The following is a 41,189-nucleotide window of genomic DNA, read 5'->3' as shown; positions in this document are numbered from 1 at the left end:
CCATCCTCTTGTTTAAGACGCGTAAAAATTCTCGAAGATGCTGGAGTCATCCAGCAATACACAACCATTGTTGATCCTCAAAAAATCGGATTACAACTTATTCTATTTTCGCGTATTTGGTTGGTGGGACAAGACGCTGAAACCATCGATACTTTTATTGAGGCGATGAAAGAACTCCCTCAAGTCATGGAGTGCTATATTATTTTGGGCGAATGTGATGCGATGTTAAAAGTTGTCGTACCTGATTTGGAGAACTATCGTAAATTTCAGTCAGAACACTTAACCAAAAAAAATGGGATTACCAGTGTGAAAACGGATTTACCCAGTCAAATCATTAAACAAAGCTATCAACTGCCCCTGCAATCAATTTGACACCACAAAGCAATCGATCCGACTGACTTTTTAGATCGGACCGATTATCCATTTTGATCAAGTTAAAAAGTTAAATGTTCAATGCTTTAAGTTTTTTCAACCTCGATTTTTTCATTCAAAATTTTTTCTAAAAGTACATGCTGATCCACTGATTCACTCAATTTAGGATCACAAATTTTGAGTCTTCGTTTCAGCTCTTCCTGTAAATACAATTGATCCTCAAGTTCCAATTCAGTTTGACTAAGTTGCTGAGCAAAATGCCGAATCACACCTTCAAGTCGTTGATTTTCCTTCAATATAACGTATGCATAACCCAATACAAGCCCTTTGAAAATTTCCTGATAAGGCTTACCACGTTGAAAATTGTATGCCAATGAAGATAGTACCCGCTCACCAAAACCTAACTTACGATATGGGTCTCGTGCCACTCGATCACATGGGTCTTTATAAGCCGTCTCACAAGAGTCGATAAAACTCTTCGCCAACAATTCTAAATTTTCTTTTCGATGTGGTAGTAGATCCTTTAATCCAACTTTAACCTCATGGAGTACTGCCAACATAAATTTAGAAATTTGCTCATCAGACAGTGCAATCCCGATCGTTTCATATTGTCGAAAACTTGCAGCCCATGCTGTCATTGCATGCACACCATTCCACATGCGATTTTTGATTAACTGTATCTCTTCAATCTCTTCAACCAGAATCATTTGGCGCATTTTTTCCAATAAAGGACTATTATTTTCCGCATAAAGCGGCATATCTGTTTCGGCATGAAATAAGATTAATTCTAGATTCTGTAGAATATGCGCCGATTTGAATTTTTCGTATAGATCGTCAATATACTGAGTAGCCAATTGTTCTTGTTCAGCATTTAAACGCGTCCCTTCATCCACATCCGTCACGTCTAAATCATGCTCATCCTGCACATGTCTAAAAATGTTGTATTTGATTTTTAACTGTCTAAATAATTTTTGATCTGTAATTTTCGCTACCATTCGATTGACTACTGTATCGCAAAAATAGTGCTGCGACATGATGATATTGACCGTCTTCGCATCCGTAATTTCATGCAAAGCACTACAAATCTGTTGTTCAATTAACGATTTTGCACCTACTTTGTTCAAAACAATTAAAACTGTTAGAGGATTCAACTGTTCTTCAAAATGGATATAACGCGCATACAACCCTTGAGCAATGGTTTTAGCCTCTTGCTCGATTGCCTTTTCAGGTAAACACAGTGCAATTAAACTTGATTCAATATACATGTGCTGCATCATTTCAATATTTGATGCATCTATGACGGTTATATTGTCTATTCGCTCGTCATGAGAGTGTTGCCCATAACGAATACTGTAACCACCAAAAGTATTCACACTATTTCTATAGAGTGAATTCCGCGTTGAAGCATAGATTTGTTTTGGTCGAGTATATCCATCCCAATGAGACAATACTTGGGCAATATAGCCACCACCTATTGCCCCAAAACCATGTATCCCCACGACATGCTGATTTAAAGTCTGAGGAAAAGGGTCAAATAGAGCAGGCATTTTTAATTTTGGTGTAAATTGATTCAAATCTTCCAGAAAATCATGCATGCTTTCGTAAAAGAAATTCGCTTTTTCGAGCATGGTTGAATTAGGTTCTTTGATATCTTGAAGTAATACTGTTAATCCACCCGCTTCAAACGCCGACATCACTCCATTTTCTGAGTCTTCAAACATTAAACATAAAGTTGGATCAATGTTCAGTTGCTCAGCAGCTTTTAAGAAAATTTCTGGGTGTGGTTTTCCATTATCAACCTCATCGCCGCATACGATAATGTCGAAAAACTTATATACATTGGCATTGATTAAATACTCTTCAGCTATTTCACGTCGACTCGAAGTTGCTACTGCCATTTTCAGATTGGACTTTCTTAAACGTTCAAGAACTTGCATGAGTCCAAATTTAATCGGCACTCCGTATTTTCTTACATGCTCAAGTTCTAGCTGATCTGCTCGCTTTCTAATTTCCGCATACGGCACTTCTTGACCATATTGCTGATTTACTAGTTTTTCGGCACTACGAGCACTCAGACCCAAACAAGATAATAAATAAGCGTCTGTAAATTCGACTCCAATGAGCTCTAATGATGCTTGCTTCAACGTTTGAAAACGAAGTCGCTCCGTATCAAACATTGTGCCATCCATATCAAAAATGGCGGCATGGATATTATTTTCATGAAATTTAATCATTTACCCCTCTCCAAAAAAATTCAAAATTACTAGACAAGTGTAAAGAATTTGACTGAATCGAATAGGCAGAATAAATATATGAAACAAAATTGATTGTTATTTAATCAATATTTTTATCTTTATGTATTGAGTTGTTGGAAACAGGTAAATTTAATTTTCTACAAAGTAACAGAACTAAAATTATTAGCCCTGTTTTTTAAATGATTTTTTTCAAACTTGATTGAGCGCTGCCAAGTAATCACGATGGACGTGACTCAATTCAATAATAGGATATTGTTCTAGTTCAAAAATTTTCCAAACTTCAATAAAGTCTTCTTTCAAATCAACTCCTTGATCTGCAATAGGTCTTTCTTGCCATTGCTGATCAGAAATCCACAGATAAGTCTTAGATGCTACTGGATCAATCGCTTGGATTTTTCCTTCAGTATTAATACCCTGCACATAGGCATTGTTGGGTAGAGCAGCTTCTATCGTCGGGAGATTGATTTCCACAAAATGTTTCACCTGACGTAAACCATAGCCTGCAAAAATGTCTTTTTGTGCTGAAGAGAGTTGCTGATACTTTTGATCAATATTGTCAATCATGGCTTGACCTAATCATTCCTGCAAAATATTTTTTAATTTATATACAACTTAAATCCATCTATTAAAGTTATACCTTAAAAATAGTATTAAAAAAAATCAATTCTAAAAATTTAAGCTAAAGTTTAAGGGAAAATTATTTTTAAACGCGCAGCTTTCAAAAGCTCCATCCCAACAATACATTATTTTTCAAATAATTTTATTCGCATTAAATTAACGCATTTTATTTATATCAATGGTTATTAGCTATTTTCTGGAGCATAAAACTGTAAATTTCATTCATTTTTAGAGTGGCACATTCATTGCTTAACCAGTTTGAACTTAATCTGGGGAATGCACATGATCACATTTAAAAAAACTCTGCTTGTTGTGACGATAGCAACTTTCTTAACAGCCTGTGGTGACAATGAAAGTAGCACAAATAATTCTAACACGCCGCCTCCTGTCCCATTTAATCCTGTAGATGCAACCATTACTGATTTGCATAACTCGATTTTAAGCAAAGGTTCATCTTGTGTTGATGTTGTGCAAGGTTATTTAAATCGTATATCAGCTTACGATCGACAAGGTCCAGAGCTCAATAGCATTATTTCTTTAAATCCAAATGCACTTAAAGAAGCAGAAATGCTCGACCAACAATTTGCAAAGAATTCAAAACTTTCAGGACCTCTTCACTGTGTCACTGTACTCGCTAAAGACAATATTGATGCTGTAGATATGGCGAACACAGCAGGTTCTGTAGCATTAAAAGATAATTTTCCAAATGATGATGCCTATATCATAAAAAATATTAAAGAAAATGGCGGAATCATTTTAGGAAAAGCCAATCTTGATGAGTTCGCTTTCGGCTTTGGTGGAAAATCAACTCTAGGTGATCAAACTAAAAATGTGTATGACTTAAGTAAAGGCCCAGGTGGTTCATCATCAGGAACTGGCGCTGCCATATCTGCAAGTTTTGCAATGGTGGGAATAGGAACTGATACGGGAGGATCAATTCGTGTGCCTTCATCAGTACAGGGTCTTGTCGGTTTACGACCATCTTTACGTCTTTTGAGTCAAGATGGAATTATTCCACTGGCACCAACTCAAGATACTGCTGGACCAATGTGTAGACAAGCTATTGACTGTGCAAAATTAATGGATGCAATGATCGGATTCGATAGCTCATTAAGTTCAAATCAACGTAGTGAATTTTCACGTACTTCTCCTCTTCTAAAATCAGAGTCTGCTTACCGCGAATTGATTAATCAACCGAATAGCTACGTTCCTCATGACACTGTAAGTCTTGTAGGAAAGCGTATTGGTATAGTACAAGCACTTTACCCTTCCGAAGGTTCAACCACTCAACAGAAAGAAGACTACAATCTCGTTAAAGAAGCAATGGATAACGCAATTACTAAACTTGAAGAGGCAGGAGCGACTGTAGAAATAGTTACAATAAGCGATCTAAATACAATTTTGACACGTTATTCGAGTCTTTCAAGTGCTGAATTTAAAATATCACTTACAGAGTATTTAAAGACCACAAGAAGTATTTACCAATCGTATGAAGATTTACTCGCTAGTGGACTAATGATCCGTAACTTCAGCGGCTATAATTCTGATCCAACAAGTGCATCATATATTGAGAATTATGAGCGCAACACCACTGAAAGAAGTCCTTTCGTGCGCTTACGCATGAATAGCGCTTTAAATAATGTTGAACTAGATGGTACTCGTAAAGGCGTACAATACGACGCTTTAGCCTACCCTTCTATTACTGGGTTTGCTGGCAATTTAGGAAGTAGCCCGACCACAGGTACCAATAATCGCCTAAGTCCGTTTAGTGGTTTTCCTGCATTATCTATGCCTGCTAAATCAGTGAACTCAAGTCGCAGTAGTTATCCTATGAATGTTAACATCGAGTTTATTGCTCGTGAATTTGATGAGCCGACTTTATTTGAAATCGCAGTCGCATTCCAAAAAGTGAATCCCGCACGTATGATACCTATACACACACCAGCACTTTAAACAGATAACTTTATCATTCAGTACAGTATTAAGTATATTCAATATACTTAATACTGAGGATTAAGATTTTTGGGCTCTAGGGTGAGCTTTATCATAGACTTGAGCCAAACGATCAAAATCTAACTGAGTATAAATTTGTGTCGTAGATAGATTACTATGACCTAGCATTTCTTGAACTGCTCGTAAATCACCACTGTTTGAGAGCAGATGACTAGCAAAACAGTGTCGCAGTAAGTGAGGATGTAAATCCACATTAACACCCGCTCTTTGTGCTTGCAATTTGACTCGATTTTCAATCTGTCGATTCGTCAATCGACTCCCTTTTTTGGTCATAAAAACTGGGGAATCCAATTCAATGTCTCCACACCAGATACGATGGACTTTGAGCCATTCAATTAAACTTGTTTTCGCTTTTAAACCAAAAGGAACAACCCGAGTTTTATTTCCCTTACCTGTAATTCGAAGTAATTGTCGTGTAAAATCGATATCTCGAATATTCAATCCTTGAACTTCAGCTAATCGTAAACCACTTGAATAAAGCAACTCTAAAATAGCTTTATCTCTTAACCACAAGAGATGATCTTGAGAGGATTCAGGTGCAGGTTGATCCAAAATTTGCTGAATCGTTTCGACATCAACCATACCCGGCAAAGGCCTTGGCTGTCTTTTTAACTTAAAATCATGAATGGGATTATTCGATAGATATTTCCCTTCCACAGCCCATTTCATGAATTGACGAATGGCTGTTAAATGACGTTGTAAGCTTGCACTATTGAGTTGATGTTGTTCAACCTTATAAGCCATATATTCTCGTAAATCAGATGCTTCAACCTGATTTAATTCAATTTTCTTTTCATAACAAAAGTCAATAAAACCAGACACATCACGGAAATACGCCTCAAGCGTATGCTCAGATTGATTTTGAATCTTTCTCTCTTTCAACCACATTGACAGCAATTGCATTGCGCCATATTGCATTTGGCTTTCTCTCTATTGAATCGATGTCTAATCATCAATACTCGTGGGCATTCCAACAAATCATAAAGTAAAAAGCCCTGAATTTCAGGGCTTTTTAGTCAGGAAATAAGTTTTATTGAAAATAACGTAGATCCAAACGACCTTCATAAACCGTTGCAGTTGGACCAGTCATCCACACCACATCTCCCTCTTTCCATTCAATCAGCAATTTACCGCCGGCAAGTTCGATTTCCACATTGCTAGACAATAAACCACGGCGCATACCTGAGACAGCAGCAGCACATGCACCTGTACCACAAGCTAATGTTTCTCCCACACCACGTTCAAAAACTCGTAATCGAGCATGTTTTTCATCAACGATCTGCATAAATCCAGCATTTACACGCTCAGGAAAACGTTCGTGAGATTCCACTTGAGGGCCTATTTTAGCAACATCAGCAGTTAACACGTCTGGCACAATGGTCACTGCATGCGGATTTCCCATATTAACCACATCAATGCTGATCGTCTCATTGTCCGCTAAAGCTAAATCATATAAAGCAGCAGGCGCTTCTGCTAGAAATGGGATTTGGTTCGGTAAGAACTTCGGATACCCCATGTTCACACGCACCCATCCATTCGCACCCAACTCAGGCTCGACGATCCCCGCCTTTGTTTGCACTTTGAATTTAGTTTTATTGGTTAAATGACGATCATGAACAAATTTGGCAAAACAACGAACGCCATTGCCGCATTGCTCAACCTCAGAACCATCCGCATTAAAAATGCGATATTTGAAATCAACGTTCGGATGATCTGGTGTTTCAACAATTAATAACTGATCAAAACCGATGCCAAAATTACGGTCAGCCAAACGGCGAATCATGACAGGATCTAAATAAGCACGTTGACTGATTAAATCAACCACCATGAAGTCATTACCCAGACCATGCATTTTAGTAAATTCTAGCAACATCTATTGTCTCCTTAAGGCAATAAGGACTCACGTTCCCACAGAGACTCAATCGTTTCACGTTGACGAATTAAGTGTGCTTGATCACCGTCAACCATCACCTCTGCTGCACGACCTCGGCTGTTGTAATTTGAACTCATCACAAAACCATAAGCACCTGCACCTAAAACGGCCAAATGATCGTTCGCTTGAATCGCAAGTTCACGCTCTTTACCAAGGAAGTCACCTGTTTCACAGATCGCACCAACCACATCCCAAACTTTTTTCTCAGTTTTCGAATTTTGATTAACCTCTTGGATATCCATCCAAGCTTCGTACAAAGAAGGACGAATCAAGTCATTCATTGCTGCATCAACAATTGCAAAATTGCGATGATTGGTAGGTTTTAAAAGATCAACTTTCGTCAGCAATACGCCAGCATTCGCCGAAATACTACGACCTGGCTCCATATACACTTTAAGACCAAGTTTTTCTAATGCAGGACGTAAAGCATTTGCATATTCTTCAACTGTCGGTGGAACTTCATCTTTATAAGTCACACCAAGACCACCACCAATATCAATATGTTTGAGGTTGATCCCTAATTTTTTCAATGCTTCAATCATGTTCATGACACGATCAAGTGCATCAACAAAAGGTTGAGTTTCAGTCAATTGTGAACCAATGTGACAATCAATTCCTACGATATCTAAGTGACTTAAACTTGCTGCATACTGATAAGTTTCATATACCGAATCAGAAGGAATACCAAATTTATTTTCTTTAAGACCAGTCGAGATATATGGATGTGTTTTGGCATCAACATCTGGATTTACCCGAAGTGAAATTGGAGCTTTTACGTTAAGTTCTGCTGCAACTTTTTGAATACGGTCAAGCTCTGCATATGATTCCACATTAAAACAAGCAATACCCACTTCTAATGCTTGACGAATGTCAGCTTCAGACTTGCCCAAACCAGAGAAGACAATTTTAGAAGCGTCACCACCTGCGCGTAAAACACGTGCTAATTCACCACCAGTCACGATATCAAAACCGCAACCAATTTTCGCCAACACATTTAGAACAGCGATATTTGAGTTTGACTTCACTGCAAAACAAATTTGGTGATCGATAAAGTTAAAAGCACGATCCATATCCAAATAATGTTTTTCAAAAGTTGCTTTTGAATAAACATAAAGTGGTGTACCAAATTGCTGAGCAAGTTGATCCAATGAACATTGTTCTGCGTGCAAAACCCCTTGAATGCGAGGGAAACTCATGGATGTATCCTTTCTAAATTGCGCTGGAGAAAAAAATAAATGAATATTAATCTTGAGTAGGTACAGCATCTGCTTTAGGTTCAGCTTGATCCTGACTTGGGCGATCACTGTTTTTATAAATTAAATATTGTGCTCGCTTGTCATAGTTTGGATCACTGGGTAGTTGTAATGCACCAGTCTGACCACATCCAGCCAAGATTGAAACAACGGCTGCACTGATAACTCCGATCAAAATACGCATACCCACACCTATCAGTAAAATTTATAGAAGTATACCTTGATCATCTAATTCACCAAAGTATTTAACGCAACAGATTAATAACAGAAATAAAAAAACGCCAGTAATTACTGACGTTTCTTTTGACCTAAATTGCAAATCATTTATAAGTTTTTATTTTTTCTTATAAAAACCAAAATAACCAATGATCAGAATAACAAACCAAATCGGGCTCACCATCAATGCACGGCGAGTATCATCTTCTAAAGCCAATACTCCAATCATGCCAATAAAGAATATAGCAACAATCGCACATGTCACCAATCCACCTGGTAGTTTAAATGTCGATTTGGCATGAAGTTCTGGGCGTGTTTTGTAATACACCACATAACTCCAAATAATCATTAACCACACACAAATAAATAAAATGGTGGAAAGTGTTGTCGCTAAAGTAAATGCTTCCACCGTATTCGGTACGAAGTATTGCAGTGCTGCCCCTAGTAACAAACATACTGCTGAGAAATACAAGGCATTCGCTGGTACAGCTCGCTTATTTAGTGTTCCAAAAGCTTCAGGAGCTTGAGTCTCGCGCGACAAGCCAAACAGCATGCGGCTGGTTGAGAATACGCCACTGTTCATCGATGACATCACTGAAGACAATACAACCAAATTCATAATAATAGCAGCGGCTGCAATACCTGCTTGACTAAACAAGTTTACAAATGGGGAAATATTCGGATCAATCTTATTCCATGGTGTAACCGACATCACCACCAGCAACGACAAAACATAGAAAATAATGATTCGAATAGGAATCGAGTTGACAGCTTTCGGCAAGTTTGTTTCAGGATCTTTAGTTTCAGCTGCGGTTGTACCCACCAGTTCTACACCCACAAAAGCAAAAATTGCGATTTGGAAACCTGCCAAGAAACCGATTGCACCAGTTGGGAAAATCCCACCGTGTGACCAAATATTGCTGAATGCTGCGATTTCACCTGAAGTAGAAGTGAAACCTGTAAATATCATCCAAAAACCAACGCCAATTAGAACTACAATTGCGATAATCTTGATTAAAGCAAACCAGAATTCTAATTCGCCAAACAGTTTCACCGTAACAAGATTCAATCCCATGATAAATACGATTGCAGCGATGCTAATCATTACCCCTTCTTCAGGGCTAAAAGGCATCCCATTATTGAAGAACTGAAGGTAATAAATGATCGCCGATAAATCTGCAATACCGATGGTGATCCAACACAGCCAGTAGGTCCAGCCCACAAAGTAACCTGCCCATGGGCCAATTAAATCCGTGGCGAAATCAATAAACGACTTATATTGCAAATTTGAAAGCAACAATTCGCCTAGTGCTCGCATCACTAAAAAAACCATGAAACCGATGATCATGTAAATTACAAGAATTGAAGGACCAGCTAGGCTAATTGTTTTCCCAGAGCCCATGAACAAACCTGTTCCAATTGCGCCTCCAATTGCAATTAACTGCAAATGTCGATTGGATAGACTTCGTTGTAATTCACCATTTTGCTGAGGCGAATTTATATTTTGATCTGACATTTTCAAATTCACCAAATATATTAATCGGCACAACTTAACTGAAAAAAATCATATTTCAATAAGAAAATTAGCACGATCAATATTTTCTAATTAGTTTAAAGTATTAATTCATTTTTCTTATATATCACTAGAGTGATCAATTATTCATCATATTTATTTATCTTATTTTGAGTAAAATATTGAAAATCTTGTTGTTATATGTAAAAAATATAAGTGCAAAAAATAATCAAAAGGAATGATGTGTTTGATCGCGCAAAAGTATGGCATATCCCTTGCTTGATCATGCATGTAAAAAACAATCAGGAAAATAAGAAGGTAATTTATGCAAGAAATACAATCAATCATGGAAACACTCAGCGGCTTAGTCTGGGGACCTTATATGCTGGTGCTGATTGTTGGGACAGGTGTTTTCTTAACATTCCGTCTACTTTTTTGGCAATTCAGGATGCTTCCATTGGCATTTAAACAAGTGTTCGGGAAACACCCAGATAAAAAAGACTCGGGAGATATCTCACAATTTGCCTCACTCATGACTGCACTTTCAGCCACGATTGGTACAGGTAACATCGCAGGGGTAGCGACAGCTTGTGTGCTGGGTGGTCCAGGTGCTGTCTTCTGGATGTGGATGACTGCATTTTTTGGCATGGCAACCAAATATGGTGAAGGTGTTTTGGCGGTCAAATACCGTGTAAAAAATGAAAAAGGAGAAATGTCTGGTGGTCCAATGTACTACATTGAACGAGGACTTGGCGCGAAATGGAAGTGGCTCGCAGTCCTCTTCGCATTATTTGGTACATTAGCATCCTTTGGTATTGGTAGCTCAGTTCAATCAAACACAGTGGCACTAGCAGTAGAAAATAGTTTGGGTATAAGCACGCTCACCACTGCCATCATTATTACAATTTTCTCTGCATTGGTGATTTTAGGCGGCATTAAGTCTATTTCCAAAGCATCCTCAATTATTGTTCCAGTCATGGCCCTAGGCTATGTCATTGGCGGGCTAATTATTATTTTCAATAACCTTGAATTAGTTGTTCCTGCTTTAAAAATGATTTTTACCTATGCATTCACAGGTGAAGCGGCAGCAGGTGGTGCGATTGGTGCGGCGATTCGTTACGGTGTTGCCCGTGGTGTATTCTCAAACGAAGCAGGTATGGGTTCAGCGCCCATTGCAGCGGCAGCAGCAAAAACTGATCACCCTGCCCGTCAAGGCCTAGTTTCAATGACAGGTACATTCATTGATACGATTATTGTGTGCTCAATTACGGGTATTGTTCTTGTTATGGGTTTCATCATGGCAGGACAAACATTTGGTGATCAAACTGGGGCTGTTTTGACCATTAGTGTTTTTGACAAATTACTACCAGGATTTGGGGGCTGGGTTGTTACGTTCGGAATCATCTTTTTTGCTTATTCAACTATTTTAGGTTGGAGTTATTACGGTGAAAAATGTTGCACCTATTTACTGGGTGAAAAGTCAGTATTTATTTATCGTCTCATTTATATTGCTTCGGTATTTGTAGGCTGTGTCGTCACACTTGATTTAGTTTGGCTTTTCGCAGACACCTTCAATGGTTTAATGGCAGCACCAAACTTAATTGCCTTATTGTTACTTTCTGGAGTTATTGCAAAAGAATCTAAAGATTTTATTGAACGACGAAAATCTGGTGAGCTTTATTAAACAAATTAATAGAATCAAACCAATATAAAAGCCTCATTGATGAGGCTTTTTTATCTTTTCACGAAAATTTCTGATCGTTCAAATTTTGTTTTTCCTCTTGATCCTTTGCAATTTCTTCTGCTACCTCCAAGCTCAATACAAAAAATAGAACATGTTCAATTTTCATATTGCCTTGTTCATCTTCAAGATAATTTTTAACCAGCTGATACTGCTTATTTTGCTCATCAAAAGGAATATCTAGATATAGGTCACCCAGATAGCTGTCAATTTCATCCTCACCAGACAAACCTAGACATGGCTTAAATTCAATTTCATGTTGTTCAAGCCATGTAATCACATGATCTCGAATACTTTCTTCCTCATTCTGATCATCCGTGTAATTCTCAAAATGAATAAACAGCACATCACGCTGTATTTCGCGTGCGATGGCATCAATATGTTGGGCGTACAAACGCATATCAAATAACTCAGTCGATTCTTGATATGAGTATAAATCAATTCATGATTGCTTTAATTTAATATCTCGTTAAAGCACACGTCATGACTTGTCTTATTGTTTTAAAATTTGATCAATATTTTTTGTTTTCGTGACCTTTACTCAGTATGCTCAGCATATAGAAATTCAAAAAACCTATATTAAGTTATGGCTAAAGCAAAAAGTGTATATCGCTGTGAACAATGTGGCGCAGATCATCCTAAATGGGCAGGTCAATGCTCAGAATGCGGAGAATGGAACAGTTTAGTTGAAGTCACCATTGCCCCTGCGATTACGCATCGTGCAAATCCAAAAATTGCAGGTGGTTATGCTGGTCAAGCAGCATCAATCACTACATTGAATCAAGTTTCAGTTTCTCACGAAACACGTTTAGCAACAGGGATTGGAGAATTTGATCGCGTTTTAGGCGGAGGGCTTGTTACTGGTTCAGTTGTACTGATCGGTGGTGACCCTGGTATTGGTAAATCAACAATTCTTTTGCAGACGGCAACCCATATGGCTGCCGCGAAAAGTTCCGCCCTATATGTCACTGGTGAGGAATCTTTATCTCAAGTTGCATTACGTGCCAATCGTTTGGACCTCCCAACTGATCAATTAAAAGTGATGGCTGAGACGTGCGTAGAGCGTATTTGCGAAGTATTAGCGCATGAACGACCTGCTGTCGCGATCTTAGACTCGATTCAAACTTTATACACTGAAACTTTACAGTCTGCGCCAGGCGGCGTTTCTCAAATTCGAGAATCTGCAGCCCTTCTAACACGTTTTGCGAAGAACAGCGGAACAGCATTATTTATTGTGGGTCATGTGACCAAAGAAGGTGCTTTAGCTGGCCCTCGTGTTTTAGAACACATGGTCGATTGCGTACTTTATTTTGAAGGTCAATCTGATTCACGTTATCGAATGATTCGAGCTGTTAAAAATCGTTTTGGTGCAGTCAATGAACTCGGTGTTTTTGGGATGACCGATAAAGGGCTTAGAGAGGTTGCCAATCCCTCAGCCATCTTTCTTAGCCGATATGATGAAGCGATTCCTGGTTCTATCGTCATGATTAGTCGAGAAGGCACACGTCCACTCTTAGTTGAAGTGCAAGCCCTAGTAGATGACGCGCATGGTCAACCTCGCCGTGTTGCATTGGGTCTTGAGCAAAACCGTTTGAATATGCTACTCGCCGTCATGCACCGACATGGTGGTGTTCAAACTTCTGGTCAAGACGTATATGTGAATGTTGTTGGTGGCTTAAAAATTACTGAAACAGGTTCAGATCTCGCCGTCTTATTGGCTTGTGCTTCAAGTTTGAGAGCAAAAGCGCTCCCTCAGCAATTGGCTGTATTTGGCGAAGTGGGTTTATCGGGAGAGATTCGTCCCGTACCTAACGGGCAGGAACGTTTAAAGGAAGCGATTAAGCACGGGTTTAAATATATTATAGTCCCTAGAGCGAATGCACCACAAAAGGATATTCCTGGTGTTCGCATTATCGCCGTTGCCCGTCTACATGAAGCTTTAACTGAAGCGATGAGCTTAGCGGATGAACATTAATTCAGCTGATCAATTTATTTAACTAAACACTGTGTATGAATACTGAAAAAAATTGAGGTTTAAGTTGAAATTTAAGCTAAAAGACTGCATAAATACAGTGTGAAATTAACTTTTTAAAATAGGAATTTTAGATGGAAGTTCGACAGCGTAGTTTAGTTGCGGGTATTTTAATGGCGACACTCATGGTAGCGCCTTTTGCAGAAGCAAAACGTGCTGGTGGTGGTAAAAGCCATGGTATGAGCCGTTCTGCTGCTCCAACCCAATCATATCAGCAACCACGTCAAGCTACTCCTGCCCAACAACCTGCTGCTCCAGCGACTGCACCTCAAAAGTCTGGTCCTGGTGTTGGTGGTATGGTCGCTGCTGGTGTTGCTGGTGCTGCAATTGGTGCAGTCGCAGCAAATGCTTTAGCAGATGATGATACTGTTCCAGCGAGTCAAGCAGAAGTTGCTGCACAACCTGAGGAAGAAGGTGGTATCCCAAGTTGGGTTTGGTTGTTGATTATTGCTGCTGCTGCGTTCTTCATCTTCCGTAAATTCGGAGCAAAAAAAAATTAGCGGCTAACAACCCATATGCACCAAACAGTTCAGGTCCTCAATCTGCACCGTTTGGTCAAACTGCTGCACCTCGCCCTTCAGTGTCTAATGACAATACCAATATTTTTGGTCAATCTGTGGGCGGTGGTACAGCTGCATCTCAAGCGCCATTTGGTCAAGCACCACAAGCTCCTTTTGGTGCAGCAACAATGTCTAGTGGAAGTCAGCTACCTGACGGAACTGAACCAGCTGCTTTCTTACGCATTGCACGCCAACGCTTCAACCATATTCAATCGATGAATACGGCAAGTAATATTGCTGAGATTCAACGTTATTTGACGCCTGATCTTTATCAATCGATGTATAACGATATCATGGCTAACCAAGATCAAGACGTAGCTGAGTTTTCAAATCTGAATGCTATGGTTGTTGATTCTGCGACTGAAAATGGTCAATACGTTGTTAGCGTTCGTTTCACGGGTACGGTAAGTGAAGACTTAAACAGCCTTCCACAACCGTTTGCTGAAGTCTGGCATTTCGTTAAACCAGCGGGTTCTAGTCAAGATTGGTTGGTTGCGGGCATTCAACAGGAAAGCTAATTTTATTCTCTTAAAAAGCCAGTGAACCACTGGCTTTTTTTTTGTTTCGTATACTGTTTAATCACTGTTGAGTGAATTCAATTCTGCATGTATTAAAACCCTATCTCACCGTCACTTAGGAATGCATGACCGCATTTAAATCACTAACTAAGTAGCAGATTTATTCAGATCCATTCAAAGGTTTGAAACAATATAGAATCTAAGAATTATAAAAAAGCCCCATTACTGGGGCTTGTTAATTTAACGACGAGGTAATGGAATATACTGGCTATTACGATCGCTGGTTTCAGCTGGTCGTTCACCAATAACCACTTCCGTATTGATACTCTTACCTTCACGTAAAATCTCAATTTTTGCAGAGGTATTCGGTGATTGCATTGCAACATAATTAATCAATTGTGATGGATTATTGATCTCCTGATCATTTACTTTCATGATCCGATCACCGACTTTAATCTTAGCTTTATCTGCAGGACCAGACTCATAGACGCTGCTCACAATTACCCCCTTCTCACGAGGTTGTAATACATCGAGTTGCGTTGGATTCGCCAAACCAATACCTAGCCACCCACGAATCACTCTGCCTTCTTTTAATATTGAATTCAGAACTTGCTGACAGACTTTAGCAGGAATAGCAAAACCAATTCCTAAAGACCCACCCGATTGCGAGAATATTGCGGTATTAATCCCAATCAAATTACCCGCAACATCAATGAGTGCTCCTCCAGAATTTCCTGGATTAATAGCAGCATCGGTTTGAATAAAATCTTCATAGAAATTTATACCCAATCCCGAACGTTCTGTCGCAGATATGATCCCTTGCGTGACTGTTTGCCCCACGCCAAATGGATTACCAATTGCGAGTACAACATCTCCAACCTCGTTTCCACTCAGTTTGAAAGGAAGCACTGGTAGTTTGTCCATTTCGATTTTAATGACTGCTAAATCAGTGTCAGGATCTGTTCCAATCACTTTGGCTTCTGCTCGACGACCATCATACAACGCCACAATAATCTGATCAGCCTGTGCAATCACATGATTATTAGTCAGAATATAACCATCAGGTCGAACAATCACCCCTGAACCCAAACTATTTTCATTTGGTCCTTGTCCAAAACGTTCTGGTAATTGACCACCAAAAAATTCTCTAAAAACAGGATCATTTAGAATCGGATGATCAATTTTTTTAACAGTTTGTGTTGTAAAAATATTGACGACTGCAGGTGCTGCAACCTTTACCGCAGCATTGTATGAAACCACTCCCCCAGAACGTGTCGTATCCACTAAAGGTTCTACTTTTTCAGCCGGCATTTTATAACCATCAGCTGCTATTTGAGGCTTTGGTTGATTTAGCTTTTGCCACGTGACAAAACTAATAATTACAATGATGAGTAACACCCATGGTAACCATGTAAAGGACCGGCGCACTTTAATATCCTCTGAGAATTTTAATTTATTGATGAGAAAAGTATTTATGACAGCATATTGTAATCAAAAAAATTTATATACCTAAAATTGTGAAAATAGTTTTGTTCGGCTTTAGTTAATATTAAAAATATGCTTTGATCTTTATATTTTCACAGACTTAAGAACATTATGGTAAAGCTAAACGACATTATCCAATGGTGTGATCAGACCCTAAAAGCCAATGAATTTAAAGATTACGCTCCTAATGGTCTGCAAATCGAAGGCAAAACAGAAGTAAAGCGAATTGTTTGTGCTGTATCGGCTTCTCAATCAGCCATTGATGCTGCAATCGAGCTGCAAGCTGATGTTTTATTGGTTCACCATGGCTATTTTTGGAAAGGTGAGCCATCTCCGATTACAGGAATGCGTGGCAAACGAATTAAATCACTCATTCAACATGATATTTCATTATTAGCTTATCATTTACCTCTAGATAGCCACCCTAGCTTGGGAAATAATGCAGCGATAGCAGATTTACTTCATCTTGATCAACTTGAAGCACTTGATCCGAATGAACGTCATCCCATTGGAAATATCGGCTATTTAAAAAATGCAATGACACCAGATGAGTTCAAAGCTTTTGTGTCACAACAACTTAATTATGATCCGATACATTTGATGGCTGATAAACCATGTATTCAAAAAGTTGGATTTTGTACTGGCGGTGCTCAAGACTTTATCACTAAAGCTGCCGAACAAAATTGCGATGCTTATATTTCAGGTGAAGTCAGTGAGCGTACCTTTTATCAAGCTGTAGAATTAGATGTGCATTATTACGCATGTGGACATCATGCGACTGAACGTTATGGTGTTCAACGACTAGGTCAAGCAATTTGTGAACAATTTGGTCTTGAATATCATTACGTTGAACTCAATAATCCTATTTAAATTGATTTAACCACGCGTTTTAAATTGGAGTGAGCTTATACGTATTAATTCACGCTTTATTCTGTATTCTTATTTATAAGTAATGCGCAAAATATGGTGAGAATCTATTACAATAAGTGCACTTCGATGTAAAACCCAGCACAATGCAAGGAACTTAAAACATGACAACGATTACTTTACCAGCTCTTCCGTACGGTTACGAAGATCTTGCTCCACACATCAGCAAAGAAACTTTAGAATACCACCACGACAAACACCACAATACTTACGTTGTTAATCTAAACAACCTTATTGCAGGTACTGATCTTGAAGGTAAAACGCTTGAAGAAATCATCAAAGCTTCTGTTGGTGATGCTTCTAAAGCAGGTATCTTCAACAACGCAGCACAAGTTTGGAACCACACATTCTACTGGAATTGTATGGCTAAAAACGGTGGTGGTAAAGCGACTGGTGCTTTAGCTGCTAAAATTGACGAAGCTTTCGGTTCTTACGAAAAATTTGCTGAAGAATTTGCTGCTGCTGCTACAACTCAATTCGGTTCAGGTTGGGCTTGGTTAGTTGCTGATGAAGTAAATGGTAAACTTTCTATCATGAAAACTTCAAATGCTGATACTCCACTTGCTCATGGTAAAGTAGCTGTATTAACGATCGATGTTTGGGAACATGCTTACTACATCGACTTCCGCAACGCTCGTCCTAAGTATATTTCTACTTTCTTAGAAAGCTTAGTGAACTGGGATTACGCTAATGCGAAATATGCTGGTCAAGAAGCTGGCGTAGAAAAATAAGATTTAACCGTCTTATTAGGTTTAAAAAACCATCCTTTTAGGATGGTTTTTTTATTATTTACATCAATTTGAGTATTAATAAATCAAACTATTCATTTCTTTACAATAATTGGTTGACGACTAGTAATTTCAACCCTAAAATGCGCATCAGATTCTCCAATAGCTCAGTCGGTAGAGCGACGGACTGTTAATCCGCAGGTCCCTGGTTCGAGCCCAGGTTGGAGAGCCAATCTAATCTCCCATAGCTCAGTCGGTAGAGCGACGGACTGTTAATCCGCAGGTCCCTGGTTCGAGCCCAGGTGGGAGAGCCAAGATTCTAAAAACCCAAGCATAATGACTTGGGTTTTTTTATGCCTAAATTTTTGATTTGCTATAGAATTATTCTAATTTTATAAAAAAGTCTAAAAATGAATACACCTTGGCTTAAATCACTGATTTTCTGGTCTCTACTTGTTGGCAGTCTCATTTTTATATTTCAATGCACTCAGAAATCTGAACATAATAAAGTAGCCCCTACACTTATGTATGAACGTTTGTATCACTGTACTTCGGAATTATCCTCTGAGCACGCACTCCTAATCAAAAAAATTCAAAATGAGTTAAATGTGGAATCATCACAACAGACCATGATGGAACTCATGAGTTTATGTCGTAAAGCGAACCCACTGAAAAGCAAAGCAGAGTATGTCCATTTATTAAAAAAGCTATAGATCGTTTCACTTAGATTAAATTTAAATCAGTTGATTCATATTTCTAATATTTTTCAATGTTAAGGCTTGACCTCTCTTCATTTGACTCATAGAATGCGTACCAGATTCTCCAATAGCTCAGTCGGTAGAGCGACGGACTGTTAATCCGCAGGTCCCTGGTTCGAGCCCAGGTTGGAGAGCCAAGATTCTAAAAACCCACTCAATCGAGTGGGTTTTTTCTTATATGTGCTTTTATTTACGAATTCCTGTGTTTCAATCCAGTCAAATTACTTTCTTAATTATTGGTGTTATTGCAACCCTTGCCCTGCTCACCATTATCTTTCAACAATTATTTAAAAAGCCACAACGCTTTTACCCCAAACGCATTATTACCGCATTTGAAAGTAAAATGTTTTTTAGATTAAAAGAGAGTTTTCCGCAATACCATGTGCTTGCTCAAGTCGCTTTTAGTGCTTTAATCACAAACCCTAGTCTAAAGATTCGAGCTAAATTCAATCGAAAAGTGACTGATTTTGTCTTACTGGATGATCAGCTTAAAGTTGTCGCCATTATCGAACTCGATGATCCAAGTCATCTTGGTAAGGAACAAGAAGATGCTGAACGCGATCAAATGTTTTATGAAGCAGGATATCGAGTATTTCGCTATAACGATATCCCAAGTGTTCAAAGTCTCAAAAAAGACATTCTTGCTAAAAAATAATTAGTTCAAAGGCTCTGCTACAGACGAAGCATTCTGCTCAAGTTGCTCTTGTTTTTCTCTAGCTTCAATTCGCGCGGCTTGTTCTGCACGTAAACGATCGTACTCTGCTTTGTTCTTTGCATCACTCTTTACTGCAAAAAAAGCAATCGCAATGATAAGCAACGGGATAAGGGGGCCTAGACTTGCCAATAAAATAAATTTAGTGGTGAATTTCTTTTTTGATGAAGTCATCGACAAAACCTGAGTCATTGAGTCCGAGGCAATATAACAGAATAAAGTCATAGAAAAAACTTTAGCTTTAAGGGTCAACTAGGATGCAACACCCTAGCTGACATAGTCACGTTTAGCGCACCGATAAATACGATTTAATAAAATCAACAACCTCATCATTTTTCTCAACAATCGCTTGTGTATGCGATGCTCCTGCCACAATATCTAATACAACTGGAGGTTGAGTCCCCAATCCATTTAACTGATTTACTAATTGTTGTGTTACTTGATATGGGACAGCGGTGTCATTTTCACCTTGAACCACATAAACCGGTTTCATGAGTTTTTGAGTTCCAGGCTGATTATTACTTAAAAAACTACTCACCACTGGATCATTTTCAAAGCCAACCTTTAACCCAGGATAGTCCATTACTTTTTGTGTTGAATTTGATTCCAAATAAGTCTTAATATCTTTACTAAACTCATCAATTAATGGCATCAAGCATAGGCCATTTTCACCAGTCGACCCCTCAGCTTTCTCTGCCACAGCTTGAGACCTAGATTGGAATATCGTTGCTAATGAAAATCTAGGTTCATATGCTTTAATCCCGACACCTGTATAAGCAGCATAAGCTAATAGCTCTGAATAAATAGCGATTGCCAAATCTCTATTTTGACTTTCTATCGCTGAAATGGCATTTGGTGCGACTTGGGTAATAATGTAACCCAAACTTGATGCTGGAGCAGTCGCTACAGCCCCTTTGTAATACGGATCATTATTGGCATATTGTGCAATTCCTAATGATGCATGACCACCTTGGGATTGGCCGACAGACATCCAAGATTTATTTAATTGTGATGGATATGCTTGGTGAACTGACTTTATTGCATGAATCGCAGATTGTGCAGCACTAGATAGATGAAGATAAGGATGAATCCCTTTAACTCCCAAACCTTCATAATCAGGTGCTACAATGACATAACCTTCTTTAAGAAGACTGTTCGCTAAAATTTCAAAATTTGAATTAAGTACATTATTGCTTGGTGCACATTCGTCTCCAACACCAGTTGTTCCATGTGCCCATACCACCACTGGCCATCCTGCTGCTGGCTGAGCAGTTTTAGGAAACATGACCATTGCTGTAGCCTCAGTTTTCTGACCCAGAACATTCGGCATTAAATAAGTCATAATCTGGATTTTGGAAGCTTGCTCTAGACTATCTTTTTGATAAGCTTTCTCAGCAATAAACACTTTTTCTTGAAAAATATTTTTATCATCATCACTATTACAAGCCGTTAAGAGTAATGCTGCCGTACAGCACATTGCGATAACCGTTTTTTTAATCACATACTTCATAATTCTTTCCCTTCATTATTATCACTCTCCATGAGTACTTTTAATTAAACATAAAAAAAAGCATCCGACTAGGATGCTTAATAACTTTATTTGTACTTAATATTCAGTTTATATGAACGCAATAAAAATACCCATAAAGATCATCACCCCTACCCATCGGTTATGTCTAAATGCCCAGAAGCACCATTGCGGATCTTTATCACGTGTTTTGGTCCATTGATAGATGAAATCACCTACCACGAGCACTAATGCGATTAATCCATAAGGGACAAGTATGTGTTCAAGCCATAGTGCAGTACCAATTAAAATAACACTCATCGCCTGCAATAAACTGATAATTTTAATATCATTTTTTCCAAACAAAATGGCCGTCGACTTAACCCCAATCTTTAAATCATATTCGCGATCCGTAATTGCATATTGAGTATCATAAGCTACAGTCCAAGCCAAATTACCGAAATAAAGTAGCCAACACGTCCAATCCAAAGGCTTCCCCATTGCAGTAAATGACATCGGTATACCCCATGAGAATGCCATCCCCAGTACCACTTGAGGTAAATGCGTATAGCGCTTCATAAATGGATAGATGAAAGCAAGTACCAGCCCAATTAAGGCACAATAAAAAGTTTCAATAGGCAGGAAAAACAATGTACAAGCACTTGCAGCAACCAGTGCGATAAACACCCAAACTGCTTCTTTTGCCGAAATCACACCTGTGGCTAATGGACGATTTTTGGTTCTTTCTACGTGTGCATCCACTTTACGATCAGCAAAATCATTAATGGCACATCCCGCTGCACGCATAAAAATAGTGCCACATACAATGGCAAGCAGTGTCACTAAATCAGGTATTCCACCAGCTGCAATCCACAGCGCCCATAAGGTGGGCCACAGGACTAACTCAGTACCAATTGGCTTATCGAAACGACATAAATAGTAATAAGCGCTTAAACGCTCGCGCCAGGTGATTGCTTGTGCGGTTGCCATAAAGTCTAGCTCAATGAGTTTTTATAAAACGTTCAAATGCTGGTAAAAATGTTTCTTGGACAATAAATTTACAGCCATGCCAAGTATAACAGCTCTGTCTAGTCCATCCATCCTCAAGTAATATCACGCGACGTTGGCATTGCGGTTCTGTGCGTTGGAATAGGAATCGACCTATGGGCTGATTTCCAATATGTTGAAAGAGACGTGCTTTTTTTTGAAGGCTGGTAATTGGGAAAATAGATTTCGCTTTTACCCACGGTTCACACTCAGAACCAAATAAATGAGTCTCTCTAACCCAAGAAGTATGCTGATGTGATACACCCATCCAGCTGGCATCATGAAAATTTAAACGTTGAAATCGTTCTTGGATTCGTTGAACTTTGAATGTTCCATCAGCTAAATCTGTCAGTTGTTGGGTAAGTGAGCCTGAGGCGTACAACCATTTTTTTAACTCAGGACACATTAATTTTTCCTGATGATTAAATTGACGGCTTTCAAGCATATTTCAGACTACCATTATTTTATACTCTCAAGTGTACCCAAGCTTTAGAACTAATGCACCAAACCTATGGTTTAGTTTAAGGCATCACACTCACACATTTCATACTGCACCCCCCAAAAAAAATGCTATAAACATTCATTCGTAAACAACTTCATTAAACATGCTTAAATTTAGCTTGTACTTATTTATATCACTGTTATTTCTTTCCCAAGCTCATGCTCGTCAATTAGCACTGAGTTTTGATGATGGATTAAATCCAACTATCGATCCTACTGCTCCACACATTAATCAACAAATACTAGCGCATTTAAAATCCAAAAATATTCAATCGATCATTTTCACAAGTTACATCAAAATCGGTGACAATGCGGGTAAAGACTTAATACGTCAATGGGATAAACACGGACATATTGTCGGCAATCACAGTGCTTTTCATGAAAATTTAAATAAACCTGAAATTTTGGCGAAAGACTACATCAAAAGCATTAGAATTAATGAATTAGTTTTTCGTGATTTAAAAAACTTTAGGAGAATCTTTAGGTACCCTTATCTCAAAGAAGGCAATAATATTGCGAAAAGAGATCAAGTCCAACACTGGTTAAAGCAAAATCACTACCAACATGGTGGTGTCAGTATTGATGCAAGTGACTGGTTTTATAATCAAAAATATCTAGCGTATCTAAAAGCAGGTAAAACGTCACACATTAAAAGATTGAAGCAGGCTTATATTGATCATCTTCTTGATCGAGCAGAATATTATGATTCACTCGCATTACAAACTCTTCAACGCTCTCCTCAGCATGTATTGTTACTCCACACGAATGCGATTAATGGACAGTTTCTAGGCGAGATCGTTTTAGCCTTAGAAAGCAAAGGGTGGACAATAATCAATGCAGCAGATGCTTATGCTGATTCGCTATATCAGAATTTCAGCCCTAATATCCCCGCTGGGGAGAGTATTATATGGTCTATCGCCAAAAGCCAAAATATTGAAAGTTTAAGATATCCTGCTGAGGATGCACCTTATGAGCGTGAAAACTTACTCAAATATGACTTGGATGATCACAAGGAATAAATCTTAGTTTTAGGCGCAGCTACACACATTCAAGCATTGTCAGATTTTGCAATCACTTCAAATTTGCCTTGTGGCGTTTTTACTAAAATAAAACCTTCGGCACTGATATAAAATTCATGTGGATAATCAAATTGTAAAGCCAAATCAGGATTTCTTAGTTCAAGAAATTGTGCCTGCTTATAGCCTTCGATGGTTCTGCCAACTTCCAAATAGGTCACTTCAGAAAAATTGAGCTTGAATCCTTTTTCGTGATCACTTGGATCATTCCAAGGAAAAAATCCCGTGTGCTTTTTACGTGGCTTTGCCATGAAATATTTCTCATATTTGACTACATTTATTTTAACTCAAAACACAAAAAAACCCGCGCATTGCGCGGGTTTTTTACAGCGAAATTCGTGAACGAATTACAGGCTGTAGTACATATCAAATTCAACTGGGTGAGTTGTCGTATTAAGACGACGAACTTCTTCAGTTTTAAGCTCAATGTAAGCATCAAGCATTTCTTTAGTGAATACGCCACCTTTAAGTAGGTAATCGTGATCCGCTTGAAGAGCTTCTAAAGCCATATCCAAGCTGTGTGCAACTGTAGGAATTTTTGCTTCTTCTTCAGGAGGTAGATCATACAAATTCTTGTCTGAAGCTTCACCTGGATGAATCTTGTTTTGAATACCGTCGATACCCGCCATTAACAATGCAGCAAAACCTAAGTACGGGTTCATCATTGGATCTGGGAAACGTGCTTCAATACGTTTACCTTTCGGGCTAGAAACGTATGGAATACGGATAGAAGCTGAACGGTTACGCGCTGAGTAAGCAAGCATAATTGGCGCTTCATAATGTGGCACTAAACGCTTATACGAGTTTGTAGAAGGGTTAGTAATCGCATTTAATGAGCGTGCGTGCTTGATGATACCGCCAATGAAATACAATGCCATTTCTGAAAGGCCTGCATATTCATCACCAGCAAACAAGTTCTTGCCGTCTTTAGAAATTGACATATGAACGTGCATACCAGAACCGTTATCACCAACCATTGGTTTAGGCATAAACGTTGCAGTTTTAGCATATTGATGAGCAACGTTCCAAACAGCATATTTAAACTGTTGTACTTCATCAGCTTTACGAACCATTGTGTTGAAGCTCACACCAATTTCTAATTGGCAAGATGCAACTTCATGGTGATGTACTTCTACACGACCTGGCCCCATGATGTCTTCAATTTTCGCACACATTTCTGCACGCATATCGTGGTGAGAATCAACTGGAGGCACTGGGAAGTAACCACCTTTAACGCGTGGACGGTGGCCTGAGTTACCTGATTCGTAAGAATTACCTGTAGACCAAGCAGCTTCTTCAGCGATTAATGTATGGCGAGCACCAGACATATCGATGTCCCATTTAACTTCGTCAAATACGAAGAATTCTGGTTCTGGACCAAAGAAAGCAGTATCACCAATACCAGTAGATTTTAAATATTCTTCTGCACGGCGAGCAATTGAACGTGGGTCACGGTCATAACCTTGACCAGTAGATGGCTCAATAACATCACAAGTCACCACTACAGTTGGCTCTGCAAAAAACGGGTCGATAAAACCTGTTTCAGCATCTGGACGTAAGATCATGTCAGACGCTTCGATACCTTTCCAACCAGCAATTGAAGAACCGTCGAACATTTTACCATCTTCAAAAGTATCTTCATCGATAGTATCTGCTGGGTAAGTAACATGTTGTTCTTTACCCTTAGTGTCCGTAAAACGGAAGTCTACCCATTTTGCGCCACTTTCTTGGATGAGTTGTAGGACCTTGTTCGCCATGCTCATTTTGCTCCGATGATTTTTTGTTGCACATTTAGTGCGTGTTAGTAGTTGGTAGTTTTAAAGCAATTACCGTACCAACTTTTAAAAGCAAAGCTAAAATCTTGAAATCCTTATCAGATTAACAGCTTTATTCACTTTGCTTTGTGACTATTATACTGTGCTTAAAACTAAATGCACCATATTCAGGCACAGTTCATCGTAATAAAAAATATTTATTTACAACCTGTATCAAAATGGTGCATCCCAGAGCATGATCGTTTAATTATTAAACTTAAAGTCAAGTTTATTTAGGGATTTAATTGCTTAATTTACCAAACGATATATTTTATAAATTTTTATAAATTAGAAAAATGGATCAAATTTTCAGACACATGCATTTAATGCCTTGTTTTATATATCAATAATTAAAAAGCTTTAATAATTATTTTTTACTTGAAAGACTAAAATTCCAACTCAATCATGACTTTATTAATACACATCGAGCCATGATGAATCTAAATTTTGTGCATCATATTAGTTCAGTAAAATTAAATATCTTAGATAAATGATGTAAAAGTGAACGACCGCGAGACTAAATCTTATAAATTATAAATTTACTGAGTGCATTTTGTTTGTTTGTTTTTAAAACAAATCTTACTCATCAAACAGAATGATTAAAAAAACTTATGAACAACACGTATGAGCTTTTAGATTCAGATCAATATTTCATTTATTAGCGCTCTTCACCTAGAACCATTCATTCACACATTAATTTGATTTAAGTGATCAATATTGCTGATGTTTTGAACCCCAAAATTTAACCTGCGCTGATAAAAGAATCTGCTATGATAACTGCCACTTAATCGCTTTGGGTTACTAGACAAGGATGCAGTCAACACTCTGTGATGCATCTTATCAACGTGAATAACAAAGCTAAATTAAGTTAAATTATAAATTTCAAGAGGTTAAGCTTAAAATGCTTCTGATGATCGACAACTATGACTCTTTTACCTACAACATCGTCCAATATTTTGGCGAGTTAAATCAGGAAGTAAAAGTGGTCCGTAATGATGCCGTGACTTTGGAGGATATTGAGCGATGGCAACCAAAATATCTCGTCATTGGACCTGGTCCCTGCTCTCCCTATGAGGCAGGTATTTCAATCCCAGCGATTCAACACTTTTCAGGCAAGATACCACTGCTTGGTGTGTGCTTAGGTCACCAAAGTATCGGGCAAGCATTTGGTGGAGATATTGTTCGTGCAAAAAAAGTAATGCACGGGCGCTTATCTGACATGTACCACTCTGATCAAGGGATCTTTAGCAATCTACCCTCTCCATTCTCAGCGACTCGCTATCATTCTTTAGTCATTGATCAAGCGACTTTGCCTGAATGTTTAGAGGTGACGTGTTGGACCAATGAAGAAGATGGTTCTATGGAAGAAATTATGGGTGTGAAACATAAAACCCTTCCCGTTGAAGGTGTTCAGTTCCATCCAGAATCGATACTCAGCCAACATGGCCACAAAATTTTCCAAAACTTCTTAGAAATTTATGCGTAAGAGCAAGACATGAATATTCAACAAGCATTGAACAACATTACGAAAAATATTGAATTAACGCAGCCTCAAATGGAAGCTGTTATGCGCACCATTATGGATGGTGAAGCGACTGATGCACAAATCGGTGCATTAATGATGGGTTTGCGTTTAAAAGGCGAAAGTATTGACGAAATTACTGCTGCTGCACGTGTGATGCGTGAATACGCGATCAAGATTGATGTCAGTGATCTTCCATACTTAGTCGATATCGTTGGCACGGGTGGTGATGGACAAAACCTGTTTAATGTATCAACTGCATCAAGTTTTGTAATTGCAGCGGCAGGTGCAACGATTGCCAAACACGGTGGCCGAGGTGTGTCATCAAAATCAGGCTCGTCAGATCTATTAGAACAAGCTGGTATTAATCTCGACCTAAATATGGCACAGACTGAACGCTGCATCCGCGATTTGGGTGTGGGTTTTCTCTTTGCTCCAAACCATCATAAAGCAATGAAGTATGCAGCAGGTCCTCGTAAAGAATTGGGCTTCAGAAGCATTTTCAACTTACTTGGCCCGCTTACGAATCCGGCTGGTGTAAAGCGCTTTGTGATTGGCGTGTTCTCAACAGAATTATGTCGACCTATTGCTGAAGTTCTTAAGCAACTTGGTGCTGAGCACGTCATGGTTGTTCACTCTAAAGATGGGCTAGATGAAATCAGTCTTGCTTCATCCACCTATGTTGCTGAGTTAAAAAATGGTGAAATTACTGAATGGGAAATCCTCCCTGAGGATGTAGAGATTGAGTCTCAAACATTGACGCATTTATCTGTTGATAGCTCTGCTGAAAGTTTGGCACTGATCAAAGATGCACTAGGTAAGAAAAAGTCACCGAAAGGTGAAAAAGCGGCCAGTATGATTGCATTAAATGCTGGTGCTGGTATTTATGTCTCAGGTTTAACTTCGAGCTATAAACAAGGTGTGGCATTAGCACATGACATCATTTATGGTGGTCAGGCACTTGAAAAGATGGATGTGCTTTCTGAATTCACAAAAACAATAAAACATTATGAAGCTTAATTAAGTCAGGACATTCTTATGTTAGATATCGCGAATACTATTCTTGGCAAAATTGTTGACCGTAAACAAGAAGAATTTGCTGCACGATTAAAACAACGTAGTTATAAGGACGTCGAAGAACTCGCTCAAGCCGCTAGCCCTGTTCGCGGTTTTGCTCAAGCGCTACAACACAAACGTCCTGCTGTCATTGCTGAAATCAAAAAAGCATCTCCATCTAAAGGCATTATTCGAGAAAACTTCAATCCTGCTGAAATAGCTGAACAGTATCAATCAGCGGGTGCGGCATGTTTATCAGTACTTACAGATATTGATTTCTTCCAAGGTGCCGATGAAAACATTCATATTGCTCGCTCTCACTGTGATTTGCCTGCACTAAGAAAAGATTTCTTAATCGATCCTTATGGTGTGATTGAAGCTCGTGCATTGCATGCAGACTGTATCCTTCTCATTGTTGCATGTCTTTCAGATCAACAACTTGAGGAAATGTCGAAAACTGCATTTGAACATCATTTAGATGTACTGGTTGAAGTGCATGATGAATATGAACTAGAACGTGCTCTCAAATTGTCAGATCGTTGTTTATTAGGCGTTAATAATCGTAATTTAAAAACTTTCGATGTTAATTTAAATACATCTTTACGTTTGAAAAAATTACTTGATCCTTCGCGTTTACTGGTGACTGAAAGTGGCATTGCTACGCCTGCCGATGTTGCCATGATGCAAGAAAATGACATTCACACTTTCCTTGTGGGTGAAAGTTTTATGAAACAGCCTCGTCCTGATCATGCCTTTACCGCATTGTTTGGCGAACCGCAGAATATTTAACTCTAATATTCTGTGGTAAGGTTTTCAAATTCTAAGCTTTAGACCTGATAAGAATGGATTCCCGAATCCATTCTTGCCTCCATTAATTCCAACAACAATAGCTAGAACAAATTCAAAATAAATTTGATTAATAAACCATCAAACACTTATCATTATTTTTCAACAATAAATAGAACATAATCTTATGAAAACGAATCGCTTTAATCCCACATGGACCATTGCTATACCTATAGTTTCACTGGTTATTCTGGGTGTATATCATCTTGTTCCAAGCTTTCCATTTATTGTCACATTACTTTGTGTTGGTCTGATTGGCAGTGTAGTGACTGCTGTGCATCATGCAGAAGTTATTGCTCATAAAGTAGGAGAACCGTTTGGTACGTTAGTGTTGGCATTATCCGTCACGATTATCGAAGTTGCACTGATTGTTTCAATGATGATGTCAGGTGGTCCTGAAGCCATGGGGCTTGCACGTGATACGATTTTTGCAGCGGTGATGATCATCTTAAATGCAATCATTGGTCTAAGCTTATTATTAGGTGCCACTAAACATCAAGTTCAAGGCTTTAATTTAGAAGGTGTCACTGCTGCTTTAGGCACCATGACCGTCATTATTGTTATTGCCATGGTATTGCCAAATTATGTGACTAACTCACCAGCTATTGGCAGCTACAACAATTCACAATTATTTTTTATCGCCATCATTACTTTGATATTATTTTCAGCGTTTACTTTTTTCCAAACTGTACGTCATCGTGACTACTTCCTACCAGTAGAAGTCGATCAGAATGCTGTAGAAGAAGATGTCTTCATTCCTAGTATTCATACTGTCATGATCAGCTTAATAATGCTGATCGTCTCTTTGATTGCTGTGGTATTGTCAGCAAAAGGAATTTCTCCAACACTTGAAAGCCTACTGACTCAGTTTGGCGCACCGTTAGCGACCCTTGGGATCATAATTGCAGCAATTGTATTACTGCCAGAGTTTGGAGCTTCTATTCGTGCAGCAAAAGCAAATCGGCTTCAATCAAGTTTAAATTTAGCCATAGGTTCTGCAATTGCAAGTATCGGACTTACGATTCCTGTGGTGGCTTTTTTTGCGATCGGCATGGGCTGGACACTCGAGTTAGGTTTAGATGCAAAATCATTAGCATTACTCGTACTATCACTTTTTGTTGTTTCAAATTCTCTGCGTACTGGATACACCACCATTTTGCCAGGCATTGTACATCTGTGTATTTTTGCCACATACCTATTTTTTAGCTTTGTCCCTTAAGTTATCTCCACTTAATTTAACCTGTTAAAATCAACTTAAATACTCCTCACTACAAAGTTGAGGGGTTTTCGGATTATAATCACATTCATTCATCTTCCACTTTAAAGTTACAAACACGTTATGAGTAAACATGATTCTTCTTTATCAAAAGATCAATTTAATTTACTGAAACAGTTTAAGAAACAAATCAGTAATCCTGCTCCTCGTGTTGAAGCTCCTAAACCTATTGAAAAGACGGTTGAACAAGAGCATGAGGAAGATTTAGAACTCTTTCGTCAGCAGATGCAAGGTGTTCAAAAAATTGATCATGGCAATATTGCAAAAATTGAGAAACCATTAAAAAAGAAATTGGATGCTCAAACCTTAGCAAAACGTGCTGCTGCTGAAGGTCCAATGCATACTGATGAAACTGTGATGTCTGATACTCAAGCCATGCTCAATCCAGTTGGCAGTCAGGCCAGTCTGAGTTATCGAATTGCGACCTTACAACATAAAGTATTTGAAGATCTGAAAGCTGGAAATTTACGTTGGTTTGAAGCAGTTGATTTGCATGGCTGTACCGTAGAAGAAGCACGTTCAGCTGTATTGCAAATTATTCAGATGGCGAAAGAGCAAAATCAAAACGTCATTAAAATTGTTCATGGTAAAGGTCCTGAAGCTGTTTTAAAAACCTATGTTAATAGTTGGCTCAGACAACATCGTGATGTTTTGGCTTTTGTCAGTGCGCCTGAAAAACAAGGTGGCACTGGCGCGGTCTTAGTTCTGCTTAAACGTGCAGAAAAGAATCCAAAATTTACTCAATAATCGGAATTTTTTCTGAATATACGGCATTGTAATCGTTTTCTGATACAATGCCGTCCTTGTTCAACATCTGTGTAAGTGAACACGTCTTATGTCTATGCAGCAATCCTACGCCAACATTTTAACTGCCGTTGGCGAAGATCTTACTCGTCCTGGTCTTAAAGATACACCAATGCGTGCTGCTAAAGCTTTTTCGTATTTGACGTCAGGTTATAGCCAAACGCTTGAAGAAGTGACCAACAATGCGGTCTTCCCTTCAGACAACCGTGAAATGGTTTTGGTCAAGAACATCGAATTCTATTCGCTTTGTGAACATCATTTACTGCCGTTCTATGGACGTGTGCATATTGCCTACTTACCAGAAGGTCAAGTTTTAGGTTTATCTAAATTTGCACGTATTACTGAAATGTTTGCCCGTCGTCTACAGATTCAAGAAAATCTAACTCAACAGATTGCTGAAGCTGTGGCTCAAGTGACTGGTGCTAGAGGCGTAGCTGTTGTCATTGATTCAGCACATATGTGTATGATGATGCGTGGTGTAGGCAAACAAGAGTCAACCACTCGTACAGTATCATTTGTTGGGGACTTTAAAACTAACAAAGATGAACGTCGCGAGTTTCTGAGCGCTGTTCCAGAAAGTTATTAATTCATAAAACCTCAACCTTGTTGAGGTTTTTTTTAGACCGTATTCCAAGGCTCAATTTCTTAAGGTGAATATATGACATCTCTTCATGTTGCAGGTCAAGGTCAACAACACGCAGAAAAGTCAGTCGACTTCCCGCGTCCTGATCGTCTCGTCCAAGGCAATCCCGAACGTCACACCTACAGTCTTTATGAACACGAGCATATGGACTGTGGGATTTGGGAATGTGAAGTTGGTGCTTGGAATATTCAATTTGCCGACAATAAACAAGAATTCTTTCAAATTATAGAAGGAAAAGTTCGCATCCACACTCAAAGTAAAAATCACTTTATCGAAGTTTCGGCAGGTCAAGCAGGTGTAATACCACCAGGATTCATTGGAACATTCGAAGTCGTTGAGAAAGTGAAAAAGTACTATGTGAATGTAATCGTTTAAAAACAAGCTTCACCTTTCAACACAGTACTTCCTAGTACTGTGTATTTACCAATAGCGTGTAAATCCTAAACTGGTTTGATGCCAATCATGCTGTTCTTGTAATTGATAATTCCAGTGAATAGAGATAGCACTTTGCGAGTTAAGTGCATACTGAACTGAGGATCGTAGTCCGAGCTGCCAATCCTGCTGATCTTCCCAAAAAGGGATTTCAATTTGCACTAAGCTATTCACTCGATCTGACCATAAACTTTGGCAACCTACAGTTGGCCCTAGCCCCAATCTCCAGCCCTTTTCTAAAATTTTTCCAGCTTGAATATGATTCTGCATCTGCGCATAACACAGGTGTTCACGATCTGCATCTGCCCAACTATATCCAAACTGTGTTGATAGATTCAAAACACCATGTTGCTCGGTATCACTGAAATTTCCAGAATCATCAATTGAGATTTGCTTCCAACCGAATCCAAATCCCCAGCTCAACGGCGTCTTAAAAGGCGTAATTGGATTATAAGAATTCAATTCTAAAAGATCCAAATCAGCCAACTTGAGTTGATCATTCCGAAGCTCAAGACTTCCCTCAAGAAATTTCAACTGTGTTCCAAGTCGGTATCCCCCCTGAGGATCAGATAAATCATGATACGCTAGTCGATGATTGATCTGCACAAACGTATCGTCCTGCACTCGTCCAAACTCAATCGATGTTTTTCGAGCATGATGCCCATCCACAGGGTCAATTCGTGGTCTTGCCACTTCAGTACGTTGTTTTTCAACAGGGAGTTGACTTCTTAAACTCAAAATTTGTCGTATTTTAGGTTGCGCAATACTCGCTTCGATTTTTTGAGAAATAAGCTGTAGATACAAATGATCATATGCCATCTCAAGAATACGCGCCTGATCCTTGGCCGTAAATTGAGCTAAAAATTCACGCATTTGTGCTGGTTGCACCAGCGTTAATTGATGTGCCGAATGTGCTAAGTCATTACCATGTTGTTTGGCTTGATGAAGTAACTGCGTTTCAAGTGCTGGGCGATAAACAGTATCTTTAATGAGGCCTTGCTGCTGCACCGCTTTGATGGTTTCGACTGGAATTGCAGTATGACTAAACTGTACTTGTAGATTGGCATCGGGTTTTACCAAATCAATGAGTCCCAATAAGCGGTAGGCACAATTATCACTTATAAAATAATAGGGAAATTGGACATGCTTTAACTCCCAGATATGTTGTACTAAACGTGTTGTTTCTTCTGGGTTTAATGCTAATTCGTATTCCCACAAATCACGGCTTTCGAAATCACCATACTCTTTTACTTTTCGATAGTAGGGCATTAACGAGTATTCACCTGGATATTGACCCGTTAAACCTTTCCAAGCAAAAGAAAAACTATCACTATTTTCGACCGTCGCGGCGTAGTTGACTGCATAAGAAATAAGATTAAGCTCTTTTTGATCTTTAGGATCAAGACGCAGCAAGGTATGACCAAACATCGAACTTGGATTTCCCATGAAATCTGTCGCATAAATCAATGTTGCTTGATACGGTTTAATCTGTCCAATCCATTTCTCTAGAGCAGGACAATCTGCTTTAGGAAGCTCCTCTTGTTTTATTTTCAGTTGTTCTATTAACCATGCAGAGCGAGCTGGGAAACGACATAAAATGGATTGATCTTGTCCTCGATCTATAAATAATTCACGAATATTTGCATTCAGCTCCTCTTCTAAATTATCTGCACCATTTGCACTAAAAAAAAATCCTGAATAGCTGACTTCACTCTTCTCTTGATGTGCATACATTAATCTTTGCCAAGTTTTATTTTTATCAAGCTGATGGTGTTGTGCTTGTGCAATATATTGTTCAACTGGAGAAGTATATGCATGTGTCAGAAAGCTACTGACAATCAAGGCAGAAAAAAAAGCAAATTTCATAAAATGAACTTAATAATGATGAAACAAAAAAACCCTGCCATAAGACAGGGTTTTCGCAATTAAACGTAAGCTTTTAATACTTCGTCTTGAGACATAACAGTTTGAAGAGATGCAAGGACTTGGAATGCATCTTGATTGTCCGCTGAATAAATTTCAGAGAAATTTTCTTTTGATACTGCAAAGAAACGTGCTTTATCTTCAGATTTAATATTCAGAAGCTCTGCAAGGACGTTAAGACTTTCCCCCTCACCTACCGCCATATCACGTGCAAGAGCTTCGGCATTTTCATTTGTAAATGTTACTGCTTGTGCTGTTACTGTACCTGTACCACTACAGCCTAACGTCCCGAAAGTAATACCGAATAATTGGTTAGCAAATAAACCGTTGGTCGTACCTGCTAAGATTTTTGCAACTTTACCAGACTGACCTGCCCAAACTTGTGAACCGATACCACAACCCACATCACGGTCAGCAAATGCAGCTGTTGATCCTACTGCCAATACCGCAGCTAAAGCTAATTTTTTATACATAACATCACTCCAAACTTGATGTGCTCAAGTGTTCTTTATTGTTCCAATTTTGTTCTTTTACGAACTTCTTTAACATAGCGATATCAAGCCAAGAACGCAAAACAAATCTTACCAATGCCATCAAGTATCGAGTTTTTTTGATGAATTAACTTATTCGCCCTTCAATCGCCACAAACCCTGTGAATTCCGTTCACCTAAGATTTTTAACACCAATACTAAACTCAGCATTAATAGGAGATACCAAGAACCAAGTTTCCCCCATCCCACCATATGCCACTGTTCCACTTGCGTTGGATACAACCAAATTTGATAAAAAGTACTAATATTTTCAGCAATCCAAATAATAAATGCCAACAACAAAAGCACAGGAAGCATTGGCAAGGTCATCTCATGATATTTAAGCTTGAACGTTATTTTAGTTTTCCAAAATATCAACACGCTCCATGCAAACAGTAAATATCGTATATCTGGGATAAAGAACTTCGTCATAAAGTTTAAATAGGACAAAATCGCTAAACTCAGCATATTAAAAAAACTAGGTAAGTTCTCAATTTCTACACGATAGAGCCTGAGTGAACGAGCAAAAAAACTGCCCACGGCAGAATACATAAATCCCGCAAAAAGTGGTACGGTCATAATCTTAAATACCGCAGGTTGCGGATATTGCCATGATGCAATCTGTGGATGTGTCAGGAAAATCTCCATGACCATGGCCACCATATGAAAAATTGCAATAACTTTGGCTTCAGCCCAAGACTCTAACTTTAAAAGCAGTAAACAGACCTGAATAACCACTGCATAAATCAAGAGGTAGTCGTATCGGTACAATCCATAATATTCTTGATGCCCCATCGAAGCCGTCAAAGCAAAGGCAAGCAGTAATAAAATACCAAATAAGGCAGCGGATGCTGCCTTATAATGAAACTCAAACAATGATTTTAAAAAGCTCACACATTCATCCTAAATGTTTAGCCTAAATATTTTGCGCTGTACTCATGTACCGTATCAATGAAAACTTTAGGATTCGCAGGATCTACCCATTGGGTGATACCGTGTCCAAGGTTTGCAACATAACCCGTTTTTTCACCAGCAGCATAGGCATCATCGAGCATTAGTTTTACTGACTTTTCGATACTCGCAGGAGAGCCATATAATGTTGCAGGGTCTAAATTACCTTGTAGGGCAGCGCGACCAGCAACAGTTTGACGTGCAACATTTAAAGGGGTTGTCCAATCCAGTCCAAACGCATCAGCGCCAGTTGCGATCATAGGCTCTAACCATTGACCACCACCTTTGGTAAATAAAATTACTGGTACTTTGCGACCATCATTTTCACGCTTTAAACCTTTCACGATTTTGTGCATATAATTGAGTGAAAATTCTTGATATTCTCGATGTGCGAGTGCCCCCCCCCAACTGTCAAAAATTTGAATCGCCTGCGCACCTGCCTCAATCTGTGCGTTCAAATAATCTATGACTGAATCAGCCAAATGATCTAACAAGGCATGTAAAACTTCAGGTTGTGCATACATCATTTGCTTGGTGTAACGGAAATCTTTACTCGACCCACCCTCGATCATGTAAGTTGCGAGTGTCCATGGGCTTCCAGAAAACCCAATTAGCGGTACTTGACCACCTAATGCTGAGCGAATTGTCGACACTGCATTCATGACATAGTCTAAGTCCGATTTAGCATCAATTTTTGGTAATTGGGCTACATCTTGTTCAGTACGGACTGTTTTCTTAAATTTTGGTCCTTCCCCTGCTTCAAAATATAGTCCTAAGCCCAAAGCATCAGGAACAGTCAAAATATCTGAAAATAGAATGGCTGCATCTAAGTCATAGCGACGAAGCGGCTGTAAAGTCACTTCACAAGCAAAGTCATTATTTTTGCACAAAGAAAGAAAATCACCCGCAGTTGCACGTGTCGCACGATATTCAGGTAAATATCGACCAGCCTGACGCATCATCCAAACTGGCGTGCAGTCCACAGGTTCACGTAATAAGGCACGCAGAAAACGATCATTTTTTAAGGTCGTCATTTACTTTCTCGATGCAAAATTGAAATTCCATTCATCATACCAAAAAGCTGCACTTTAAAGTATTTAGTTAGAATGAAAATAAAGATTGAGACTATCGGAATTTATTTGATTTAAACAAAACAAATACTGCATATCCGTGTTTTTTCTGCAATACTTTGTCCGTGTTTTTATAAATCAATATGAATAATTCTTAAGGTTGAATTACATGTTCGTTCGCTCAATTCTTGCTTTGAGTTTAAGTTGTATTATGTCTGGAACTGCATTGGCTGCTTCTGGTACTGCTGAACAACCGCTTTCTCCAATTACAAAAACGAGTTTAGATACTATTCAAGATCCAATTGATCCTCTCGCGGTAGAATCTAGCTCTGAAGCCCAAATTAGCCAGCAAGAGCAAAATGATCTAAATCAAGCTGCAGATACGCTTCAAAACCTAGAAAGAACTGAGGATAGCACTGCGGACATTGGCAGTGCACCTGCATCTTCAGCAGTGACAAATCCAGCTCCATCTACATCAGCACCTGCTACAGCAAATTCATGGACGCTAGACAGTCTGAATAATGCTGAATGGTATGAAAATATTGGCAAAGGTCAGTTCCCTGTATATGCCCGTGCACATGTAATGTTAAATAATTCACATGCTTCACCAGGTGCTATTGACGGTACAAGTGGAAAAAATACACTTAAAGCAATTGCTTCATTCCAGCAAATGAATGGCTTAAAGGCTACAGGTGTTTTGACGAAAGAAACTTGGGATGCTCTAGTTGCACGCCAAGCTGGTAAACCTGCTTATGTCGAATATACGATTACTGAAGCAGACCTAAAAGGTCCTTATGCAGCCTCAATTCCTCATGACTATGCTTTACAAGCGAAAATGAAAGGTCTGTATTACACTCGTGTAAGTGAAATGCTGGCTGAAAAATTCCATATGGATGAAGAGTTTCTCAAGAAACTGAATCCTAAAGCGACATTTAAGAAAGCGGGTGAAAAGCTTATTGTGACCAACATTCGCAATGAACTTCCAGAAAATATTCATTTAATCGTGGCACATAAAGGCGCTAAACAACTTTATTTGTTTAACCAACAAAACCAAATGGTTGGTTCATTCCCAGCAACCATCGGTAGTGCTGACACTCCATCGCCGACAGGAACATACAAAATTACTGGCGTAGCGAAAAACCCTTGGTATAGCTATTCACCAAGTAACTTTGTACAAGGTAAAAACTTGAAGCCACTTTCATTACCACCTGGTCCTAATGGCCCTGTAGGTAATATCTGGATCGGTTTAAGCAAAAAATCGTTCGGTATTCACGGCACACCTAATCCATCAAGTATTTCAAAGACAGCTTCACACGGTTGTATCCGCTTAACCAACTGGGATGCGAATGATTTGGGTAATAAAGTTCGTTCTGGCGTTACCGTAAAATTCTTAGAATAATCTAATTTTAAAAAGCCTGCTTCAAGCAGGCTTTTTTATCCTTTTTACGTTTCAAAATTAGAACGATAAGTTGTCCTAATCCACTATCTTATTTATTTTAAACTATTAAAATAACTTCATCTTTAAGAATAATGAAAGGAGCATCATCATGAATGCTTATTTACATCGCAGTGAATCACGTGGTCATGTAAAAATGGGTTGGTTAGAATCCAAACACAGCTTCTCATTTGGGAGCTGGTATGACCCTAACCACATGGGCATCAGTGCTCTCCGTGTCATTAATGATGATCTCATTGCTGGTCATCAAGGTTTCGGTACACATCCACACGACAATATGGAAATTCTCACCTGTGTATTACAGGGAGCGATTACACATAAAGATAGTATGGGTAACCACGGTGATATCAAAGCTGGTGAATGGCAACTGATGAGTGCTGGTACAGGCATTCAACACAGTGAAATCAATCAAGGTGATGAAACAGTTCATTTACTGCAAATCTGGATTATTCCAAATCAGCGCAATGCAGAGCCGAATTACCAACAAATTCAATTCGATCCTGCTGAACAACCGAACAAATGGCATCTGATTTGTGGGCCCACAGAACAAGCACCCATGCATATTCGCCAAAATGCGGAGGTTAAAACAGCTGTTTTGGAGAAAGGTCATTCACTTGAAGTTGTTCCAACACAACATGTCAGCTATCTACATGTGATTAGTGGTTCAATTCAAGTCGCTGAACACACTGTGAATGCTGGAGATGCTATTGCATTTATTGATCCAGCGCAGATTGAAGCATCAGAAGATGCTCGTGTGATTTGGTTCGATCTTCCAGAAAAAGTGGCTTAAACGCTGTAGAGAAACCACCTTAGGGTGGTTTTTTTATGACTTGCTCAAGCTCAAAAAATTAAATAAAACAGTAAATATCAGTCTTAATATCGCACGAATATGAAGAAAATAAAAAAAGCCACTAATGATTAGTGGCTTTTTAAAAATTTGGCGGAAGCGGTGAGATTCGAACTCACGGAGGACTCACACCCTCGTCGGTTTTCAAGACCGGTGCATTAAACCGCTCTGCCACGCTTCCAATGGCGGCTATCATATAAATATTTTTTAAAATTGGCAAACACTTTTCTAAGAAATTTTGCTCACCTGCCTATTTTTAAATCAAAAAGCACTATTTTGCTGAATTTTCGAGCTTTTCATAGCGAATTGAATTAATAAACCATGTTTTTTTCCCCAAGGGTGTATGTACCTCAAATTCATCATCTACTTGCTTACCTAACATTGCACGTGCCATAGGTGAATCTATTGAAATATGTTGAGGATGATGATCATAAATTTCATCTACACCGACAATCCGAATCGTCTTTAGTTGTCCTTCCTCGTTCTCGATGTCTACCCAAGCGCCAAAATATACTTTGCCCTCTTGTTCAGGAGAAAAATCGATAATCCGCAACTCTTCAAGTCGTTTACCGAGGTAACGAACACGACGGTCTATTTTTCGTAAAATTTGTTTATTGTTTTGATATTCTGCGTTTTCAGAACGATCACCTAAACTGGCAGCCCAATTCACTTTTTTGGTGATTTCAGGTCGTTCCTCATGCCATAAATACTGTAGTTCTGCGACCAATTTGTCATGCCCACTTCGGGTAATTAAATTCGATTTCATAGGCGATAAAATGAGTATTTTGCTTACGTTATAGCGACACATTGCAACATTTTATACCGCATTTCTACATGGAAAAATTTTATAAAGTTTTTTCTTTTTATTTATCAATACCTTAAAACCATGTTTTTTATTTTTTTTGTACAAAATTTGACATGAGTAAAATTGACCATTAATATGCGCCCATGTTTTATCTTGATTACTTTTTGTACGAAGATCTTTTCTTCAATATTTTATCCACCCACACATGTCATTTTGAATGACGTTCATGACGCCCACCCTAATTGAATTTATCAACTTTAAATAAAAGTTTAAGGCGGTACTGCTTTTGCTTTTTTTGGGCATAAATTACTTGTAGCGGAGACAACATGCGCAGTAGTTCAAACACTGGATCGAGGCTTTGCCTTAATTCACTAACTTCTTCTCTCTCGTTTAAAGCGATGGTCCTCGCTACAGCATTTATCCCATTTCATGCATTAAATGCAACAAAGACCGACAACCAATACAACTCCATTGTAAATTCGAACAAACTTACAGTGGTGGCCGTGTCAAATCCCACCGTGGTTTTTAAAGACGGTAACTTCAAACATGGCTTTGGCTATGACTTGGTGAGCAGTTATGCTCAAAATTTAAATGTAAAACTCGATTTTAAAACGGTTCAAAGTAATGAAGCCGCTTTGAAAATGGTGCAGCAAGGTAAAGCTCATTTCGCGGTGACCACAGCATCGATCATGACCATTGAGCAAAAGAATCTTTCAGGTTTTTCCGCATCATGTGGTGACCTTGAAAGCTTACGCAAAAATGGGCTTAATCCAGAAATCAATTGGGTTTTTAAGAATGCTGCTGATCCTTTAACAGATACTGCCAGCGGTTTTGTTTGTCAAAGCAAGCAAAATGGTGCTATCCGTCAAATGGCATCTTTCTACAACCGCAACGTGGTTAAACAAGATGATTGGGATACTATTCAGCGCAATCTGAAAACACGTATGCCAATTTATAAAGCTAGCTTTAAAAAGTCAGCCCAAACATACGACTTAGATTGGCACTTCCTTGCTGCGATAGGCTATCAAGAGTCGTTCTTAAAACCGAATTCTGTGTCTCCTACAGGTGTGCGTGGCATCATGATGCTCACCAACAACACAGCAAAAGCAATGGGTGTGTCGAATCGTGTTGATCCTGCTCAAAGTATTGCAGGTGGTGCGAAGTATTTTGATCTGATGATGTCGAAATATGATTATATTCCTAAACATGATCGTTATTGGTATGCCCTCGTGGCTTACAATATGGGGCCAGGTGCCACAGATGCGATTATGAAGCGCCTAAAAGCCCAAGGAAAAAATCCGAATGATTGGATACAGGTATATGATTTTCTTTACCGTAATCAATCGCACAATACGCGTTATAAGCAAGCGATCCAATACGTCACTCGTATTCGTGCTTATTTAGAACATATTAAAACGACACCAAGTTTGGTGAGTATTTAACAAAAAA

Annotated in this window: 38 protein-coding genes, 4 tRNA genes and 1 pseudogene; 22 read left to right on the top strand and 21 right to left on the bottom strand. The window is 38.8% G+C overall.

What is annotated here, in order from left to right; genetic code table 11:
• A partial coding sequence (locus tag CL42_RS08170) for an Lrp/AsnC family transcriptional regulator (RefSeq protein ID WP_035267048.1) occupies positions 1-372 on the top strand: 372 nt, incomplete at its 5' end.
• A gap of 86 nt (positions 373-458) precedes the next feature.
• On the opposite strand, the gene mtlD is transcribed toward CL42_RS08170, so the two are convergent.
• A complete protein-coding gene (mtlD, locus tag CL42_RS08165; RefSeq protein WP_035267046.1) occupies positions 459-2,606 on the bottom strand; it encodes a bifunctional mannitol-1-phosphate dehydrogenase/phosphatase in 2,148 nt (715 codons plus the stop codon).
• Positions 2,607-2,816: 210 nt separating this feature from the next.
• Entirely contained in the window at positions 2,817-3,191 is a 375-nt protein-coding gene (locus tag CL42_RS08160) for a hypothetical protein (RefSeq protein WP_035267044.1), read from the bottom strand.
• A 336-nt stretch (positions 3,192-3,527) separates the two neighbouring features.
• Here CL42_RS08160 and CL42_RS08155 point away from each other — a divergent pair, with 336 nt between their 5' ends.
• A complete protein-coding gene (locus tag CL42_RS08155) occupies positions 3,528-5,198 on the top strand; it encodes an amidase (protein ID WP_035267042.1) in 1,671 nt (556 codons plus the stop codon).
• Between the two features lie 60 nt (positions 5,199-5,258).
• On the opposite strand, the gene CL42_RS08150 is transcribed toward CL42_RS08155, so the two are convergent.
• From CL42_RS08150 to CL42_RS08130, 5 genes are all read right to left on the bottom strand, one after another.
• Positions 5,259-6,176 carry a tyrosine recombinase XerC gene (locus CL42_RS08150; RefSeq protein ID WP_035267040.1) on the bottom strand — a complete coding sequence of 306 codons (918 nt, stop codon included), beginning with the start codon at positions 6,174-6,176 and terminating at the stop codon, positions 5,259-5,261.
• A 112-nt stretch (positions 6,177-6,288) separates the two neighbouring features.
• The gene (gene dapF, locus CL42_RS08145; RefSeq protein WP_035267038.1) at positions 6,289-7,131 is read right to left on the bottom strand and encodes a diaminopimelate epimerase; all 843 of its coding nucleotides are present in this window, start codon (positions 7,129-7,131) and stop codon (positions 6,289-6,291) included.
• A gap of 11 nt (positions 7,132-7,142) precedes the next feature.
• Positions 7,143-8,387, bottom strand: coding sequence for a diaminopimelate decarboxylase (gene lysA / locus CL42_RS08140; protein WP_035267036.1), 1,245 nt, complete (start codon positions 8,385-8,387; stop codon positions 7,143-7,145).
• Positions 8,388-8,433: 46 nt separating this feature from the next.
• The gene (gene lptM, locus CL42_RS08135; protein WP_035267033.1) at positions 8,434-8,628 is read right to left on the bottom strand and encodes an LPS translocon maturation chaperone LptM; all 195 of its coding nucleotides are present in this window, start codon (positions 8,626-8,628) and stop codon (positions 8,434-8,436) included.
• 150 nt (positions 8,629-8,778) lie between these two features.
• On the bottom strand, positions 8,779-10,176 hold the full coding sequence (locus CL42_RS08130; protein WP_035267030.1) for an amino acid permease: 1,398 nt from the start codon (positions 10,174-10,176) through the stop codon (positions 8,779-8,781).
• Between the two features lie 322 nt (positions 10,177-10,498).
• Between CL42_RS08130 and CL42_RS08125 the strand changes: the two genes are divergently transcribed.
• Positions 10,499-11,857: an alanine/glycine:cation symporter family protein gene (locus CL42_RS08125; RefSeq protein WP_035267028.1), complete on the top strand. Its 1,359-nt coding sequence runs from the start codon at positions 10,499-10,501 to the stop codon at positions 11,855-11,857.
• Positions 11,858-11,915: 58 nt separating this feature from the next.
• Here the strand turns inward: CL42_RS08125 and CL42_RS08120 are convergent, their stop codons facing one another.
• Positions 11,916-12,314: a hypothetical protein gene (locus CL42_RS08120; protein ID WP_035267025.1), complete on the bottom strand. Its 399-nt coding sequence runs from the start codon at positions 12,312-12,314 to the stop codon at positions 11,916-11,918.
• 186 nt (positions 12,315-12,500) lie between these two features.
• On the opposite strand from CL42_RS08120, the gene radA reads away from it, so the two are divergent.
• Both radA and CL42_RS08110 read left to right on the top strand, forming a co-directional pair.
• The gene (gene radA, locus CL42_RS08115; protein ID WP_035267023.1) at positions 12,501-13,889 is read left to right on the top strand and encodes a DNA repair protein RadA; all 1,389 of its coding nucleotides are present in this window, start codon (positions 12,501-12,503) and stop codon (positions 13,887-13,889) included.
• Between the two features lie 131 nt (positions 13,890-14,020).
• A pseudogene (locus CL42_RS08110) lies at positions 14,021-15,024 on the top strand (Tim44 domain-containing protein).
• 240 nt (positions 15,025-15,264) lie between these two features.
• On the opposite strand, the gene CL42_RS08105 reads toward CL42_RS08110, so the two are convergent.
• Positions 15,265-16,452 carry a trypsin-like peptidase domain-containing protein gene (locus tag CL42_RS08105; RefSeq protein ID WP_035267020.1) on the bottom strand — a complete coding sequence of 396 codons (1,188 nt, stop codon included), beginning with the start codon at positions 16,450-16,452 and terminating at the stop codon, positions 15,265-15,267.
• A 168-nt stretch (positions 16,453-16,620) separates the two neighbouring features.
• Here CL42_RS08105 and CL42_RS08100 point away from each other — a divergent pair, with 168 nt between their 5' ends.
• From CL42_RS08100 to CL42_RS08070, 6 genes are all read left to right on the top strand, one after another.
• On the top strand, positions 16,621-17,379 hold the full coding sequence (locus tag CL42_RS08100; protein ID WP_035267018.1) for a Nif3-like dinuclear metal center hexameric protein: 759 nt from the start codon (positions 16,621-16,623) through the stop codon (positions 17,377-17,379).
• Positions 17,380-17,540: 161 nt separating this feature from the next.
• On the top strand, positions 17,541-18,167 hold the full coding sequence (locus CL42_RS08095; RefSeq protein WP_035267016.1) for a superoxide dismutase: 627 nt from the start codon (positions 17,541-17,543) through the stop codon (positions 18,165-18,167).
• Positions 18,168-18,320: 153 nt separating this feature from the next.
• Positions 18,321-18,396 (top strand) — tRNA-Asn (locus CL42_RS08090).
• A 6-nt stretch (positions 18,397-18,402) separates the two neighbouring features.
• Positions 18,403-18,478: transfer RNA gene (locus tag CL42_RS08085), tRNA-Asn, on the top strand.
• A 505-nt stretch (positions 18,479-18,983) separates the two neighbouring features.
• Positions 18,984-19,059: transfer RNA gene (locus tag CL42_RS08075), tRNA-Asn, on the top strand.
• A gap of 65 nt (positions 19,060-19,124) precedes the next feature.
• Positions 19,125-19,577: a DUF2726 domain-containing protein gene (locus CL42_RS08070; protein ID WP_035267051.1), complete on the top strand. Its 453-nt coding sequence runs from the start codon at positions 19,125-19,127 to the stop codon at positions 19,575-19,577.
• Here CL42_RS08070 and CL42_RS08065 read toward each other — a convergent pair whose 3' ends face one another.
• The 4 genes from CL42_RS08065 to CL42_RS08050 form a co-directional block, all read right to left on the bottom strand.
• Entirely contained in the window at positions 19,578-19,808 is a 231-nt protein-coding gene (locus CL42_RS08065) for a hypothetical protein (protein ID WP_051586562.1), read from the bottom strand.
• A 112-nt stretch (positions 19,809-19,920) separates the two neighbouring features.
• Positions 19,921-21,144 (bottom strand): alpha/beta hydrolase family protein, encoded by a 1,224-nt coding sequence (locus tag CL42_RS08060; protein WP_035267011.1) that lies wholly within the window; start codon positions 21,142-21,144, stop codon positions 19,921-19,923.
• 108 nt (positions 21,145-21,252) lie between these two features.
• On the bottom strand, positions 21,253-22,131 hold the full coding sequence (gene ubiA / locus CL42_RS08055) for a 4-hydroxybenzoate octaprenyltransferase (RefSeq protein ID WP_035267008.1): 879 nt from the start codon (positions 22,129-22,131) through the stop codon (positions 21,253-21,255).
• Between the two features lie 10 nt (positions 22,132-22,141).
• A complete protein-coding gene (locus CL42_RS08050) occupies positions 22,142-22,633 on the bottom strand; it encodes a chorismate--pyruvate lyase family protein (protein WP_035267005.1) in 492 nt (163 codons plus the stop codon).
• Between the two features lie 160 nt (positions 22,634-22,793).
• Between CL42_RS08050 and CL42_RS08045 the strand changes: the two genes are divergently transcribed.
• Complete coding sequence (locus CL42_RS08045) at positions 22,794-23,708, top strand: polysaccharide deacetylase family protein (protein ID WP_035267002.1); 915 nt, start codon at positions 22,794-22,796, stop codon at positions 23,706-23,708.
• 29 nt (positions 23,709-23,737) lie between these two features.
• Here the strand turns inward: CL42_RS08045 and CL42_RS08040 are convergent, their stop codons facing one another.
• Both CL42_RS08040 and glnA read right to left on the bottom strand, forming a co-directional pair.
• Positions 23,738-24,016, bottom strand: a complete 279-nt coding sequence (locus tag CL42_RS08040) for a hypothetical protein (protein ID WP_035267000.1) — start codon at positions 24,014-24,016, stop codon at positions 23,738-23,740.
• A gap of 96 nt (positions 24,017-24,112) precedes the next feature.
• Complete coding sequence (gene glnA, locus CL42_RS08035) at positions 24,113-25,528, bottom strand: type I glutamate--ammonia ligase (RefSeq protein WP_171076768.1); 1,416 nt, start codon at positions 25,526-25,528, stop codon at positions 24,113-24,115.
• Between the two features lie 952 nt (positions 25,529-26,480).
• On the opposite strand from glnA, the gene CL42_RS08030 reads away from it, so the two are divergent.
• From CL42_RS08030 to CL42_RS08000, 7 genes are all read left to right on the top strand, one after another.
• The gene (locus tag CL42_RS08030; RefSeq protein WP_035266995.1) at positions 26,481-27,065 is read left to right on the top strand and encodes an anthranilate synthase component II; all 585 of its coding nucleotides are present in this window, start codon (positions 26,481-26,483) and stop codon (positions 27,063-27,065) included.
• A 9-nt stretch (positions 27,066-27,074) separates the two neighbouring features.
• Positions 27,075-28,121, top strand: a complete 1,047-nt coding sequence (gene trpD, locus CL42_RS08025) for an anthranilate phosphoribosyltransferase (RefSeq protein WP_035266991.1) — start codon at positions 27,075-27,077, stop codon at positions 28,119-28,121.
• 18 nt (positions 28,122-28,139) lie between these two features.
• Positions 28,140-28,946 carry an indole-3-glycerol phosphate synthase TrpC gene (trpC, locus tag CL42_RS08020; protein WP_035266990.1) on the top strand — a complete coding sequence of 269 codons (807 nt, stop codon included), beginning with the start codon at positions 28,140-28,142 and terminating at the stop codon, positions 28,944-28,946.
• Between the two features lie 184 nt (positions 28,947-29,130).
• Positions 29,131-30,222, top strand: coding sequence for a calcium:proton antiporter (locus tag CL42_RS08015; RefSeq protein WP_035266988.1), 1,092 nt, complete (start codon positions 29,131-29,133; stop codon positions 30,220-30,222).
• 120 nt (positions 30,223-30,342) lie between these two features.
• Positions 30,343-31,026: a Smr/MutS family protein gene (locus CL42_RS08010; protein ID WP_035266985.1), complete on the top strand. Its 684-nt coding sequence runs from the start codon at positions 30,343-30,345 to the stop codon at positions 31,024-31,026.
• A gap of 94 nt (positions 31,027-31,120) precedes the next feature.
• Positions 31,121-31,669 carry a GTP cyclohydrolase I FolE gene (folE, locus tag CL42_RS08005; protein ID WP_171076769.1) on the top strand — a complete coding sequence of 183 codons (549 nt, stop codon included), beginning with the start codon at positions 31,121-31,123 and terminating at the stop codon, positions 31,667-31,669.
• 72 nt (positions 31,670-31,741) lie between these two features.
• Positions 31,742-32,101, top strand: a complete 360-nt coding sequence (locus CL42_RS08000; protein WP_035266981.1) for a cupin domain-containing protein — start codon at positions 31,742-31,744, stop codon at positions 32,099-32,101.
• A gap of 45 nt (positions 32,102-32,146) precedes the next feature.
• On the opposite strand, the gene CL42_RS07995 is transcribed toward CL42_RS08000, so the two are convergent.
• The 4 genes from CL42_RS07995 to hemE all read right to left on the bottom strand — a co-directional run bounded on the left by CL42_RS07995 (position 32,147) and on the right by hemE (position 36,596).
• Positions 32,147-34,024, bottom strand: a complete 1,878-nt coding sequence (locus tag CL42_RS07995) for a DUF4105 domain-containing protein (RefSeq protein WP_035266979.1) — start codon at positions 34,022-34,024, stop codon at positions 32,147-32,149.
• 59 nt (positions 34,025-34,083) lie between these two features.
• Positions 34,084-34,554 carry a DUF3015 family protein gene (locus tag CL42_RS07990; RefSeq protein WP_035266978.1) on the bottom strand — a complete coding sequence of 157 codons (471 nt, stop codon included), beginning with the start codon at positions 34,552-34,554 and terminating at the stop codon, positions 34,084-34,086.
• 150 nt (positions 34,555-34,704) lie between these two features.
• Positions 34,705-35,505 carry a DUF817 family protein gene (locus tag CL42_RS07985; protein WP_035266975.1) on the bottom strand — a complete coding sequence of 267 codons (801 nt, stop codon included), beginning with the start codon at positions 35,503-35,505 and terminating at the stop codon, positions 34,705-34,707.
• 17 nt (positions 35,506-35,522) lie between these two features.
• A complete protein-coding gene (hemE, locus tag CL42_RS07980) occupies positions 35,523-36,596 on the bottom strand; it encodes a uroporphyrinogen decarboxylase (protein WP_035266972.1) in 1,074 nt (357 codons plus the stop codon).
• 205 nt (positions 36,597-36,801) lie between these two features.
• Here hemE and CL42_RS07975 point away from each other — a divergent pair, with 205 nt between their 5' ends.
• Both CL42_RS07975 and CL42_RS07970 read left to right on the top strand, forming a co-directional pair.
• The gene (locus tag CL42_RS07975; protein ID WP_035266970.1) at positions 36,802-38,031 is read left to right on the top strand and encodes a L,D-transpeptidase family protein; all 1,230 of its coding nucleotides are present in this window, start codon (positions 36,802-36,804) and stop codon (positions 38,029-38,031) included.
• Positions 38,032-38,179: 148 nt separating this feature from the next.
• Positions 38,180-38,878: a pirin family protein gene (locus CL42_RS07970; RefSeq protein WP_035266968.1), complete on the top strand. Its 699-nt coding sequence runs from the start codon at positions 38,180-38,182 to the stop codon at positions 38,876-38,878.
• 148 nt (positions 38,879-39,026) lie between these two features.
• Here the strand turns inward: CL42_RS07970 and CL42_RS07965 are convergent.
• Positions 39,027-39,116: transfer RNA gene (locus CL42_RS07965), tRNA-Ser, on the bottom strand.
• Between the two features lie 90 nt (positions 39,117-39,206).
• A complete protein-coding gene (gene greB / locus CL42_RS07960; RefSeq protein WP_035266966.1) occupies positions 39,207-39,701 on the bottom strand; it encodes a transcription elongation factor GreB in 495 nt (164 codons plus the stop codon).
• Between the two features lie 365 nt (positions 39,702-40,066).
• Between greB and CL42_RS07955 the strand changes: the two genes are divergently transcribed.
• A complete protein-coding gene (locus CL42_RS07955) occupies positions 40,067-41,182 on the top strand; it encodes a transglycosylase SLT domain-containing protein (RefSeq protein ID WP_035266964.1) in 1,116 nt (371 codons plus the stop codon).
• Positions 41,183-41,189: the final 7 nt, after the last annotated feature.

Origin of the sequence: Acinetobacter sp. Ver3 (assembly GCF_000632455.1) — a bacterium.
GTDB lineage: Bacteria > Pseudomonadota > Gammaproteobacteria > Pseudomonadales > Moraxellaceae > Acinetobacter.
Note: the sequence above shows the minus strand (reverse complement) of the source record. Positions and strands in the feature narration are given on the sequence as shown.

Excerpts from the sequence above, each read along its gene's own strand:
- mtlD (WP_035267046.1), bottom strand. The coding sequence starts at position 2,606 with ATGATTAAATTTCATGAAAATAATATCCATGCCGCCATTTTTGATATG.
- CL42_RS08160 (WP_035267044.1), bottom strand. The coding sequence starts at position 3,191 with ATGATTGACAATATTGATCAAAAGTATCAGCAACTCTCTTCAGCACAA.
- CL42_RS08155 (WP_035267042.1), top strand. The coding sequence starts at position 3,528 with ATGATCACATTTAAAAAAACTCTGCTTGTTGTGACGATAGCAACTTTC.
- CL42_RS08150 (WP_035267040.1), bottom strand. The coding sequence starts at position 6,176 with ATGCAATATGGCGCAATGCAATTGCTGTCAATGTGGTTGAAAGAGAGA.
- dapF (WP_035267038.1), bottom strand. The coding sequence starts at position 7,131 with ATGTTGCTAGAATTTACTAAAATGCATGGTCTGGGTAATGACTTCATG.
- lysA (WP_035267036.1), bottom strand. The coding sequence starts at position 8,387 with ATGAGTTTCCCTCGCATTCAAGGGGTTTTGCACGCAGAACAATGTTCA.
- lptM (WP_035267033.1), bottom strand. The coding sequence starts at position 8,628 with ATGCGTATTTTGATCGGAGTTATCAGTGCAGCCGTTGTTTCAATCTTG.
- CL42_RS08130 (WP_035267030.1), bottom strand. The coding sequence starts at position 10,176 with ATGTCAGATCAAAATATAAATTCGCCTCAGCAAAATGGTGAATTACAA.
- CL42_RS08125 (WP_035267028.1), top strand. The coding sequence starts at position 10,499 with ATGCAAGAAATACAATCAATCATGGAAACACTCAGCGGCTTAGTCTGG.
- CL42_RS08120 (WP_035267025.1), bottom strand. The coding sequence starts at position 12,314 with ATGCGTTTGTACGCCCAACATATTGATGCCATCGCACGCGAAATACAG.
- radA (WP_035267023.1), top strand. The coding sequence starts at position 12,501 with ATGGCTAAAGCAAAAAGTGTATATCGCTGTGAACAATGTGGCGCAGAT.
- CL42_RS08100 (WP_035267018.1), top strand. The coding sequence starts at position 16,621 with ATGGTAAAGCTAAACGACATTATCCAATGGTGTGATCAGACCCTAAAA.
- CL42_RS08095 (WP_035267016.1), top strand. The coding sequence starts at position 17,541 with ATGACAACGATTACTTTACCAGCTCTTCCGTACGGTTACGAAGATCTT.
- CL42_RS08065 (WP_051586562.1), bottom strand. The coding sequence starts at position 19,808 with ATGACTTCATCAAAAAAGAAATTCACCACTAAATTTATTTTATTGGCA.
- CL42_RS08060 (WP_035267011.1), bottom strand. The coding sequence starts at position 21,144 with ATGAAGTATGTGATTAAAAAAACGGTTATCGCAATGTGCTGTACGGCA.
- ubiA (WP_035267008.1), bottom strand. The coding sequence starts at position 22,131 with ATGGCAACCGCACAAGCAATCACCTGGCGCGAGCGTTTAAGCGCTTAT.
- CL42_RS08050 (WP_035267005.1), bottom strand. The coding sequence starts at position 22,633 with ATGCTTGAAAGCCGTCAATTTAATCATCAGGAAAAATTAATGTGTCCT.
- CL42_RS08045 (WP_035267002.1), top strand. The coding sequence starts at position 22,794 with ATGCTTAAATTTAGCTTGTACTTATTTATATCACTGTTATTTCTTTCC.
- CL42_RS08040 (WP_035267000.1), bottom strand. The coding sequence starts at position 24,016 with ATGGCAAAGCCACGTAAAAAGCACACGGGATTTTTTCCTTGGAATGAT.
- glnA (WP_171076768.1), bottom strand. The coding sequence starts at position 25,528 with ATGAGCATGGCGAACAAGGTCCTACAACTCATCCAAGAAAGTGGCGCA.
- CL42_RS08030 (WP_035266995.1), top strand. The coding sequence starts at position 26,481 with ATGCTTCTGATGATCGACAACTATGACTCTTTTACCTACAACATCGTC.
- trpD (WP_035266991.1), top strand. The coding sequence starts at position 27,075 with ATGAATATTCAACAAGCATTGAACAACATTACGAAAAATATTGAATTA.
- trpC (WP_035266990.1), top strand. The coding sequence starts at position 28,140 with ATGTTAGATATCGCGAATACTATTCTTGGCAAAATTGTTGACCGTAAA.
- CL42_RS08015 (WP_035266988.1), top strand. The coding sequence starts at position 29,131 with ATGAAAACGAATCGCTTTAATCCCACATGGACCATTGCTATACCTATA.
- CL42_RS08010 (WP_035266985.1), top strand. The coding sequence starts at position 30,343 with ATGAGTAAACATGATTCTTCTTTATCAAAAGATCAATTTAATTTACTG.
- folE (WP_171076769.1), top strand. The coding sequence starts at position 31,121 with ATGCAGCAATCCTACGCCAACATTTTAACTGCCGTTGGCGAAGATCTT.
- CL42_RS08000 (WP_035266981.1), top strand. The coding sequence starts at position 31,742 with ATGACATCTCTTCATGTTGCAGGTCAAGGTCAACAACACGCAGAAAAG.
- CL42_RS07995 (WP_035266979.1), bottom strand. The coding sequence starts at position 34,024 with ATGAAATTTGCTTTTTTTTCTGCCTTGATTGTCAGTAGCTTTCTGACA.
- CL42_RS07990 (WP_035266978.1), bottom strand. The coding sequence starts at position 34,554 with ATGTATAAAAAATTAGCTTTAGCTGCGGTATTGGCAGTAGGATCAACA.
- hemE (WP_035266972.1), bottom strand. The coding sequence starts at position 36,596 with ATGACGACCTTAAAAAATGATCGTTTTCTGCGTGCCTTATTACGTGAA.
- CL42_RS07975 (WP_035266970.1), top strand. The coding sequence starts at position 36,802 with ATGTTCGTTCGCTCAATTCTTGCTTTGAGTTTAAGTTGTATTATGTCT.
- CL42_RS07970 (WP_035266968.1), top strand. The coding sequence starts at position 38,180 with ATGAATGCTTATTTACATCGCAGTGAATCACGTGGTCATGTAAAAATG.
- greB (WP_035266966.1), bottom strand. The coding sequence starts at position 39,701 with ATGAAATCGAATTTAATTACCCGAAGTGGGCATGACAAATTGGTCGCA.
- CL42_RS07955 (WP_035266964.1), top strand. The coding sequence starts at position 40,067 with ATGCGCAGTAGTTCAAACACTGGATCGAGGCTTTGCCTTAATTCACTA.